This window comes from Streptomyces sp. NPDC051243 (genome assembly GCF_044455405.1).
Lineage (GTDB): Bacteria > Actinomycetota > Actinomycetes > Streptomycetales > Streptomycetaceae > Streptomyces.
On the sequence record NZ_JBITES010000022.1, the window covers coordinates 57,305 to 113,068 of the forward strand.

The window sequence follows — 55,764 nt, forward strand, 5'->3', positions numbered from 1 at the left end:
GGCCGAGGGCGTCGGCGAGGGCGAGCGCCTCGGCGCGGTCCGCCTCCGGTACCCCCATCGCGTCGGCGAAGACGACGTCCACCTCCTGCGGCGCGCAGCCGGCCTCGTCGAGCGCGCCCTTGATGGCCTGCGCGAGCCCCTCCCGGGACCGGTCCCAGCGCGAGGCCCCGGTGAAGGTGGCGGCGTGTCCCGCCACGGTGGCCCGGACTGCCGCGCCCCGGCGCTGCGCCCGGTCCAGGTCTTCGACGACGAGTACGGCACCGCCCTCCGCGGGCACGAAGCCGCAGGCCGCCGAGGTGAAGGGGCGGTAGGCGCGGGCCGGGTCCTCGACGGTGCTGAGTTCGCGGTACCCGAGCTGGCAGACCCCCGAGTAGGGGGCGAGCGGCGCCTCGGCCGCCCCGACCACGATCACGTCCGTTCCCCGCCGTACGGCCTGGGCGGCGAGCGCGACGGCGTCCAGGCCGCCGGCCTCGTCGCTGGCCACCACCCCGCAGGGGCCCTTGAAGCCCTTGCGGATGGATATCTGGCCGGTGCTGGCGGCGTAGAACCAGGCGATGGACTGATAGGGCCCGACGAACCGGGAACCCTGCCCCCACAGTTTCTGCAGTTCCCGCTGCCCGAACTCGCCCCCGCCGGAACCGGCCGCGGTGACCACGCCGACGGAGTACGGCGATTCGGCGGCGCTGCTGCTCAGCCCCGCGTCCTGCAGCGCGGCGTCGGCGGCGGCGAGGGCGTAGTGGGTGAAGCGGTCGGTCTGGACGAGGAAGGTCTCCTCGATGAGCGCCGACGGGTCGAACCCCCGGACCTCGCCGGCGACGCGGAGCGGGAGGTGCTCGCAGCCCTCCCTGGTTATTCGGTCGAGGACGCTCTCGCCTTCCTTGACGGCCTTCCAGTAGGTCTCCGTGTGCTGGCCGTTGGGCGCGACCACGCCGATACCCGTGACGGCGGTGTGCCGGGGACGTATGCCACTCTCACTCATCGGTTCCTCCCACTCGGCCCCGTCAGAAGCACCGCGGACTGGAACCCGCCGAAGCCGCTGCCCACGGAGAGCACGTTGTCGAGCCGGCGGGAGCGTGCGGTGCGCGGTACGTAGTCCAGGTCGCACTCGGGGTCCGGGGTCTCGTAGTTCGCCGTGGGCGGGACCACCTGCCGGGCCAGTGCGAGGACGCAGGCGACGACCTCGATCGCGCCGATCGCGCCGAGCGAGTGGCCCACCATGGACTTGATCGAGCTCATGGGCGTGTCGTAGGCGTGGGCGCCCAGGGACTTCTTGACCGCGGCGGTCTCGTGGCGGTCGTTCTGCCGGGTGCCCGAGCCGTGCGCGTTGACGTAGTCGATGTCGGTGGGGTTGACGCGCGCGTGGTCGAGGGCGACGTCGATGGCGCGGGCCATCTCCAGGCCCTCACCGGTCAGACCGGTCATGTGGTAGGCGTTGCCGAAGGTGGCGTAGCCGCCGATCTCGCAGTAGACGTGCGCGCCGCGCGCGCGGGCGTGCTCCAGTTCCTCCAGTACCAGGACGGCGGCGCCCTCGCCCATGACGAACCCGTCGCGATGGGCGTCGAAGGGCCGGGAGGCGTGCTCGGGGTCGTCGTTGTTGGGTGAGGTCGCCTTGATGGCGTCGAAACAGGCCATGGTGATCGGGGAGATCGGCGAGTCCGAGGCCCCGGCGATGCAGATGTCGGCGCGGCCCTCCTCGATGGTGTGGAAGGCGTAGCCCACGGCGTCGAGGCCGGAGGTGCAGCCGGTGGAGACGGTCTGCACCGGCCCCTGGGCGCCGAACCGTTCGGCGACGTCCGCCGCGAGGGTGCTCGGCGAGAACGCCCGGTGCAGTTCCGGTTCGGCGGCGCGGTGGTCGACGTCCCAGCGCTTGCCCCGTTCGCTGACCAGGACGTAGTCGTGCTCCAGCCGGGTCGTGCCGCCCACCGCGCTGCCCAGGGACACGGCCACCCGCCAGGGGTTCTCCTCGGCGAAGCAGACACCGCTGTCGGTGACGGCCTCGGTCGCGGCGACCAGGGCGAACTGTATGTAGCGGTCGGCTCGTTCGGCCTGCTCGGGGTCGAGGCCGTGGGCGAGCGGGTCGAAGTCGCACTCGGCGGCTATGCGGGAGCGCAGTCCCTCGGGGTCGAAGAGGGTGATGCCCCGTGTCGCGGTACGGCCGCTCGAGAGGAGGTCCCAGAACGCGGGCACCCCGATTCCTCCCGGAGCGACCACGCCTATGCCGGTGACCGCCACCCGCCGCCTCACGACAGGACCCCCGGTCGTTCGTGCTGCCCGCCCTCCTCCTGGACAAGCGGGTACGCCTTGAGGTCGTCACTGATCTCCGGGGCTTCGGTGTCGACGTGGCCGAGGCTGGGCTTCGGCGCGAGCGGGCTCAGATGGAAGACCATCCGGGCTTCCTCGTCACCGACGTTGCGGAAGCGGTGCCGCATGTCGATGGGGATCATCAGGCCCTGGTCGGAACGAAGCTGAAACGTTTCTCCGTCCAGGTCGACCTCCAGCCTGCCCTCGACGACGTACACGAACTCCTCGGAGTACGGGTGGTAGTGCTCGCTGATGCGTTCACCGGGCCGCATGATGGCCAGGCCCATGAACCCGCTGGTGGCGCCCACCGTGACGGGGGTGAGCAGCGTGCGCAGGTCGCCGCCGCGCTTGCGGTTGGGCTCGATCTCTCGGATGTCCACGACGCGCGGGCGCATCTTTTCCATGATCTGTCTCCAGGTCGGTCGATGGGGGTGTCGGTCCCCGCGCGGTCAGGACTGCGCGGCAGCCCTGCGGTCGGTGATCAGGCTCATGTCGGCGTGCGCCAGGAGGCGGGTCGCCTCCCGCTCGCCGGTGAACGGTCCCGCCACGCCGAGTGCGGCGCCGTCCAGCAGACGGGCCAGCACGGCGGGCTTCCTCGGGCCATGGATGCCGAGCGCCATGACCGGATCGGTCTCGGGATCACCCCGTACGTCGATGAGACGGACGACGATGTCCTCGCGCTGGAAGACGGTGCTGCGGTGCACGGGGCCGGCCGGGTCGGCCGCCGCTGTCTCGTCCTGCTTGGAGAGGAACCGGGCCAGCGCCATGCCGCAGCCCGGGCGGGCCGGGTAGTACAGGGCGTGCCGCGTGATGTCGTCCGGTTCCGGTCCGCCGCGGGCCACGTGGTGCACGGGCGGCATGGCGGCGCGGGCGAAGAAGGCCCGCGCGGACTCGGGGTCCGAGAGGTCCCGGCGCTGTTCCAGATGCGGGTTGAGGGCCTCCTCGACGGCCCGCACCTCGGGCTGGCGCGAGACGTGGCGCAGGGCCGCCATCAGGTCGCCCTCCACCTCGACGGTGCGCACGACCCGGTTGCCGTGCATGAACAGGGTGGTGCGGCGCAGGCTCGTGGAGTCGTCGACGCGGGCCTGGGGCGGGGCGTATCCGGCGAGGATCTCCGCGACCTTGGACTCGGAGCCGGGCTTGACGGTGAAGGTCAGGGCGTGGCGCGTGACCCCGTCGCCGACCCGCACGGACGTCTGGAGTCCGCCGATGCCCGGGCGGGCGCCGCCGGTCTCGCGGACGATGCCGTAGCGCATCGACCTCAGTTCACGGACGCAGTTCTGCAGGGGCTTGACCGTGTCGAGGTGCTCTTCACTGTTCACCCAGGCGAGGTACGGCGGGGCGGTCGCCCATTCGCTCGTGATGAGCCACTGGGACGGGTTCTCCAGGGACTGGCACAGCTGGTCACCGAGGTGACCGGGGACCGACGCGACTCGGTCACGCATCTGCTCGTAGGCGTCGAGGAACTCTTGCTGGGCGCCTTCGTGGAGATCGACGAGCAGGGTGACGCGCATCCTGGAGCCGTCGAACGCCGACTGGGATGTGTAGGGCGAAGTGGTCATCCGGCAGACCCTTCCTTCGCGGGAGCAAGCGGCGGCCGTCCCTGTCCACCAGCGCGAACGCGGGTTCGGCCCTGAGCCTTCATCGTGGGTCAGGGCCACGGGGTCCGCGAGCCGCAGCGGCCAATTGAGGGATCTGCCGGTCGGACGCGTCGGAAGGCGCGGGCGGCGACGGCGACTTGACTCACCCTCGCGAAAGGTCCTCGCTCCGGGCGGCGGCCGAGCGGCGCGCCGAAGTGCCCGTTCGGCGAACGGAGTTGGCAACGGAAAAGCGCCGGGGCGGACGTACGGCTTCCGTACGTCCGCCCCGGCGCGTGCGCTGCCTATTCGGCCAGATGCCGCTCCACGGTCTCCACCTTGGAGGTGAGTCCGTCGGTCACGCCGGGCCTGATGTCCGCCTTGAGCACCAGCGACACCCGAGGCGCCCGCTCCTCGACGACGGCGACGGCGCGCCTGACGACGTCCATGACCTCGTCCCAGTCGCCCTCGACGGAGGTGAACATCGCGTCGGTGCGGTTGGGCAGGCCCGACTCGCGGACCACCCGGACGGCGTCGGCGACGTACTCCCCCACGTCCTCGCCCACGCCGAGCGGCGTCACGGAAAACGCGACGATCATGCGTTGACCTTGCCTTCCCGGCGGGCGCGGGCGGCGATGACCGCGTCCTCGGCCTCGCGCCTGAGCTTGCGGTCGGCGAAGAAGCCGCCGGTCGGCAGGACGGAGAGGACGAAGTAGACCGCCGCCGTCTTCCTGGACCACTTGGTGCGGTTCCAGGCGTCCGCCCAGAAGATCACGTACAGGATGAAGAGGACGCCGTGGATCATGCCCATCGGGCGGACGGCGTCGAACTCGGTGGTCCGCTTCAGCACCGAGCAGACGAGCAGGATCAGGAACGACACCGCCTCGGGGGCCGAAACGAGGCGGAGGCGGCGGAGGGCGGTGGCGGTCTTGATGTCCACGGGTCACCTTCGGTGGGGTTCGGTGGGAGTGACGTCGGTCGACTCGGCTCAGCTTGTGAACGCAAGCACAAACGCCCGCCCATTGTGGCAAACGCCGGGAGGCGGGGATGGCTCGGGGTCCCGTCAGGGGTGAAGTCCGCCTACGGGATCTGTCGGCGGCAGCCACCTGCGGTTACCTTCGCTGCGTGGCGATGTTCCGACTTCAGGGCAGCAAGGTGCTCGCCGTCGACATGACCGGGGACGCCGTGAAGGCGAAGAACGGCTCGATGGTCGCGTACGACGGGCAGATGGCCTTCAAGAAGATGAGCGGCGGCGGTGAGGGACTGAGGGGCATGGTGACCCGGCGCCTCACCGGCGAGCAGATGACGATGATGGAGGTGAAGGGGCACGGGACGTGCTGGTTCGCGGACCGCGCCTCCGAGATCAACCTCGTGAACCTCCAGGGCGACAAGCTCTACGTCGAGTCGAGCAACCTGCTCGCGACCGACGCGGGCCTGCGCACCGGCACGTCCTTCACGGGCATGCGCGGCGCCTCCCAGGGCAACGGGCTGTTCACGACCACCGTCGAGGGGCACGGACAGGCGGCGATCATGTCGGACGGGCCGGCCGTGGTGCTGCGGGTCAGCTCCCAGTACCCGCTGACCGTCGACCCGGGGGCGTATGTGGCCCACCAGGGGAACCTGCGGCAGTCCTTCCAGTCCGGTGTGACGTTCCGCACACTCATGGGCGAGGGCGGCGGCGAGGCCTTCCAGATCCGCTTCGAGGGGGACGGGCTGGTGTACGTACAGCCGAGCGAGCGGAACACGATCGCGGGGGACGTGTGACATGGGCTTCCGCGAGATCAACTCCAAGATGGTCGAGGCGACGGTCATGCCCGGGCAACGGCTGTTCAGCCAGCGCGGCGCGATGCTCGCCTACAAGGGCGAGGTGTCCTTCACCCCGAACACGGCCGGCGGCCAGGGTGGGCTCATGTCGATGATCGGGCGCCGGGTGGCCAACGAGGACACCCCGCTGATGACGGTGGAGGGCAGCGGCACCGTGCTCTTCGGACACGGCGGCCACCACGTCCAGGTGATCAACCTCGCCGGCGACACCCTGTGCGTCGAGGCCGACCGCCTCCTCGCCTTCGAGGGCACCCTCCAGCAGGGCACGATGTTCCTCGGCTCGCAGGGCGGGGTGATGGGCATGGTCCGGGGACAGGTCAGCGGACAGGGCCTGTTCACGACCACCCTCAAAGGGCACGGGGCGGTAGCCGTGATGGCGCACGGCGGCGTCTTCGAGATCCCGATCACCCCGCAGCGCCCCGTCCATGTCGACCCCCAGGCCTATGTCGCCCACCACGGTGACGTGCGCAACAAGCTGTCCACCGCCCTCGGCTGGCGCGACATGGTGGGCCGCGGCTCCGGCGAGGCCTTCCAGTTGGAGCTCAGCGGCAGCGGTGCGGTGTACGTCCAGGCGTCGGAGGAGAAGCTGTGAGCCACTATCCGGGCGCGGGTCCCACCGTGTACGACGCCATGACGCTGCCCTCCGACGACAACGTCAACGCCTACACCTTCTGCGTGGAGCTCAAGGGGAGCCAGTGGTTCCTGCAGAAGGGGAAGATGATCGCCTACTACGGCCGGATGGAGTTCAACGGCGTCGGGCACGGGCGGCTGGACCGTCTTGTCCGTACGTCCTTTCATTCGCCACTGCACGCGAGCGACTGGGTCGTCGCCGAGGGCTCCGGCAAGATGCTGCTGGCCGACCGGGCCTTCGACGTGAACTCGTACGACCTCGAAGACGGCAACCTGACCATTCGCTCGGGCAACCTGCTCGCTTTTCAGCCAAGTCTCGCGCTCAAGCAATCGATTGTGCCGGGTTTTCTGACCCTCATCGGAACCGGGAAGTTCGTGGCCGCATCTAACGGTCCGGTGGTGTTCATGGAACCCCCGATCCGGGTGGATCCGCAGGCGCTCGTCGGCTGGGCCGACTGCCCGTCGCCGTGCCACCACTACGACCATGGCTACATGACCGGCGTAATGGGCGGTCTACGTGCACTGACGGGCCTCGGAGGGGCCTCCGGAGAGGAGCATCAGTTCGAGTTCGTCGGAGCCGGCACCGTGCTGCTCCAGTCGACCGAGACCCTCATGGCCGAGCAGGCCACGGGGGCGGTACCGCCGGGCGACGGAGTACCCGGGTCCGGCGGGACCCACACAGGCCCTTCACAAATGGCTGGAGCACCGCGCCTTCCCGGACAGCTGGGAGACCTCCAGCGTCGCTTCGGGCTGTGAGCGGTAGTCTGCGGAGTGTGACATCGAACGTGTGAGCACACAGGCTTCACGCGATCGGGTCATAGAAAACCCTCACTAGTTCGCCTTTCAACTTCTTAGGTAGACTTCATTCATGGAGACCGAGACGGCCACGCGCTGGCTGACCGATGCGGAGCAGTGCGCCTGGCGCACCCACCTGGAGGTCAACAGGCTGTTGACGTACCAGCTCGAAAAGGACCTGCAGCCGTTCGGCCTGACAATGAACGACTACGAGATCCTGGTGAATCTCTCCGAGTCGGAGGACGTACGGATGCGGATGAGCGACCTCGCGTCCGCCACCCTCCAGTCCAAGAGCCGCCTCTCCCACCAGATCACCCGGATGGAGAACGCGAACCTGGTCCGGCGTGAGAACTGCGAGTCCGACCGGCGCGGGCTCTACGCGGTCCTCACCGACCACGGCATGGAGACCATGAAGAAGGTCGCGCCGCATCACGTGGCGTCTGTGCGCAGACACTTCATCGACCTGCTGTCCCCCGAGGCCCTGGCCGAGCTCGACAAGGGCCTCAAGCCCATCGCGGAGCACCTGCGCGGCCAGCGCGGACGCCCGTGACCCTGCGGGTCACTTCACCTGGGGAGCCGACGGGAGGCGGAGTTCGAACAGGGCTCCGCCCGTCGGTGCCCGGCCCACGGTGAGCGTCCCGCCGTGCCGTACGGCGACGTCGCGGGCGATGGCCAGGCCCAGCCCGGCGCCGCCGTCGTCGCGGCTGCGGGCCTCGTCGAGCCGTACGAACCGCTCGAAGATCCGCTCCCGGTCGGCCTCGGCCACCCCGTCCCCGTCGTCGGCGACGGCCACGACGGCCCAGGCACCCTCCCCTGCCCCCCGGCCCTCGTCCCGCCGGACGGTCACCGTGACCGCCGAGCGGGCGTGCCGCTGGGCGTTGTCCAGCAGGTTGGTGAGCACCCGGCCCACCTGCCCCCGCGACCCGGCCACTGCCACGTCCTGCGCCTGAACGGTCACGTTCGCCCGCCCCTCGGCCTGCTCGCGGGCCAGCGCTCCGAGGTCGAACCGCGTCTCGCCGGGCCGCTCCCCCGCGTCCAGACGGGCGAGGAGCAGCAGGTCGGCGGCGAGGCCCTGGAGCCGTACGGTGTCCTCCACCGCTCCGTCGAGGTCGAGCAACTCGGGGTGCGCGGCGCCCACTTCCAGCTGGGTGCGCAGGGAGGCGATCGGGCTGCGCAGCTCGTGCGAGGCGTCGGCGACGAAGCGGCGCTGGCGTTCCACGGAGGTCTCCAGGGCGGCCAGCGTCTCGTTGGTGGTGCGGGCCAGCCTGGCCACCTCGTCGTGGGTGTCCGGCTCCGGCACGCGGCGCGCGAGGTCCTCGGACTGGGTGATCGCGGCCATCTCGGCGCGGATGCCCTCGACGGGGCGCAGGGCGCGCCGGGTGACCAGCCAGGTGACGCCGGCGACGACGGCGAGCAGCAGCGGGAAGCCGATCAGCATGACGGTGAGCGCGGTGTTCACGGCGCTCTGCTCGGCGTCCAGCGAACCTCCGGCGTACACGGTGAGTGTTCCCCTGTCGCCGGCCTTCACCGGGACGGCGGCGAAGCGGTAGTCGGCGGTGTCGCCGTCGATCGTCGCGGAGCCGCCGGAGAACCTGGTCCCCTCGCCGATCTCACCGGCTTCCCCGGTGGTGTCGTCGTCCGCGTCGTCGGCGTCGTCGTCGCCTCCGGTGGCGGGCGCACTGCCGGTGCCTGCGGCCTGCGGCTTCGGCTTCACGGCGTCGGTGGCCGTGCCGCTGATCCGCTCCAGGTCGTCGCTTGCCGCGACCAGCGTGCCCTGCGCGTCGACGACCTGGACCGGGCCGTCGTCGTCCATGTCCAGCCGGCCGTAGGCCTTTCCGGTGGCGAGCTGGGCGACGACGTTCTGGGCCGTGCGCTCCGCGTCGTTGCCCGCCTGGTCGATCAGGTTGGACCGCAGCGACAGCAGCACCGCCGCGCCCGCCGCGACGAGCGCGACGGCGACGACGAGGGTGGCGCCGAGTGTGGCCCGCGAGCGGACCGAGCCGAAGAGCCTGCTCATCGTTCCTTCTCCAGCCGGTACCCGGCGCCCCGCACCGTCCGGATGAGCCCGGCGCGCAGCTTGCGCCGCAGGGTGCTGACGTACACCTCGACGATGTTCGGATCGCCCTCGTAGGCGAAGTCCCAGACGTGCTCCAGGATCTCGGACTTGGACACCACCTCGCCGGCCCGCAGCACGAGCTGCTCCAGGACCGCGAACTCCTTGGCGGTGAGGGTCACTTCGTCGTCGCCGAGGAAGACCCGGCGGGCGGCGGTGTCGACCTTGAGATCGCCGTGGACGTGCACGGGAGAGGCACCGGCGCCCTGGCCTCCGCGCCGCAGCAGGGCCTTGACGCGGGCGACGAGGACGACGTACGAGAACGGCTTGGTGAGGTAGTCGTCGGCGCCGGTGTCCAGTCCCTCGGCCTCGTCGTACTCGCCGTCCTTGGCGGTGAGCATCAGGATCGGCACCTCGTGGCCGGCGGCGCGCAGGGCGGCGCAGACGCGGTAGCCGTTCATGCCGGGCAGCATGATGTCGAGGATCACGAGGTCGTACGACCCCTCGCTCGCCCGGTACAGCCCCTCCCGCCCGTCATGGACGACGTCCACGGCGTATCCCTCGGCCGTCAGGCCCTTGGCGAGCGACAGGGCGAGCCGCTTTTCGTCCTCCACGATCAACAGGCGCATGCGTACAGCCTGGCAAAACGAAGCTGAAGATCTCTTCAGGGGGCTTCAGGTTCCTCTCAGCGTCGGTTCGGCAGATTGATCCGCGTCGCAACGAACCGATGCGAAACCGAACGACTCTGGAGGAACCGGGATGAAGCGCAACATCGTCATCGCCACCGTCGCCGCCGCGGCACTCATCGGAGGCGGCACCGTCGCGGCCTACGCCGTCGGTGACGACGACAGCGCGCCCACTCAGCGGCAGTCGAGCGTACGAGTGGCCGACGACCGGGACGACAGCGCGGAGGACGCCGCGGAGGAGAAGGCGGACGACACCGCCGACGACCGGGACGACGCCGCCGAGATCCGCACGGAGGCCCGCACCGCCAAGGTCGGCGCGGCGGACGCGATCGCCGCCGCGCTGAAGCACACGCCGGGCACGGCCGTCGCCGCCGACCTGGACGACGACGCCTCGAACGTCTGGGAGGTGAGCGTCGTGAAGAGCGACGGCACCGACCACGACGTCCGGGTGTCCGCGGCCGACGGCAAGGTCCTCGACGTCCAGCGCGACGACGACGATGACCACGACGGCCGCGACGACCTCGCCGCCCTGAAGGGCGCGAACGTGGACGCCCACGAGGCCGCACAGGCCGCCGCGGCGAAGGGCACCGTCACCGACGTCGACCTGGACGACGACGGCCCCGCCGCCTGGAGCGTGGAGACGACGAAGGGCGAGTGGAAGGTCGACCTCAAGACGGGCAAGGTCACCCAGGACCGTGACGACCGCAACGACCAGGACGGTCAGGACGACCGGGACGGGGAGGACGACTGACGTCGGACCGGCCGCAGGGCATCGACAACGGCTGACGTCAGACCGGCCGCACGGCATCCCCGTCCGGCACCGCCTCAGGGGCGCCCCCCGCACGGGTGGCGCCCCTCGCCACGGCTACCGCCGCGAGCAGCGTCACCGCACCGGTCACCGCGAAGCACCAGCCCGTCGACAGCCGCCCGACCAGCACACCGGCGGCCGCGGCTCCGGCCGTGCTCCCCGCGTTGATCGCCGTGTTGACCCACGCCCCGGCCTGCACCCGGGCCCCGGGCGCGGCGGCCTCGTCGGCGATGAGGTACGCCGTGGTGATGGCCGGCGCCACGAAGAGCCCGGCGATCGCCATGGCCGAGGCGAGTGTGCCGAGGCCCGGAGCCAGGCCGGCGCCGAGCAGCGCCAGCCCCAGACCGACCGCGAGCAGCGGCAGCCGTACCGCCGCCGAAGTGCGCCAGGCGACGGCCCCGTTGAGCAGGCCGCCGACGGCGCTCCCGGCCGACAGGGCGGCCAGCGTCCAGGCCACGCTGTCACCGCCGTACCCGCGCCCCTCGGCGAAAGCCACGACCAGCAGGTCGACGGCGCCCAGCGCGAGCCCGACGCCCGCGGCGGCGACCACGGGCCGCCCGATCCCGCGCAGCACCCGGCGCCGGCCCTTGCCACGCGCCCCCGCCTTCGCTTCGCCGGGCCGCACGTCCCGCACCATCGGCGACGACACGAACCCGGCGGTCCCCACCGCCATCAGCACCGCCCCGACGACGATCCCGAGCGCCGGCGGAGCGAACCCGACGAGCACGCCGACCAGCAACGGGCCCGAGACGAAGAGCAGTTCCTCGGCGACGGCGTCCAGGCTGTACGCGCGCTGCACCAGCGCCCGGTCCGGAGCGATCCGGCCCCACACGGCCCGCATGGTCGGTCCCAGCGGCGGGGTGCACGCCCCCGCGGCGGCGGTCACCGCGCCCAGCGCGAACGGCGCGACGGTGTGCGGACGCCACACCACCAGCGTCAACAGGCCGAGCAGGGCGGTGTAGGCCGCGACCATCGGCACGAGCGCCCTGCGCGGCCCGTGCCGGTCGATGAGGGCCGCCCTCGCGGGCGACAGGAAGACGCTGGTCCCGGAGAACAGCGCCATGACGAAGCCCGCCACCGCGTACGACCCGGAGGCCCGGGTCACGGCGAGCATCACGGACAGCGGGGCGATGCCGTACGACAGCCTGCCGAGCAGGGCGGCGGCGAAGGTGCGGCGGGCATGGGGAATCCGGAGAACGGCGGCATACGAAGGCCGCACGACAGACGTGGAAGACACGGGAGTTCCTCGACTCGAGGCGGAAAAGGGGACGCCTGATCGCCACGCCGGTCACGACCGAGGGGTCGTGCACGGTGCGCGGGCGAGGCGTGCCCTATGCCATGAGGAGGTACATGTGGATCAACGTAGCAATGGCGAGCGGGAGTTGACCAGGCCGCGGGTCAGCTCAGCTCTTCGTCAGCCCTGCCACCAACTCGTCCGCCGCCCGGTAGGGATCCAGCTCCCCGGCGACGATCCTCTCCGCCAGCGCCCCGAGCCTGCGGTCGCCGTGCAGGTCGGCGATCCGCTCGCGCAGGGCCGTGACGGCGATCGTCTCCACCTCGCGGGCCGCCCGCGCCCGGCGGCGTTCGGCCAGGACTCCGCGTTCCTCCATCCACGCGCGGTGCTTCTCCAGCGCTTCCAGCACCTCGTCGACGCCCTCCGCGCGCGCGGCGACCGTCTTGACGATCGGCGGGCGCCAGTCGCCCGGGCCCCGTGACTCGCCGAGCCCCAGCATGTGGTTCAGCTCGCGCGCGGTGGCGTCAGCGCCGTCGCGGTCGGCCTTGTTGACGACGTACACGTCGCCGATCTCCAGGATGCCGGCCTTCGCCGCCTGGATGCCGTCGCCCATCCCGGGGGCGAGGAGCACGACCGAGGTGTCGGCCTGGGAGGCGATCTCGACCTCCGACTGGCCGACGCCGACCGTCTCGACCAGGACCACGTCGCAGCCCGCCGCGTCCAGGACACGGATCGCCTGCGGGGCGGCCCAGGCGAGGCCGCCGAGGTGGCCGCGCGTGGCCATCGAGCGGATGTAGACGCCGGGGTCCGACGCGTGCTCGGACATCCTCACCCGGTCGCCGAGCAGGGCGCCGCCCGAGAACGGCGAGGACGGGTCGACGGCCAGGACGCCGACCCGCTTGCCCTGCTTGCGGTACGCGGTCACCAGGGCGGAGGTGGACGTCGACTTGCCGACGCCGGGCGAACCGGTGAGCCCCACGACGTACGCGTTGCCCGTCAGCGGGGCCAGCGCCGCCATCACCTCCCGCAACTGCGGGGACGCCCCCTCCACCAGCGAGATCAGCCGGGCCACCGCCCTCGGCCGGCCTTCCCTGGCCTGGGCCACCAGCGTGGAGACGTCCTGCATCACAGCTCCGTTCCGCAAATCACCTACAGCACGTACAGACGGTTCAGGCCTTGGGTACCCGCACGATCAGCGCGTCACCCTGCCCGCCGCCACCGCACAGCGCGGCCGCGCCCACCCCGCCGCCCCGGCGCTTCAGCTCCAGGGCCAGGTGCAGGACGAGGCGTGCGCCCGACATACCGATCGGGTGGCCCAGAGCGATGGCTCCGCCGTTGACGTTCACCTTTTCGGAGGACACCCCGAGGTCCTTCATTGACTGCACCGCGACGGCGGCGAAGGCCTCGTTGATCTCGATCAGGTCGAGGTCGGAGACCTCCAGGCCCTCCTTCTTCAGGGCGTGCAGGATGGCGTTGGAGGGCTGGGACTGCAGGCTGTTGTCCGGGCCCGCCACGTTGCCGTGGGCGCCGATCTCGGCGATCCAGTCCAGGCCGAGCTCCTGCGCCTTGGCCTTGCTCATGACGACGACCGCGGCCGCGCCGTCGGAGATCTGGGAGGACGAGCCCGCCGTGATCGTGCCGTCCTTGGAGAAGGCGGGGCGCAGCTTGCCCAGCGACTCCGCCGTGGTGTCGCCGCGGATGCCCTCGTCCTTGCTGAAGAGGATCGGGTCGCCCTTGCGCTGGGGGATCTCGACCGGGGTGATCTCGGCCTCGAAGATGGCGTTCTTCTGGGCGGCGGCGGCGCGCTGGTGGGACAGGGCGGCGATCTCGTCCTGCTCGGGGCGCAGGATGCCGAGGCGGGTGTTGTGCTTCTCCGTGGACTCGCCCATGGCGATGCCCTCGAAGGAGTCGGTCAGACCGTCGTGCGCCATGGCGTCGATCATCTGCACCGCGCCGTACTTGTAGCCCTCGCGGGACTTGGGCAGCAGGTGCGGTGCGTTCGTCATCGACTCCTGGCCGCCCGCCACGATCACGTCGAACTCGCCGGCCCGGATCAGCTGGTCCGCGAGCGCGATCGCGTCGAGGCCGGACAGGCACACCTTGTTGATGGTGAGCGCCGGCACGTTCATCGGGATGCCGGCCTTCACGGCCGCCTGGCGGGCGGGGATCTGGCCCGCGCCGGCCTGCAGCACCTGGCCCATGATCACGTACTGCACCTGGTCGCCGCCGATCCCCGCACGGTCGAGGGCGGCCTTGATCGCGAAGCCGCCGAGGTCGGCTCCGGAGAAGGACTTCAGCGAGCCCAGCAGCCGCCCCATCGGGGTGCGGGCACCCGCGACGATGACGGACGTCGTGCCGTTTCCAGAAGACATGAGGTGCGATCCCCTTCCAGCTTGGACAGCCGAGGAGTGAACGAGGGTTTACTTCGAATGTACTGAGTGGCACTCCGTGCCGTCACCGGCCCGTCAGTGTGATCGCGCGCACGTTGCGTAACCATCGCAGGAGCGCTCCACTGAATTCCATGCTGACGCGAATCGACCACATCGGGATCGCCTGTTTCGACCTCGACAAGACTGTCGAGTTCTACCGGGCCACATACGGCTTCGAGGTGTTCCACTCCGAGGTCAACGAGGAGCAGGGCGTCCGCGAGGCCATGCTCAAGATCAACGACACCTCCGACGGCGGTGCCTCCTACCTGCAGCTTCTCGAGCCGACGCGGCCGGACTCGACCGTCGCCAAGTGGCTCGACAAGAACGGCGAGGGCGTCCACCACATCGCTTTCGGTACGGCGGATGTGGACGGCGACGCCGCCGCCATCAAGGACAAGGGCGTACGCGTTCTGTACGAAGAGCCCCGGCGCGGCTCCATGGGGTCACGAATCACCTTCCTGCACCCGAAGGATTGCCATGGCGTACTGACAGAACTGGTCACATCGGCGCCTGTTGAGTCACCTGAGCACTGACCCTCGTACATATGGGCCGGTAGGGTTGGGGGCGGTCGCCGCTCACTCCAGGGTGACCCGGCCCCTCCGTCCTGACGGGGGGACCGTCCGGGGTCCGGGTTTCGGGGGACGAGGGTGGGGCAACAGCCCGTGCTCCGCCGTTGATCTGACACCATTCCCCGGGGGCCCCGTTCGGCGGATGGACGGTGCCCGTATGGAGAGACTTGCGACCAGGGGACGGATGGGACCGCGCAGTGCGGGGCTACGAACGCCAGGAGCGAGAGCCGGCGGCTGACGTCGACCACCTCTCTCGGTTCGAGGCCGAGATGGATCGGCTGAAGACCGAGCGGGAGAAGGCGATCCAGCACGCCGAGGACCTCGGCTACCAGGTCGAGGTGCTGCGCGCCAAGTTGCACGAGGCGCGGCGCACCATCATGTCCCGGCCCGACTTCGCCGGCGGCGACATCGGCTATCAGGCCGAGCAGTTGCTGCGCAACGCCCAGATCCAGGCGGACCAGCTGCGCCAGGACGCCGAGCGGGAGCTGAGCCAGGCCCGGGCGCAGACCCAGCGGATCCTCCAGGAGCACGCCGAGCAGGCGGCCCGGCTGCAGGCCGAGCTGCACCAGGAGGCGGTGACCCGCCGCCAGCAGCTCGACCAGGAGCTCGCCGAGCGCCGGCAGACCGTCGAGTCACACGTCAACGAGAACGTGGCCTGGGCGGAGCAGCTGCGTGCCCGCACCGAGCAGCAGGCCCGCCGTCTCCTGGACGAGTCGCGCACCGAGGCCGAGCAGGCCATGGCGGCCGCGCGGGCCGAGGCCGAGCGGCTCACCGGCGAGGCCCGCCAGCGTCTGACGAGCGCGGCCGAGGAGGCCCGCGCGGAGGCCGAGCAGATCCTGCGCCGCGCGCGCACCGACGCCGAGCGGCTGCTGAACGCCGCCTCCACGCAGGCCCAGGAGGCCACCGACCACGCCGAGCAGCTGCGCAGCTCCACCGCGACCGAGTCGGACGCCGCCCGCCGGCAGGCCACCGAGCTCAGCCGGGCCGCCGAGCAGCGCATGGCGGAGGCCGAGGAGGCGCTGCGCAAGGCGCAGTCCGAGGCGGAGAAGCTCGTCGCCGAGGCCAAGACGGCCGCCGAGAAGGCGCTCTCCAGCGCCGAGTCGGCCAACGAGCAGCGCATGCGTACGGCGAAGGAGCAGGTCGCCCGGCTGGTCAGCGAGGCCACCAAGGAGGCCGAGTCCACCAAGGCGGACGCCGAGCAGGTCGTCGCCGACGCGCGTGCCGAGGCCGAGAAGATCGTCGCCGAGGCCGCCGAGAAGGCCCGCACGATCACCGCCGAGGAGAGCGCTACCCAGCTGTCCAAGGCGGCCAAGACGGCCGAGGACGTCCTCAACAAGGCGCAGCAGGACGCCCAGAACACCACCAAGGCCGCGGCCGAGGAGGCCGAGCGGATCCGCCGGGAGGCCGAGGCCGAGGCGGACCGGCTGCGTGCCGAGGCGCACGACATCGCCGAGCAGCTCAAGGGCGCGGCGAAGGACGACACCAAGGAGTACCGCGCCAAGACGGTCGAGCTGCAGGAGGAGGCCCGCCGGCTGCGCGGCGAGGCCGAGCAGCTGCGCTCCGAGGCGGTCGCCGAGGGCGAGAAGATCCGCGCGGAGGCCCGCAAGGAGGCCGTCCAGCAGATCGAGGAGGCGGCCAAGACCGCCGAGGAACTGCTGGCGAAGGCCAAGCAGGACGCGGACGAGCTGCGCCAAAAGGCCACGACGGACAGCGAGAAGGTCCGCACCGAGGCCATCGAGCGGGCGACGACGCTGCGCCGCCAGGCCGAGGAGACCCTCCAGCGCACCCGCCAGGAGGCCGAGCGGCACCGCGACGAGGTCGTCGAGCAGGCCGAGGGCATCAAGGCCGACGCCGAGCGCGCCGCCCAGGAACTGCGCGAGGAGACCGAGCGCGCCGTCGAGGCCCGCCGCGCGGAGGCCGCCGAGGAGCTGACCCGGCTGCACACCGACGCGGAGCAGCGGCTCGCGGCGGCCGAGCAGGCGCTGACCGATGCCCGCGAGGAGGCCGCCCGCATCCGGCGCGAGGCCGCCGAGGAGACCGACCGGCTGCGCAGCGAGGCCGCCGAGCGGATCCGCACGCTGCAGCAGCAGGCCGAGGACGAGGCCGACCGGCTGCGCAACGAGGCCGCGTCGGACGCGTCCGCGTCCCGTGCCGAGGGCGAGGCCGTCGCCGTACGCCTCAGGTCGGAGGCCGCGGCCGAGGCCGAGCGGCTGAAGACGGAGGCGCAGGACACCGCCGACCGGGTACGGGCCGAGGCGCAGGCCGCCGCCGAGCGGCTGGCCACGGAGGCGTCCGAGACGCTGGCCGCCGCCCAGGAGGAGGCCGCCCGGCGCCGCCGCGAGGCCGAGGAGACCCTCGGCTCCGCCCGGCAGGAGGCCGACCAGGAGCGCGAGCGGGCCCGGGAGCAGAGCGAGGAGCTGCTGGCGGTCGCCCGGAGCCGGGTGGAGGAGGCGCAGGCCGAGGCCGTGCGCCTCGTCGAGGAGGCCGACCGGCGCGCCACCGAGATGGTGTCGGCGGCGGAGCAGCACGCCCAGCAGGTCCGCGACTCCGTGTCGGGGCTGCACGAGCAGGCCCAGGAGGAGATCGCCGGGCTGCGCAGTGCCGCCGAGCACGCGGCGGACCGTACCCGCCGCGAGGCCCAGGAGGAGGCGGACCGGGTCCGTTCCGATGCCTACGCCGAGCGGGAGCGGGCCAGCGAGGACGCGAGCCGTATCCGGCGCGAGGCGAACGAGGAGTCAGCGGCCGCGAAGGCCCTCGCAGAGCGCACGGTCGGGGAGGCCATCGCCGAGGCGGAGCGGCTGCGTTCGGACGCCGCCGAGCACGCCCAGCGGGTGCGTACGGAGGCGTCGAACGCCATCGCCGAGGCCGAGCAGGCCGCCTCGCGCACCCGGGCGGACGCCCGCGAGGACGCCAACCGGATCCGCTCGGACGCGGCGACGCAGGCCGACACCCTCATCACCGAGGCCCGTTCGGAGGCGGAGCGGCTGCAGTCGGAGACGGTCGCGGAGGCCGACCGGGTGCGCACCGACGCGCTCGCCAAGGCCGAGAAGCTGGTCGGGGACGCCACCTCGGACGCCGAGCGGCTGCGCGCCGAGGCCGCGGAGACGGTCGGGTCGGCGCAAGCGCACGCCGAGCGGATCCGCAGCGAGTCCGAGCGCGTCAAGGCCGAGGCTGCCGCGGAGGCCGAGCGGCTGGTCAACGCGGCCCGCGAGGAGGCCGAGCGCACCCTCGACGAGGCCCGCAAGGACGCCAACAAGCGGCGCCAGGACGTGGCCGAGCAGGTCGACAAGCTCATCACCGAGACCACGGCCGAGGCCGACAAGCTGCTCACCGAGGCGCAGGCGCAGGCGCTCAAGACGACCGCGGACGCCGAGGCCCAGGCCGACACCATGGTGGGCGCGGCCCGCAAGGAGGCCGACCGGCTGGTCTCCGAGGCGACAGTCGAGGGCAACTCGCTGGTGGAGAAGGCCCGTACGGACGCGGACGAGCTGCTCGTCGGTGCCCGCCGGGACGCCACCGCGATCCGGGAGCGCGCGGAGGAGCACCGCGACCGGGTCACGGGCGAGGTCGAGGAGCTGCACGAGCGGGCCCGCCGGGAGATCGCCGAGACGATGAAGTCGACCGGCGACCGCTGCGACGCGCTCATCAAGGCCGCCGAGGAGCAGATGGCCAAGGCGCAGGCCAAGGCCAAGGAGCTGGTGTCGGAGGCCAACTCCGAGGCCGGCAAGGTCCGTATCGCCGCCGTCAAGAAGGCCGAGGGTCTGCTGAAGGAGGCCGAGCAGAAGCGGTCCACGCTGATCAAGGAGGCCGAGGAGCTCAAGGCCGAGGCGATCCGCGAGGCCAAGCGCACGGTCGAGGAGGGCAAGCGCGAGCTGGAGGTCCTGGTCCGGCGCCGCGAGGACATCAACGCCGAGATCTCCCGGGTCCAGGACGTCCTGGAGGCGCTGGAGTCGTTCGAGGCGCCGTCCGCGGGCAAGGACGGCGGGGTCAAGGCCGGTGCGACGGTGGGCGCCCCCCGTTCGGGTGGCAAGTCGCCGGACAGCTAGCCAAGAGACCGGCCTCCGGTGTTTTCTGGGGCCTTTGACCAGATCTTTGGCAAGCAGTCCTGGGTTTAGCCACCCAAAAGGGGTGTCATTCTCCAGATCAAACACGCATCCGCTCGATGACACACCGCTTCGGCCCCTAGGATTCCACCTATCACCTCACCGGTCTCATTTGACAGGAACCCCATGAGCGACACTTCCCCCTACGGCTTCGAGCTTGTGCGGCGTGGGTACGACCGCGCTCAGGTGGACGAACGCATCTCCAAGCTCGTCTCCGACCGCGACAGCGCTCTGGCCCGTATCACCGCCCTGGAAAAGCGCATCGAGGAGCTCCACCTCGAGACGCAGAACGCCCAGGCCGCCGTCACCGACGCCGAGCCGTCGTACGCGGGTCTCGGCGCGCGCGTCGAGAAGATCCTCCGCCTCGCCGAGGAAGAGGCCAAGGATCTGCGCGAGGAGGCGCGTCGCGCCGCCGAGCAGCACCGCGAGCTCGCCGAGTCGGCGGCCCAGCAGGTCCGCAACGACGCAGAATCGTTCGCTGCGGAGCGCAAGGCCAAGGCCGAGGACGAGGGCGTCCGCATCGTCGAGAAGGCCAAGAGTGACGCCTCCCAGCTGCGCGCCGAGGCGCAGAAGGACGCGCAGTCCAAGCGCGAGGAGGCCGACGCCCTCTTCGAGGAGACCCGCGCCAAGGCCGCGCAGGCCGCCGCCGACTTCGAGACGAACCTCGCCAAGCGCCGCGAGCAGTCCGAGCGCGACCTGGCGTCCCGTCAGGCCAAGGCCGAGAAGCGCCTCGCCGAGATCGAGCACCGCGCGGAGCAGCTGCGCCTGGAGGCCGAGAAGCTGCGCACCGACGCCGAGCGCCGGGCCCGCCAGACGGTGGAGACGGCCCAGCGTCAGGCCGAGGACATCGTGGCCGACGCCAACGCCAAGGCCGACCGGATCCGTTCGGAATCCGAGCGTGAGCTCGCGGCTCTCACCAACCGCCGCGACAGCATCAACGCCCAGCTGACGAACGTCCGCGAGATGCTGGCGACCCTCACGGGCGCCGCGGTGGCCGCCGCCGGCACCCCGGCCGAGGACGAGCCGATCTCCCGTGGGGTTCCGGCCCAGCAGACCCGGTAACGATCCGGCGCACGTCTGCTGAATTTTGGCAAAGCCCTCTGCCACTGGGGTGGCAGAGGGCTTTGTCCCGTTTTAGCGTGGGCGGCATGATCGAGCTCGAGGGGCTGACCAAGCGGTACGGCGAGAAGGTGGCGGTCAACAACCTGTCCTTCACCGTCAGACCAGGCATGGTCACGGGCTTCCTCGGCCCCAACGGCGCCGGGAAGTCCACGACGATGCGGATGATCCTCGGCCTCGACCACCCCAGCGCCGGTGACGTCCGTATCGACGGCAAGCACTACGACCAGCTCAAGGACCCGCTGACGTACATCGGCGCCCTGCTGGAGGCCAAGGCCTGGCACGGCGGGCGCAGCGCCTACAACCATCTGCTGTGTCTCGCGCAGAGCAACGGCATTCCGAAGCGCCGGGTGCGCGAGGTGCTGGAGACGGTGGGGCTCACGGCGGTCGCGCGCAAGAAGACCAAGGGCTTCTCGATGGGCATGGGCCAGCGGCTCGGCATCGCGGGCGCCCTGCTCGGCGATCCGCGGATCCTGATGTTCGACGAGCCGGTCAACGGGCTCGACCCCGAGGGCATCCACTGGATCCGCAACCTGATGAAATCCCTTGCCGCCGAGGGCCGTACGGTCTTCGTCTCCTCGCACCTGATGAGCGAGATGGCGCTGACCGCCGACCACCTCGTCGTCATCGGACAGGGCCGGCTGCTCGCCGACACGACCATGGCCGACTTCATCGAGCGCAACTCCAAGTCGTACGTCCGGATCCGCACCCCGCAGCGGGAGCGGCTGCTCGATGTGCTGCACACGGCCGGGATCACGGCGGTGGAGACGGGCAACGGCTCGCTGGAGGTCGACGGCGGCAAGGCGGAGCAGATCGGGGAACTGGCGGCGCGGCATGGGGTGGTGCTGCACGAGCTGAGCCCGCAACAGGCCTCGCTGGAGGAAGCGTTCATGCAGCTGACCGCGGAGTCGGTGGAGTACCACGCGCACGCGCAGGGGGCGCCGCCCGGGCAGCAGGCGTGGGGCGCGGACTGGAGGAGGAGCTGAGCATGGCAGCCACCCAGGTCATCCGCTCCGAATGGACCAAGATCCGGTCCGTCGCCTCCACCGTGTGGACACTTTCGCTCGCCGTGGTGATCACCATCGCGCTCGGCATGCTGATCTCGGGCCTGTCGGCGAACGAGTTCGACACCATGAGCGAGCGGGACCGGCTCTCCTTCGACCCGACGTTCATCAGCTTCGCCGGAATGAGCCTCGGTCAGCTCGCGATGATCGTGTTCGGGGTGCTCGTCGTGTCGAACGAGTACAGCACCGGCATGATCCGCACCTCGCTGGCCGCCGTACCGCAGCGTGCCACGTTTCTCTTCAGCAAGATCGCGGTGGCGACCGTCCTCTCCCTCGCGGTCGGTCTGGCCACCAGCTTCGTCACCTTCTTCCTCGGGCAGGCGATGCTCGGCGAGCACCGGGCGGAGATCGGCGACCCGGGCGTGCTGCGCGCGGTGATCGGCGGCGGGCTCTACATGACCCTGATCGCGATGTTCTCGATGGGCGTCGCCGCGATGCTGCGCTCACCGATGCTGTCGCTGGGCATCCTGATGCCGTTCTTCTTCCTGGTCTCCAACATCCTCGGCAACGTCTCGGCCACCGAGAAGATCGGCCGGTATCTGCCGGACCAGGCCGGCAGCAGAATCATGCAGGTGGTCACGCCTGTCGACGACGCCAAGCCGTACGGCCCCTGGGGCGGGCTCGGGATCATGGCGCTGTGGGTGATCGCGGCGATCGCGGGCGGGTACGTGACGCTCAAGAAGCGGGACGCCTAGAGTCTCCGGCCACCAGTGGTGCAAGGTTTTACTCGCTCTTGAGTGGAACCGTCAGCGCCTCGGTATCCTCCTAACCCTTACGGGGGGCGTGTGCCCCGCTGTCCTGAACCTTTCGATGGGTGCGGAGCATGATCGAGGCAGTCGGCCTGACCAAGCGCTACGGCGACAAGACCGCTGTGTACAACCTGTCCTTCCAGGTGCGGCCCGGCGCCGTCACCGGCTTCCTGGGCCCCAACGGCTCGGGCAAGTCGACGACGATGCGGATGATCCTCGGCCTGGACAACCCGACCGCGGGGCGCGTGACGATCGGCGGCTACCCCTACCGCAAGCTGCCCAACGCCCCCCGCCAGGTCGGCGCCCTGCTGGACGCCAAGGCGGTGCACGGCGGCCGCGCGGCCCGCAACCATCTGCTGTGCCTCGCCCAGCTGTCCGGCATCCCGGCCCGCCGGGTGGACGAGGTGCTGGGTGTGGTCGGCCTGCAGGACGTGGCCAGGAAGCGCTCCAAGGGCTTCTCGCTCGGCATGGGCCAGCGCCTCGGCATCGCCGCCGCGCTGCTCGGCGACCCTCAGGTGCTGCTGTTCGACGAGCCGGTCAACGGCCTCGACCCCGAGGGCATCCTCTGGGTGCGCAACCTCATGAAGTCGTTGGCGGCCGAGGGCCGTACCGTCTTCGTCTCCTCGCACCTCATGAGCGAGATGGCGCTGACCGCCGACCATCTGATCGTCATCGGGCGCGGGCAGCTGCTCGCCGACATGAGCGTCAGGGACTTCATCGCGGCGAACTCCGCCGGCTTCGCCCGGGTCCGCACCCCCGACACCGAGCCGCAGCTGCGCGAGAAGCTGGCCGGCGCGCTCACCGAGGCGGGCGGCCATGTGCTGCCCGAGCAGGACGGCGCGCTGCGGGTGACCGGGCTGGCGCTCCCCCGCATCAGCGACATCGCGCACGACACCGACGTACGGCTGTGGGAGCTGTCGCCGCACCAGGCCTCGCTGGAGGAGGCGTACATGCGGATGACGCAGGGCGCGGTCGACTACCGCTCCACGGTCGACCAGAAGGAAGGGCTCCAGCAGCAGCTGCCGCCGGGCGCGCAGCCGCCGATGCCGATCCCGGGTCAGGGCCAGCCCGGCTGGTACCCCCCGCCGCCGCCCCAGCAGGGCGGGCAGCCGTTCGCCCCGCCGCAGGGCGCGCCGGGCCAGGCGCCCGCCGGTCCCTACGGCGCTCCCACGGCGCCCGGTTCGGCCCCCGAGGCGGGCACGGCCAACCCCTACGCCCAGCAGGCGGCCCAGACACCGCCCAGCCAGGCTCCGGGACAGCCCGCCGTGCCGCAGGCCGCCGCCGTGCCCCCGCCGCAGCAGGCGCCCGGCCAGCCGCCCACGCCGGCCACCGAGCCGGCCGCCGCTCCCTCCGCCCCTGTCGCCCCGACCAAGCCCGAGGACGCCCGATGAGCACGCCCCAGCCCCCGATGCCGCAGACCGCCGCACCGAACTGGCAGGCGGCGCCCGGCTCGTCGTACCCCACCTACACCTCGCCGATCCCCGTCGTGCGTACGCACCTCGGGCACGCGCTCGCCTCGGAGTGGACGAAGATCCGGTCGGTGCGCTCCACGATGTGGACGCTCGGCGTGTTCGTACTCCTCGTCGTCGGCATCGGCCTGGCGGCCGCCGCGCTGGTCGCCGGCAACGCGCCGGACGAGGGCGTGCGCGGGCAGAACCCGCTGTCGTTCGGCTTTTTCGGGCTGCTGCTCGGCAGCATGTGCATCATCACGCTCGGCGTGCTGACCACGGCCTCGGAGTACGGCACCGGCATGATCCGCACCACGATGACCGCGTGCCCGAGCCGGCCCCGGGTGCTGGCGGCGAAGGCGATCGTGTTCTTCGCGGTCGCCTTCGTGGTGACGCTGGCGTCGGCCGTCCTGGTCGCCCTCGCGGACGTGGGCATGCTGGACGCGCGGGAGCCCACCGGCCAGGAGTGGCTGAAGGGTACGGTCGGCGTCTCGTTCTACATCGCGCTGCTCGGCCTGCTCTCGCTCGTCGTCGGCTCGATCATCCGGCACTCGGCGGGCGCCATCACCATCATGATCGGCGTGCTGCTGGCCCCGCTGGTCATCGCGATGTTCATGTTCTCGGAGTCGCTGCGGGACCTGCAGCAGGCCCTGCTCGAGTACTCGATCCCGAACCAGCTCAGCGTCTTCTACGAGCAGTCCCTCTCCGACTCCGGCCCGTCCGGCTGGGATCCGCTGTGGATCATGCTCGGTGTGACGGCGGCCGCGTTCGCCGGCGCCTACGCGCTGCTGGAGAGGCGGGACGTGTAGTCCGCCTTCAGAACCTCGGCGCGTTCAGAACCTCGGCGCGTTACGGGACCGCTGCACCCGCGTGGTGCGGCGGTCCTTCGCGTTCCAGCACGCCTTGTGCCAGTGGCGGCGGTCGTCGACGCCCGAGTGGTCCGGCCAGGCGACGACGTGCGGGACGCCGTCCGGGATCAGCTGGTCGCAGCCCGGGCAGCGGTACGCCTTGCCCTGCGCGCTCGCCCCTGCCACATGCCGTACGTTCCAGTCCTCGCCGCCCCAGCTCTCCGTGGACTGCCAGCCGCCGTAACGGCCGGAACGGTCGTCCTCGGCGCTGCGCCCGGACGAGGCAGCGCCCTTGGGGCCATGCGGTCGGTTGCGACGCGGGGACACGGAACACCTCACGGGGCTATACAGGATGCACGTCATGTCCAGCCTACGCGGCCCGGACAGGGGTAGCCGTACGGGACCAACCCCCACAAGTCCCTCACTCCGGCGATCCATTCTGCAGACAATCCGCAAATCTCTTCGTCAAGCCGTGTCCTAGGCACGTGTCAGAGGGTTATGCCGGGTGGGGGAGCTCCGCGTCGGAGCCAAGGAAGCAGGAAAAAGCAATGCGCGTAGGAAGTTTCGTGTTGGCGGCCCGGTTCCCGGGACAGGGCGACGGGGAGGCGCTGCACCGCGCGGTCCGCTCCGCCGAGGTCGCCGAGGAAGCGGGGCTCGACACCGTCTGGCTCGCCGAGCACCACTTCGTGCCGTACGGCACTTGTCCGTCCGCGATCACCCTGGCCGCGTTACTGCTCGGCCGCACCAGGCGGCTGCGGGTCGGCACGGCGGTCAGTGTGCTGCCCACCGCCCACCCGGTGGCCGTCGGCGAACAGGCCGCGCTGCTGCACATCACCTCCGGCGGGCGGTTCACGCTGGGCGTGGGGCGCGGCGGGCCGTGGGTCGATCTGGAGGTGTTCGGCCAGGGACTCAAGGCGTACGAGGAGGGCTTCCCGGAATCACTCGATCTGCTGCTGCGCTGGCTGCGCGAACCCTCGGTCGCGGCCGCCGGCGAGCGGTTCGGCTTCCGTGAAGTCCCCGTCGTGCCAAGGCCGTCGGAGTGCCTCACGGAGGCGGAGGGGCCCGAGGTCGTCGTCGCGTGTACGTCACCGAGGAGCGTGCGTCTCGCCGCCGAGCGCGGGCTGCCGATGCTGCTCGGGATGCACGTCGGCGACGAGGAGAAGGCCGAGATGGTCGCCCTGTGGCGGGAGTACGCCCGCGCGGCCGGGCGGCCGGCGGACGAGATCCATGGCGCGGCCCATGTGTCGGCCGGCGTCTGCCAGATCGCGGACCGCCGCACGGACGCGGTCGAGGCCCTCACCAAGGCGATGCCCGGCTGGCTGCGGCAGGGCCTGGAGGCCCATGTGACGGTGGACGGCCGCCATCGCGCGATGCGCGACCCGCTCGCCTACACCGAACTGCTCTGCGGGCTGCACCCGGTGGGCACCCCGCGCCTGTGCGCCGACCGCCTGGCGGCGACCAGCGAACGGACCGGCATCTCCCGCTTCGCCCTGCTCGTCGAGGGCTCGGGCGACCTGGCGGCGACCGAGGAGAACGTACGGCGACTGGGTGCCGAAGTACTGCCGCACCTCGGCTGAACCGCCTCGCCGAGGACGCACGGCCGCGTCACACCTGAACGCCCGGGCCGCCAGGAGGGCTTGCCGCCCCACTACTGAATGCACCTCCCGCGTAAGGAGCGGCAAGCAATCGGCTCACTGCGTCAGCAGTCCCGGAATTCCGGGGACTGGTTCAGCACCTGACTGCGGACCGAGGTGAAGCGGGCGAGCGACTCGTCGACCGAGCCGTCAAGCGGGAACACCGCCACCCGGTGGCAGTTCTGGAAGGCCAGTCGCACCCCGAAGTGCCGCTGCAGCGCGCCGCGTATCGCGTCACTCGCAAGCGCACGCAGCAGCTGGCCACGTGCCTGCTCGTCCGGCGGGGGCGTCTGGTTGTCGGCGAACGCACCGCCGTCGACCTTCAGCTGGGCCACCAGGGAGCTGATCATCTCCCATGCATAGGGCAGGGAGGTCCGGACGCAGTCGACGAAGGCGGCTTCGTCGACCTCGCCTCGCTCGGCCTGTTCGAGTAGGGCCGGTGAGACGTCGAGCGACATGGGTTCTCCTCTCGCACCCCCGCAGCAGCAGGGGTTGCCGGACAGATAGGGAAGTTCGCGATATCGGACACGCTGTGTACACGCCTCGCGACCTCCCGTTTAATACGGTAGGCAACGGACGGTGACGGCACCAGGAGATTGCGTACATGGACGGTCCCCGTTAGGCACACAATCGGCCAGAAATGAACAGGGGCAGTCCGGGGTCATACGGACTCCCCCAGGGCGAATCGCGTCCACTGCGGCCCGTCGAGTAGCGTTGCCGACCATGCGTCTCGTCATTGCCCGATGCTCCGTCGACTACGCGGGCCGGCTCACCGCCCATCTGCCCTCGGCGCCCCGTCTGATCCTGGTCAAGGCGGACGGCAGCGTCTCGATCCACGCGGACGACCGGGCCTACAAGCCCCTCAACTGGATGTCGCCGCCCTGCACCCTGAAGGAGGGCGAGGGCGAGCAGCAGGACGTCTGGACGGTCACCAACAAAGCGGGCGAGAAGCTGATCATCACGATGGAGGAGATCCTCCATGACTCCTCGCACGAACTGGGCGTGGATCCCGGCCTGATCAAGGACGGCGTGGAAGCGCACCTCCAGGAACTCCTCGCCGACCGCATCGAGACGCTGGGCGAGGGCTACACGCTCATCCGCCGCGAGTACATGACGGCGATCGGCCCGGTCGACATCCTGTGCCGCGACGCCGAGGGCCAGACGGTCGCGGTCGAGATCAAGCGCCGGGGCGAGATCGACGGCGTGGAGCAGCTCACCCGCTACCTGGAGCTGTTGAACCGGGATCCCCATCTCGCGCCGGTCCGCGGCATCTTCGCGGCCCAGGAGATCAAGCCGCAGGCCCGGGTGCTGGCGACGGACCGGGGGATCGGGTGCCAGGTTCTGGACTATGACGCGATGCGGGGGATCGAGGACGACAAGTTGCGGTTGTTCTGACCGACGGTTCTTGTCAGATCCTGACCGTTCCCAGCAGTTCTTGACAGTTCTACGACGGTGAGGGCCGGGTCCGCGTGACGGACCCGGCCCTCTTGTCCTGATCAGGGCGTCAGATTACGGCGTCCGGGCTGCTGCTCGTGGTGGCCGCGTCACTGGATGCCGGCGCGCTCGCCGAGCTCGTGGTCGCCGCCGGGCTGGACGGGGCCGGGCCGCTGGCCGAATCCGAGGTGGATGGTGTGGGCGTCGGAGTCGGAGTCGGCGTCGGTGTCGGGGTCGGCGTGGGAGTTGGCGTAGGTGTCGGGGTCGGGGTCGGCGTGGGAGTCGGCTTCGGCGACGAGGACGACGGCTTCGATGTCGGCTTCGTCGGAGAACTCGTCGCACCGCCGCCGGAACTGTTCGTACCGCTCGGATCGTCCGACGGCTCCGTAGGTCCGTCCGTCGGCGTCGGGTCGTCCGACGTCCCGTACGTACCGTCGGGGCCCGGATCCGTGGGCCGGCTCGTGGCCGTGCCGGTGTCGCCGGTGCCCTTGGCGTCGTCGCCCTCGGCCTTGTCCGCGCCCAGGCTGTCGTCGCCGGTGCCCTGGCTGGCGGAGGGGTTGACGCCGACCCGGTCGGCCGGGGCGTTCGGGTCGTTGTCGGAGGTCGCGCCCAGCGTCACCACCGTGCCGAGCACGGCAACGAGCAGCGCGCCCGCGCCGGCCGCGACGAGGTTGCGCTTGGCGAAGTTCCGGACTCCGCCACGGCCCTTGTGCGAGCCCGCCGGAGACGACGGGGCGGACGCCTGGTGTGTGACCAGCGTCGTGGTGTCCCCGGCCGGCGGGAACGCGGTCGGCACCCCGCCGGGCGGCGACTGCGACTCCTCGTACCGCGCGTCCGGCACCTCCTCGCCCGCCGTGGCGGCGAACGCGGCCGCTCCCGGTGTCGTACCGGAGCGGTCCGAGACCAGGGCGAGGGCGCGGCGGCCCGCGACCGTGCCGCGCTTGTCGGCGAGGGCGCCGCGCAGCCCGATGGCCGTCTCCAGCTCGGTGCGGGCCCGGTCCAGCCGGCCGCCGCAGAGCGCGAGGATGCCCAACTCGTGGTGGAAGTACGCCTGCTCGGAGACGTCACCGGCCAGGCGGGCGGCCTCGGCGCCGGCCCGCAGCGCCCGCTCCCAGGCGCTCCAGTGCAGCCCCGCGGCGAACGCGGGCGCGGCCGTGCGGGCCAGCTGCACGGCCGGGCTCTCCTCGTCCTCGGCGGGCGGCGTGGTCACGGGCACCAGTACGCCCAGCGCGGCGAGCACGGCGTCGGCCTCGGCGCAGACTCGCTCCGGCGTGACCGAGGGGTGCCCTGCCCACCAGGTGTAGTGCCGGGCGGCGGTGAGGGCCTTGTCCTGGACGTCCTCGGCGTATCCGGCGGCCTCCAGCTGGGCCTGCACCCCGGCCGCGAGGCGGTAGCGGGAGCCGACCGGGGAGACCAGCCCGCAGTCGGCCAGCTCGCCCAGCGCGGCGTCCGCGTGGGTGTCACCGACCAGCGCGGGCAGATGCGCCTGGTGCGGCACCTCACCGCCGAGCGCGACGGCGAACTTCAGGGTGGCGCGGGCCGAGGCGCTGAGCCGTGAGGCGAGCAGCGGTGCCGGTCCCGCCGCCTCGCCGAGCGAGGGAAGCGGCACCTCCTCGGCGCCGGGCTCGCCGCCGAACGGCGCGTCGAAGGGCGCGTCGACCGGCGGGGCGTCCTCGAAGACGCCGTACTCGTCGACGGCGTCCGCGCCGGCCCGCAGCCGGTCCCGCTGCCGCAGCAGTGCCCCGGCCTGGACGAACCGCAGCGGCAGGCCCTCCGACTCGAACCACAGGTCGCCGGCCCAGTTCAGCTCGTCCTCGGTGAGGACCCGGCCGACGCCGCGCTCCAGGAGCTCCACGCTCTCGGCACGACCGAGACCGCCGAGGACGACGTCCTCGATGCCGGCGTCGGCGGACGGCGCGGGCACGTCGGGCGTGGCACCGATGACGAACGCGCACTCGGGGGTCGCGTCCAGCAGCTCGTCCAGCGCGGCGCCGCCGAACTCGATGTCGTCCAGGACGACGACGGCGCCGATCTCCCGGACGAGGGTGAGCAGTTCGTCCCGGTCCGGGCGGTGCAGGGGCGCGCTGTAGACGGCGTGGAAGAGGTCGTACAGCAGGTCGTCGGGTGTGCGGTGGAAGCCGGTGAGGCGGACCACGCCGTCGGGGGCGAGGTCGGCGCAGTCGTCGGCGACGAGGTCGAGGAGGCTGGTGCGGCCGGCGCCCGGGGAGCCGACGAGGCGTACGGAGCGGCCGCGGGCGAGCATCCGTACCAGTTGCTCGCGCTCGTCCTGGCGGGCCGGCAGCGGGTGTGCCGGACGGGCCGGGCCGGGCGGGACGGGCGGTCTGGCGGCGCGGTCGGCCTCGGCACGGTCGGCCGGGGTCAGCTTCTCGGGCCGCGCGGGGCGCTCCGCCGGCGGGCAGGCCTCGATCTCGCTGCCGTCGACGGGGTTGACCGTGAGCAGGAAGTCGCCCGTGACCAGTTGCACGGTGCGGGCGAGTGCGGGCGAGTGCTGTCCGAAGTCGGATGTGAGGGAATCCCGGGGCGGGCGCTGGCGCGACGACTGGCCGCCGGCCTCGTGGCCGTACTCCTCGGGTCCCCGGTTGTTCGGGTCCATAGGTTCAAGCCCCCCAAAAGCGTCGTGTGCTGTAGGCCCTGTCTCCGGTGACAGGCCCGGGCCCCTCCCGGCCTTTGCACACCGCGCTGTCGCTTCTGGTCCGGGCCCGCTCGAAGGGGTTTGTCTACTCGGCGGGCAGCCGAACCCTAAACCTTCGCACAGTATCTACGACAGATCGGGGTACCGCGCCGTCCGAGACGTCACAGTCTCATGAGGATTGTGCATGAGGTGCGCTTCGCAACCGGAACGCCCTACTGTCCCGTCCCACCCGTGCCGGGCGTCACACCCGGGGCAGTGACTCCACCCCGATGCCGCCCTCGATCGCCAGGATCCGGTGCAGCCGGGTGGCCACCAGCAGGCGCTGCATCTGCGGCGGCACGCCGCGCAGCACCAGGCGCCGGCCGCAGCGGCCGGCCCTCCGGTGGGCCCCCATGATCACCCCGAGTCCGGTGGCGTCCCAGAACTCCAGCTCGGACAGGTCGAGCACCAGGTCGCCGACTCCGTCGTCGACGGCCGAGTGCAGGACCGTACGGGCGTCCGCCGCGCTGCGGACGTCGAGGCGGCCCCCGACGACCAGCTCGGCGTGGTCGCCCCTGATGTGCATATGCGCTCCCCAAGCGTGCGTTCGTGCTCCGCGATGCGAGTCTGTGTCTGTGCCCGTGGTTGCCTGTGGCTGTGTTCGCTATGAGTCTTCGCTGTGGCCGGTGATGCAACCTCTGACTGCGTTGAGCGGCCTGAGGTTGCCGTCTGTAAGCGAACCGATACCGAATTCACCCCATCGCGTGATGCGCTCAGGGGATGTGCGGTGCTTTACGAATGCTCAGTAGCTGTAAAAGCCTTGCCCGCTCTTGCGACCGATGTCACCCGCGTCCACCATCCGGCGCATCAGCTCCGGCGGGGCGAACTTCTCGTCCTGGGACTCGGTGTAGATGTTGCTGGTGGCGTGCAGCAGGATGTCGACGCCGGTGAGGTCCGCCGTGGCCAGCGGGCCCATGGCGTGGCCGAAGCCCAGCTTGCAGGCGAGGTCGATGTCCTCGGCGGTCGCGACACCCGACTCGTAGAGCTTGGTGGCCTCGACGACGAGCGCCGAGATGAGCCGGGTGGTGACGAAGCCGGCGACGTCCCGGTTGACGACGATGCAGGTCTTGCCGACGGACTCGGCGAACTCCCGCGCGGTGGCGAGGGTTTCGTCGCTCGTCTTGTACCCGCGGACGAGTTCGACGAGCTGCATCATTGGCACCGGCGAGAAGAAGTGCACACCGACGACCCGCTCCGGGCGTTCGGTGGCCGCCGCGATCTTGGTGATCGGGATGGCGGAGGTGTTGGAGGCGAGCACGGTGTCCTCGCGCACGATCTTGTCGAGCGTGCGGAAGATCTCGTGCTTGACCTCGAGCTTCTCGAAGACGGCCTCGACGACGACGTCCGCGTCGGCGGCGGCGTCCAGGTCGGTGGTCGCGGTGATGCGGGCGAGCGCGGCATCGGCGTCGTGCGCCTCGAGCTTGCCCTTGCTGACGAACTTGTCGTACGAGGCCTTGATGCCGTCGGTGCCACGCTTGAGCGCCTCATCGGTGACGTCACGCAGGACCACGTCCCAGCCCGCCTGAGCGGAGACCTGGGCGATGCCGGAACCCATGAGTCCGGCCCCGATGACGGCGAGCTTCCGTGCCACTGACGACTCCCCTTTGAATCACGGCAGCATGACTGCGCGTGCGCTTACACGCTGTTTACGATTGCCTCTTCGGCGGACCTTAGCGTCCGTGAGGCACTGTGTGACCGGTTAGTAACGCGAGTCACGGTCTCACGGCGTGAGATGCCGGTCACGGCGCCCAGTCCCACGGCCAATGCCTTGCGCGTCCACGTGGATTGACGCCTCTTCCCACCAACGACACCCGCCCATCCGGGACACGGGTGCGGCACAAGAATGAACGTACGAAAGAAGGGGTGCCGGCGGTCCGGGAGGCAGCGTCTAGATTGGCCGTATGGTCAATCTGACGCGCATCTACACCAGGACCGGCGACCAGGGCACCACCGCCCTCGGCGACATGAGCCGGGTCGCCAAGACCGATCTGCGGATCTCCGCGTACGCGGACGCCAACGAGGCGAACGCGGTCCTCGGGACGGCGATCGCGCTGGGGAACCTGGACGCGGAGATCGTCAAGGTGCTCACCCGGGTGCAGAACGACCTGTTCGACGTGGGCGCGGACCTGTCGACGCCGGTGGTGGAGAACCCGGAGTTCCCGCCGCTGAGGGTGGAGCAGTTCTACATCGACAGGCTGGAGGCGGACTGCGACCGCTTCAACGAGCGGTTGGAGAAGCTGCGGTCCTTCATCCTGCCGGGCGGTACCCCGGGAGCGGCCCTGCTGCACCAGGCCTGCACGGTGGTACGCCGGGCCGAGCGCTCGACCTGGGCGGCACTGGAGGTCCACGGCGAGACGATGAACCCCCTGACGGCGACCTACCTCAACCGGCTATCGGACCTGCTGTTCATCCTTGCCCGGACGGCCAACGAGGGCGTCGGGGACGTGCTCTGGGTCCCGGGCGGGGAGCGCTGACACCGGGCTCCTTCTTCGGCCAGATCAGGTAGGCGAGGGCAACCAGGCCGTGGATGCCCGCTGCCCTGAGAGCCGCCCACTGGAAGGACCGCAGCGAGGAGACATCCCCGTCGTCGCCGATGTACCAGACCGCCCCCTGGAGCAGCGCGCACGCGACGGCCGCCGCCAGGACGGTACGGAGCCACAGCTGTCCCTCGTGCCGGGCACGCGGTATGCCGTAGCGGGGCGGCCCGACCGGCTTGGGCGCCCCGGCCAGGCGGTGGGCGGCGTGCCCGTCCAGCCAACGGATCGTGTAGTGGCCGTACGCCACGGTGTAGCCGATGTACAACGCCGCCAGCCCGTGCTCCCAGCCGGGCTCCGCGCCGTTCCTCAGGTCGATCGCCGTGGCGACGAACAGGACCAGTTCCAGCACCGGCTCGCACAGCAGCAGCACCACGCTCGTCCGGCGCCACTTCAGCAGGTAGCGGACGGCTAGGCCCAGTGCCAGCAGCACCCAGAAGCCGACCTCGCAGGCGATGATGAGGGCGACGATCACGACTTGCTCCCTTCGGTCACCTCTCCAGGCTCCCGTCGGGACCCGCCGCTCTCGTCGTCGGCGATGACGAACTCGCCGTACATCGAAAGATGCAGTACGGGACCCTTCCCCGGCATCAGGCGCCGGTCGCGCACACCGTGTTGGATGGAGTCATGCCCCTGCCCCGCCCCCACCGCTTCGACGTGTACGTCGCCCTCGGCGGGCTGCTCGGCGGCCTGCTGCTGGTGGGCATCGGCCTGGGCACGCGGCCCGCCAAGGACCCGATCACGCTCTTCGACGGCCCCTGGCCGATCCTGGTGCCGCTCACCGTGCTGGCCGGCTGCGAGCTGCTGCGCCGGACGGCCCCCCGCACGGCCCTGCTGATCGCCACGCCCGCGGTCTGTGCGGACGTCGTGACCCAGGGCAGCCTGGCCACCGTCCTGATGTTCACCGACATCGTCTATGCGGCCGTGCTGTACGGCCCGCTCGCCTCGGCCCGCCGTATCCAGTGGATCACCGGTCTGCTCACGGTGGCCGGGACGCTGGTGCCGTTCGCGGTGTGGCGCGTCTCGGAGGCGCTGCTGATCGGCGTGGTCGTCGGCATCGTGGCGTACGCCCCCGCCGCCACCGGCTGGATCGTGCGCAACCACCGTGACGCCGCCGAGGCCGCCCGCCTGCTCGCGGAACAGACCGCCCTGCTCGCCGAGAAGGGCCGGGCCCAGGCCGTCGCCGCCGAACGTTCCCGGATGGCCCGGGAGTTGCACGACATGGTCGCCAACCATCTCTCGGCGATCGCCATCCACTCCACGGCCGCGCTCTCGATCGACGAGCCGGCGACCTCCCGCGAGGCCCTCTCCGTCATCCGGCAGAACAGCGTCGAGGGGCTCGCCGAGATGCGCCGGCTGATCGGCATCCTGCGCGACGGCGGCGGTGACCACGAGCCCTCCGCCGTCCCCACCCTCGACGGCCTCACCGTCCTGGTCGAGGGTGCCCGCGCCAACGGACTCGACGTCAGCCTCGACACCGGGTACGACGGCGGCGCCCCCGCCCCGGTGGAGCTCGCCGCCTACCGGATCGTGCAGGAGTCGCTGACCAACGCCCTCAAGCACGCCTGCCCCGGCCGCGTCACGGTGCGGCTGGCCCGGCGGGACGGTTCGCTGACCGTGGCGGTGAGCAGTCCGTACGGCGACCGGGACGTGCCCCGTGCTCCCGGCTCGGGCTCCGGGCTGATCGGGATGCGGGAGCGGGCGGCGCTGCTGGGCGGCACGTTCGAGGCGGGGCCGGACGGGGATCACTGGACCGTACGCGCGTCCCTGCCCCTTGCCGAGACCCAGGAAGAAGGAGCGACCGCATGATCCGCGTCCTCGTCGCCGAGGACCAGTCCGCCGTTCGTGCCGGACTCGTCCTCATCCTGCGCAGCGCGCCCGACATCGAGGTGGTCGGCGAGGCCGCGGACGGCGAACAGGCGGTGGAACTGGCTCGGGAGCTCAGGCCGGACCTGGTCCTGATGGACGTTCAGATGCCACGCCTGGACGGTGTGTCCGCCACCCGGCGGGTCGTCGAGGAGCGGCTCGCGGATGTGCTCGTGCTGACCACGTTCGACCTCGACGAGTATGTGTTCGGGGCGCTGCGGGCCGGCGCGTCCGGGTTCCTGCTGAAGAACACCGAGGCCCGCGACCTGTTGGAGGCGGTCCGGACGGTGGCGCGCGGGGAGGGCCTGATCGCCCCGGCCGTCACCCGGCGCCTGATCGCCGAGTTCGCCGCGAAGCCCGTCCGGGAGTCGACGGCCGACCCGTCCGTCCTGGACTCCCTCACGCGCCGCGAGCGCGAGGTGCTGGCCTGCCTCGGACAGGGCCTGTCCAACGCCGACATCGCGACCCGGCTCGACATGGCCGAGGCGACGGTCAAGACGCACGTCAGCCGGCTGCTGGGGAAGCTGGAACTGCGCAGCCGGGTCCAAGCGGCCGTACTGGCGCAGGAGTTGGGGATCTAGCGGAGCCGGAAATCGGCCCCTCGCGGACCGAGAGGCTACTGGTCCAGACCTATTGACCTGTGGTCCAGACCTTTCTATCCTCACCGCACCATGAGTGGGCGTGAGGCTCAGTCATGCCCCACAACTCCCCAACAAGGAGGCGCGACATGCGCTTCAGACACAGAGCCGCGGCAGGGTTCGCGACACTGTTGCTCCCCCTGGCCGGTCTCGTCGGCCTCGCGAGCCCCGCCGAGGCCGCGACGTCCGCCACCGCCACCTACGCCAAGACCCAGGACTGGGGCTCCGGCTTCGAGGGCAAGTGGACCGTCAAGAACACCGGCGACACCACCATCAGCTCCTGGACCGTCGAGTGGGACTTCCCCTCCGGCACCTCCGTCACCTCCGCCTGGGACGCCGACGTCACCTCCTCCGGCACCCACTGGACCGCCAGGAACAAGTCCTGGAACGGCTCCCTCGCCCCCGGCGCCTCCGTCACCTTCGGCTTCAACGGCACCGGCTCCGGCGCCCCGGCCAACTGCAAGCTGAACGGCGGCAGCTGCGACGGCGGCAGCGTCCCGGGCGACACCCCACCGTCCGCCCCGGGCACCCCCACCGCCTCCGACATCACCAACACCTCGGTGAAGCTCAGCTGGTCCGCCGCCACCGACGACAAGGGCGTCAAGAACTACGACGTCCTGCGTGACGGCGCCAAGGTCGCGACCGTGACGACCACCTCGTACACGGACTCCGGCCTGACCGCCGGCACCGACTACTCCTACACCGTCCAGGCCCGCGACACCGCCGACCAGACCGGCCCGGTCAGCGGCGCCCGCGCGGTGCGCACCACCGGCGGCACCACCGAGCCGCCCCCCACCGGCAACAAGGTCAAGCTCGGCTACTTCACCGAGTGGGGCGTCTACGGCCGCAACTACCACGTCAAGAACCTGGTGACCTCCGGTTCCGCCTCGAAGATCACGCACATCAACTACGCGTTCGGCAACGTCAAGGACGGCAAGTGCGTCGTCGACGACACCTACGCCGCCTACGACAAGGCCTACACCGCCGACCAGTCCGTCAGCGGCACCGCCGACACCTGGGACCAGCCGCTGCGCGGCAACTTCAACCAGCTGCGCCAGCTGAAGGCGAAGTACCCGCACATCAAGGTGCTGTACTCCTTCGGCGGCTGGACCTACTCCGGCGGCTTCGGCCAGGCGGCGGCCAACGCGGCCGCGTTCGCCAAGTCCTGCAAGGCCGTGGTCGAGGACCCGCGCTGGGCCGACGTCTTCGACGGCATCGACATCGACTGGGAGTACCCGAACGCCTGCGGCCTGACCTGCGACACATCCGGTGCCGCGGCCTTCAAGAACCTCTCGCAGGCACTGCGTGCCGAGTTCGGCTCGAACTACCTGGTCACCGCGGCCATCACCGCCGACGCCTCGTCCGGCGGCAAGATCGACGCGGCCGACTACGGCGGCGCCGCCCAGTACCTCGACTGGTACAACGTGATGACGTACGACTACTTCGGCGCCTGGGACAAGACCGGCCCCACCGCCCCGCACTCGCCGCTCACGTCGTACACCGGCATCCCGAAGGAGGGCTTCAACTCCGCCGCCGCCATCGCCAAGCTCAAGGCCAAGGGCGTACCCGCGAGCAAGCTGCTGCTCGGTATCGGCTTCTACGGCCGCGGCTGGACCGGCGTCACCCAGTCCGCCCCCGGCGGCACCGCCACGGGTCCGGCGACCGGCACCTACGAGGCGGGCATCGAGGACTACAAGGTCCTCAAGAACTCCTGCCCGGCCACCGGCACCGTGGCCGGCACCGCGTACGCGCACTGCGGCAGCAACTGGTGGTCGTACGACACCCCGTCGACGATCGCCGGAAAGATGACCTGGGCCAAGAACCAGGGCCTGGGCGGCGCGTTCTTCTGGGAGTTCAGCGGCGACAGCAGCAACGGTGAACTGGTGACCGCCATCAACAACGGGCTCAACTGACCGGCGTACTAAGCCACATTGACGCGCTGACCGGGCGGGGCTGCCTCAAGCCACGCGAGGAAACCGGTCAGCGCGTCTTCGCTCATGGCGAGTTCCAGGCGCGTGCCCCGGTGCAGACAGACGAGGATCACGTGGTCGGACAGGAGCGCCAGCTCCTCCTCGCCCTCGGGGACGCGGCGGCCGGCCACCTCGATCGCGGAGCGCTCCAGGATGCGGCGCGGGCGGTAGGCGTAGGAGAAGACGCGGTACCACTCGATGCGGTCGCCGTTGTAGCGGGCGACGCCGTAGGACCAGCCTTTGCCGCTGGTGTCGGGTTTCTCGGGTACGTCCCAGCGCAGGGAACAGTCGAAGGTGCCGCCGGAGCGCTGGATGAGCCTGCGGCGCAGGCCGAAGACGAACAGCCCCAGCACCACCAGGGCGACAACGATTCCGCACACAGTCAGAGCGAGGACCATCGACACCGACCTCCTCGTCTCCTAGGTAACGGAACGGAAAAAACTTCCATATCTGCCTCAGCCGCGACCGGCACCGGATCACTCCGGTCCCAGCCGCGGCTGAGTGACGTCATCGCGTGCGCTCCCCCAGAGCCTAAAGGGCCCGAGAGGTGACCCCGTGGGTCAGCGCGCCGTCGCCGCCCGCAGGCGGACCTCCGCGCGGCGCTCGGCGGACGCGTCGTCGTCCGACTTCGCGCGCTCGAGTGCCCGCTCCGCGCGCTGGACATCGATCTCGTCCGACAGCTCGGCGATCTCGGCCAGCAGCGACAGCTTGTTGTCCGCGAACGAGATGAAACCGCCGTGCACCGCGGCGATCACGGTTCCACCTTCACTCGTACGGATGGTCACCGGGCCCGACTCCAGCACACCGAGCAGCGGCTGGTGACCGGGCATGACGCCGATGTCGCCGGACGTGGTGCGCGCGACGACCAGGGTGGCCTGGCCCGACCAGACCTCACGGTCGGCGGCGACCAGCGCGACGTGCAGCTCAGCAGCCAAGGTGGCTCCTCGGGTCACCACCCGGCACTCCTGCCGGGTGTTGCGTATAAGTCTAGTAGGGCGCCGAGCGCCAATGTGTCGGGCCCCGCCCCAGGGTCCTGCTGGGGGTCTGGGGGTTATCCCCCAGGCAAATGCAGCAGTAGGCGTGACAGAGGGGGCGGGACGTGCCCCGCCCCCTCTGTCCAGAGCTCAAGGCTCAAGAACACCGGTGCGTCAGGAGACGCCCAGTTCCTTCGCGTTCTTCTTGAGGTCCTCGAGACCACCGCACATGAAGAACGCCTGCTCCGGGAAGTGGTCGAACTCACCGTCGCAGATCGCGTTGAACGCGGCGATCGACTCGTCCAGCGGCACGTCCGAGCCGTCCACACCGGTGAACTGCTTGGCGACGTGCGTGTTCTGGGACAGGAAGCGCTCGACGCGGCGGGCACGCTGGACGACCAGCTTGTCCTCCTCGCTGAGCTCGTCGATACCGAGGATCGCGATGATGTCCTGGAGGTCCTTGTACTTCTGCAGGATCCCCTTGACGCGCATGGCGCAGTTGTAGTGGTCCTGCGCGATGTAGCGCGGGTCCAGGATCCGGGACGTGGAGTCCAGCGGGTCCACGGCCGGGTAGATGCCCTTCTCGGAGATCGGACGGGACAGAACCGTCGTCGCGTCGAGGTGGGCGAAGGTGGTGGCCGGGGCCGGGTCGGTCAGGTCGTCCGCGGGGACGTAGATCGCCTGCATCGAGGTGATCGAGTGACCACGGGTCGAGGTGATGCGCTCCTGGAGGAGACCCATCTCGTCGGCCAGGTTCGGCTGGTAACCCACCGCGGAGGGCATACGGCCGAGCAGGGTCGACACCTCGGAACCGGCCTGCGTGAAGCGGAAGATGTTGTCGATGAAGAACAGCACGTCCTGCTTCTGGACGTCACGGAAGTACTCGGCCATGGTCAGGCCGGCCAGCGCGACGCGCAGACGGGTGCCCGGGGGCTCGTCCATCTGACCGAAGACCAGCGCGGTCTTGTCGATGACGCCGGACTCGCTCATCTCGTCGATGAGGTCGTTGCCCTCACGGGTGCGCTCACCGACACCGGCGAACACGGACACACCGTCGTGGTTGTTGGCGACACGGTAGATCATCTCCTGGATGAGCACCGTCTTGCCGACGCCGGCGCCGCCGAACAGACCGATCTTGCCGCCCTTGACGTACGGGGTCAGCAGGTCGATGACCTTGACGCCGGTCTCGAACATCTCGGTCTTCGACTCGAGCTCGTCGAAGTTCGGGGCCTTGCGGTGGATGGACCAGCGCTCGCCGTCGTAGGTCTCGTCGACGTTCAGCACCTCACCGAGGGTGTTGAACACCTTGCCCTTGGTGAAGTCGCCGACCGGGACGGTGATGCCGTCGCCGGTGTCGGTGACCGGGGCCTGGCGGACCAGACCGTCGGTGGGCTGCATGGAGATGGTGCGGACCAGGCCGTCACCCAGGTGCTGGGCGACCTCCAGGGTCAGCGTCTTCTTCTCGCCGGCGTTGGCCGGGTCGGCCACCTCGACGTGAAGCGCGTTGTAGATGTCCGGCATCGCGTCGACGGGGAACTCCACGTCGACGACCGGGCCGATGACCCGGGCGACGCGGCCCGTAGCCGTCGCGGTCTCAACAGTGGTGGTCATTAGCGGTCACTCCCCGCGGTCGCGTCGGCCAGGGCGCTCGCGCCACCGACGATCTCGCTGATTTCCTGGGTGATTTCGGCCTGGCGGGCCGCGTTGGCAAGACGGGAGAGCGTGTTGATCAGCTCGCCCGCGTTGTCGGTGGCCGACTTCATCGCGCGCCGCGTGGCGGCGTGCTTGGAGGCGGCCGACTGGAGCAGCGCGTTGTAGATACGGCTTTCCACGTAGCGCGGCAGCAGGGCGTCGAGGACGTCCTCCGCCGAGGGCTCGAAGTCGTACAGCGGGAGAAGCTCGCCCTTGGACGTAGCCTCCTCCGCGACCTCTTCGAGGCTGAGCGGCAGCAGACGCGCATCCAGCGCCTGCTGGGTCATCATCGACACGAACTCGGTGTAGACGATGTGGAGCTCGTCCACGCCGCCCTCGGCCGTCGCCGTCTCGATCGCCTCGATCAGCGGAGCCGCGACCTTCTTGGCGTCCGCGTACGTGGGCTCGTCGGTGAAACCGCTCCACGACTCCGCGATCTTGCGCTCACGGAAGTTGTAGTGCGCCACACCACGGCGGCCGACGATGTAGACGTCGACCTCCTTGCCCTCGCGCTCCAGGCGCTCGGTGAGCTGCTCCGCCGCCTTGATGGCGTTGGAGTTGAACGCACCGGCGAGACCGCGGTCGCTGGTCAGGAGCAGCACCGCGGACCGCGTGACCGTCTCGGCCTGCGTGGTCAGCGGGTGCTTGGTGTTCGAGCCGGTGCCGACCGCCGTGACCGCGCGCGTGAGCTCGGTCGCGTAGGGCGTGGAGGCCGCCACCTTGCGCTGCGCCTTGACGACGCGCGAGGCGGCGATCATCTCCATCGCCTTCGTGATCTTCTTGGTCGCGGTGACGGATCGGATGCGACGCTTGTAGACCCGGAGCTGGGCTCCCATGAGTCAGGTCCCTTCCTTACGTCACTTGGAGGCGCTGGTCGCCTTCGGGGCGGCCGGAGCCTCTTCGCCGAGGAGCTTGCCGTCCGCGGTCTCGAACTGCTTCTTGAACTCCGCGATGGCGTCGGCGACGGCGCCGAGGGTGTCGTCCGACATCTTGCCGCCCTCCTTGATGGAGGTCATGAGGCCCTGCTCCTTGCGGTGCAGGTACTCAAGCAGCTCCTTCTCGAAGCGGCGGATGTCGGCGACCGGCACGTCGTCCATCTTGCCGGTGGTGCCGGCCCACACGGAGACGACCTGGTCCTCGGTGGACATCGGCTCGTACTGGGCCTGCTTCAGCAGCTCGACCATGCGCTGACCGCGCTCCAGCTGCGCCTTCGACGCGGCGTCCAGGTCGGAACCGAAGGCGGCGAACGCCTCCAGCTCACGGAACTGGGCGAGGTCGACGCGGAGACGGCCCGAAACCTGCTTCATCGCCTTGTGCTGCGCGGAACCACCGACTCGGGAGACGGAGATACCGACGTTCAGCGCGGGGCGCTGACCGGCGTTGAACAGGTCCGACTCCAGGAAGCACTGGCCGTCGGTGATGGAGATGACGTTGGTCGGGATGAACGCCGAGACGTCGTTGGCCTTGGTCTCGACGATCGGCAGACCGGTCATCGAGCCGGCGCCCATGTCGTCGGAGAGCTTGGCGCAGCGCTCCAGCAGACGGGAGTGCAGGTAGAAGACGTCACCCGGGTAGGCCTCACGGCCCGGCGGGCGGCGCAGCAGCAGGGACACGGCGCGGTAGGCGTCGGCCTGCTTCGACAGGTCGTCGAAGATGATGAGGACGTGCTTGCCCTCGTACATCCACTGCTGACCGATGGCCGAACCGGTGTACGGCGCCAGGTACTTGAAGCCGGCCGGGTCGGACGCCGGGGCGGCGACGATGGTCGTGTACTCCAGCGCGCCGTTCTCCTCCAGCGCGCGGCGGACCGACGCGATGGTGGAGCCCTTCTGGCCGATGGCGACGTAGATGCAGCGGACCTGCTTGTTCGGGTCGCCGGTGCGCCAGTTGTCGCGCTGGTTGATGATCGTGTCGACGGCCAGGGCGGTCTTGCCGGTCTGGCGGTCACCGATGATCAGCTGACGCTGGCCACGGCCGATCGGGGTCATCGCGTCGACGGCCTTGTAGCCGGTCTCCATCGGCTCGTGCACCGACTTGCGCTGCATGACCGTGGGGGCCTGCAGCTCGAGGGCGCGGCGGCCGGACGTCTCGATCTCGCCGAGGCCGTCGATCGGGTTGCCGAGCGGGTCGACGACGCGGCCGAGGTAGCCCTCGCCCACCGCGACGGAGAGAACCTCACCGGTGCGCTGCACCGGCTGCCCCTCCTCGATGCCGCTGAACTCACCGAGGACGATGGCACCGATCTCGCGCTCCTCGAGGTTGAGGGCGAGGCCGAGGGTGCCGTCCTCGAACTTCAGCAGTTCGTTGGCCATGGCCGAGGGCAGACCCTCGACCTTCGCGATGCCGTCGCCGGCAAGGGTGACCGTACCGACCTCCTCGCGCGAGGCCGCGTCCGGCTTGTACGACTGGACAAAGTTCTCCAGCGCGTCCCGGATCTCCTCCGGCCGGATCGTGAGCTCCGCCATCTGGGTTCCCTGCTCTCCTTGTTGGGCCCGAAGTTTCACTTGGGGGGGATGGGGACTCCCCCCTGAAAGAGGTGAATCCTCTGCACGGCCCAACATGGGCCGTCGTAAGTACGTACTGCGTATTGAGTTGCTGCTAGCTCGCCAGTCGGCGGCCGGCGTCCTCGATGCGGTCCGCGAGGGAGCCGTTGATCAGCTCGTCGCCGACCTGCACCCGGATTCCGCCGACGACCTCGGGGTCCACGTCGAGGTTCAGGTGCATCGTGCGGCCGTAGAGCTTCGCGAGGGCGGCGCCCAGGCGCTGCTTCTGCCGGTCGCTCAGCGGCACCGCGGAGGTGACCACGGCCACCATGCGGTCCCGGCGCTCGGCGGCGAGCTTGGACAGGGACTCCAGTCCCGACTCCAGGCTACGTCCACGCGGCGCGGTCACAAGACGCGTCACCAGACGCTCGGTGGTCGCCTTGGCCCGGCCGCCGAGCAGGCTGCGCAGCAGTTCGCTCTTGGCCGAGGTGGTGGCGGCGCGGTCGGTCAGCGCGGCGCGCAGCTCGGTGCTGGAGGAGACGATCCGGCCGAACCGGAACAGCTCGTCCTCGACATCGTCGAGCGTGCCCGCCTTCTGCGCGGCGGTGAGGTCGGCGGTGTCCGCCAGCTCCTCCAGCGCGTCCACCAGGTCGCGGGACTGCGACCAGCGGGAGCGCACCATGCCGGCCAGCAGGTCGGTGGCCTCGCCGCCGACCTGGCCACCGAGCAGGCGCTGGGCCAGCTCGGCCTTGGCCTCACCGGCCTGCGCCGGGTCGGTCAGGACCCGACGCAGCGACACCTCGCGGTCGAGCAGCGCGGTGACGGCGGCCAGCTCGTCGGCGAGCTTGGTCGCGTCGACGGACGTGTTGTCCGTCAGCGCGTCGAGTCGCTCGCGTGCGGCTGCCAGGGCCTCGCGGCTCGCTCCGTTCATCGTCCGGCCTCGGCCTTCTCCTCGAGCTCGTCGAGGAAGCGGTCGATCACGCGGCTCTGCCGGGCGTGGTCCTCGAGGGACTCACCGACGAGCTTGCCGGCCAGGTCGGTGGCGAGCTTGCCGACGTCCTGGCGCAGCGCGGAGGACGCGGCCTTGCGGTCGGCCTCGATCTGCGCGTGACCGGCGGCGACGATCTCCTCGCGCTGCCGCTGGCCTTCCGCACGCATCTCGGCGATGAGCGCGGCGCCCTGCTCCTGCGCCTCCTGGCGCAGACGCGCGGCCTCGTGCCGGGCCTCGGCGAGCTGGGCCTTGTACTGCTCGAGGACGCTCTGGGCCTCGACCTGGGCCGCCTCGGCCTTCTCGATACCACCTTCGATCGCCTCGCGGCGCTCTTCCAGAACCTTGTTGATGTTCGGAAGCAGCTTCTTCCAGAAGAAGAAGAACACGATGGCGAAGGCGATGGTGCCGACGAGCAGCTCGGGGCCCGGAGGAACGAGCGGGTTCTGCTCTTCCTCGGCCGCCAGCTGTACCAGGTTGGCGATCACATCAATGCCTTTCGTAGAAAGGGTGGCTCGTCAGGGTTCGATCATCCGTAGACGAACGGCATGACGATGCCGATGAGGGCGAGCGCCTCACAGAAGGCGAAGCCGAGGATCTGGTTGGCACGGATCAGGCCGGCGGCCTCGGGCTGGCGGGCCAGGGCCTGGGTGCCGTTACCGAAGATGATGCCGACGCCGACGCCGGGGCCGATGGCGGCCAGGCCGTAGCCGATGGAACCGATGTTGCCTTCGACGGCGGCGAGGGTCTCAAGGGCAGCCATGCTGATTCTTCCTTCTCTTTCATGGACCGGCGGGGGTTGGCCACCGGACGTTCTTGGGGGCTTGTGGTGCGGCGGGGCTCAGTGGTGCTCGGCCAGAGCGCCCTGGATGTACGAGCAGGCCAGCAGCACGAAGACGTACGCCTGGACGGCCTGCACGAAGAGCTCGAAGAGGATCATGACCATGGTCATGACGAAGGAGACACCGGCCGCCGGGATCATCCAGCTGTTCAGCAGGTACCAGGAGGCGACGGTGAACATGACCAGCATCAGGTGGCCGGCGAACATGTTGGCGAAGAGTCGCACCGCGTGCGTGAACGGGCGGACGAACAGGTTCGAGAAGAACTCGATGACCATGACGAGCGGCAGCACCGCGCCGAGCGACTTGTCGTAGCCGGTGACGTTCTTGAAGAAGCCGACGAAGCCGTGGCGCTTGAAGGTCAGCGAGACCCAGACGACCCAGACGATCGCGGCCAGCACCATCGGGAAGGCGATGATCGACGAGACCGGGAACTGGGCCAGCGGGATCACGGACCAGATGTTCATGATCCAGATGAAGAAGAAGAGCGAGACCATCAAGGGGACGAACTTCTCGCCCTCCTTCTTGCCGAGGGTCTCGTAGACGATGGTGCGGCGTACGAAGTCGTAGCCGGCCTCGCCGACCATCTGCAGCTTGCCCGGGACCACCTTGGCCTTGCCGAAGGCGGCCCAGAAGAAGGTGATGACCAGGAGTGTGGTGATGAGCGCGAGCAGCATCACCTTGTTGAACTCGAACCCGCCGACCGTGGCGATCGGCTTGAAGAGGAACGAGTGCAGGCCCGGAGCCGGAAAGCCACACCCGTTGTCGGACATGATCCGACAACTCCAGTCAAAGGCGAGCTGGGTCTGGTCAGCACTCACCGCGGGCTCCTTCGGCGTGACGCATGGGTACGGCAACCTCGTTGTGTCGGCGCGGCGCGCAGCCGCGGATCGGCACCGGACTGGTGTTACGAATGTGGGGGCGGCTGGGGGGCATCAAGCCTCGCGATTGAGCAGGCGTCAGCTCAGATGCCCGCGCCCGCGATGCCGCAGTTGGCACCGGACGATAGCAGGACTTCTTACACGCTCTTATCTCGGCCCTACCCCTCACGACGAGTGCCCCGATTTTTCGGGCTTGCCGCCCGAGGAGTCGGGTTCGACGTAGAGGATCTTGGCCTTCATGTGAGCACGCGTCTGAGCGGCGATCCACGCGAGCGTGGTGGCGATGAGCGTGATCGCGAAGGCCTTGGGGTGGAACAGCGTGGTGTCCCGGAACAAGCTCAGGAAGATGAACAGCAGCAGGATCTGCGCCGCGTAGAGCATCAGGCCCATCATCTGGAACAGATGCGGAAGCGATTTGGCAGTCCGCTGCAGAACGTAGAGCCCGATCCCCATGAAGAGGATCGTGAGCACCGCCGCGACAACCGCACCGATCGCGCCCTTCCCGCCCACGACCACACCACTGACGACGGCAGCGACCGCGCCGACGGCGGCCGTGGGTACGGCAGCCTGAAGCAGGATCCGGACGTCATTGGACGGCATGGCGGCAACTCCGCTTTCACGGTGGGGGCAGGGTGTCGTCATGGACGAGCGTAGTCCCGGGCTGAGAGAGAACCTCACACCAATGGACCGTCGCACTACGGTCCTTCGGCTCTATCCGGGGGGGTTCTCGTGAACCGTATCACAAACTATTTGATGAGGTCTTTACCTGGAGGGTGTGCGCACTGTCACACATGAGAGTGACAGTGCGCGTCTGTGCAGAATCCCGGTCGACTTGTCTGGTATTGGGGGCTTCGCACCCCCATCGCACTCCCACGGTTTGGCAATGCTCTAGTCAGATTCTTACCTTGCCCGTGTTCCCAGGCCCGCCGTCAGCGCGACGTTCCGGCCTTGCCCCGGTCCAGCAACCGCGAACGGGCGCCGATCGCGGTCGCACCGTTGACGCGCGAGACCCCGGCCGCGACCGGCGTACGGGGCTCCTCCTCGGACCGGGCTGCCCCGGCCGGGGCGCCCGTCGCTGTGTCGGCGGAGGCGGTCTGCGGTGTGGTGGCGGCCGGTTCCACGACGGCCCCGCGACGGCGGTAGCGCGGCGGCACGAAGGCCTCGGCCCAGCGCGGGGCCCGCGGTGTGAAGCGGGGCAGCAGGAGCAGGACGAGGCCGATGGCGCTGAGGAACACCACGCCCAGCACGATCCACATGGACGCCGAGTTCACGGAGTAGGCGAGCGTGCCGAAGGCGATCAGCGCCGACCAGAAGTACATGATCAGCACCGCGCGGCTGTGGGAGTGGCCGATCTCCAGCAGGCGGTGGTGCAGATGGCCGCGGTCGGCGGCGAACGGCGACTGGCCGCGCCAGGTGCGGCGGACGATCGCCAGCACCAGGTCGGCGGCGGGGATAGCGATGATCGTCAGCGGCAGCAGCAGCGGGATGTAGACCGGCACCGTCTGGTGCACGGCCTCCCTCTCGGACTGGGCGAACACCTTCAACGCGTCCGGGTCGACCTGGCCGGTGATGGAGATGGCACCCGCGGCAAGCACCAGGCCGATGAGCATCGAGCCCGAGTCGCCCATGAAGATCCGCGCCGGGTGCATGTTGTGCGGCAAAAAGCCCAGGCACATGCCCATCAGGATCGCCGCGAACAGGGTGGCCGGGGCGGCGGCCTCGATGCCGTACGACACCCAGACCCGGTAGGCGTAGAGGAAGAACGCGGCCGAGGCGATGCACACCATGCCGGCCGCGAGGCCGTCCAGGCCGTCGACGAAGTTGACCGCGTTGATGGTGATCACGACCAGGGCGACGGTGAGCAGGGTGCCCTGCCACTGGGTCAACGCGACCGAGCCGACGCCCGGGATGGGCAGCCACAGGATGGTCAGACCCTGCATGACCATGACGCCCGCGGCGATCATCTGGCCGCCCAGCTTGATCAGGGCGTCGATCTCGAACTTGTCGTCCAGTACGCCGATGAGCCAGATGAGCGCCGCTCCGGAGAGCAGCGCCCGAGGCTCGTTGGACTTCTCGAAGACCGCACTGAGGTTGGTCAGGTGGTCGGCGACCAGCAGGCCGGCGCACAGGCCGAAGAACATCGCGATCCCGCCGAGCCGCGGAGTGGGTTCCCGGTGCACGTCACGTGCCCGGATCTCCGGCATCGCTCCGGCCACGATCGCGAATTTCCGTACCGGCCCTGTCAGCAGATACGTCACCGCGGCCGTGATGCAGAGCGTCAGCAGGTATTCACGCACAGGCTTCCCCACAAGTCTCGCTGGCCATCTCAGCCCCACACACTAGCGATGGACTCGTACGCGACGCATATGTGTGGGGACTTCCGGGTAGCGACGATGGTTGCACGCGTGGCTGTGTATGCGGGTGCGTCTACCCCGCCTCAGCCGGGATACGGCGGAAATCTACCGGCCAGCTCCCGCACTTCTTCACGGGCCTTCTGGCTTTCGGCCTCTCCTCTGAGCACACTCGCCAGCAACGCGGCGAGCCACGTCATCTCCTCCTCCGCCATGCCCTGGGTGGTCACGGCCGCCGTGCCGAGACGCAGGCCACGGGCGTCGCCGTGCGGCAGCGCACAGCAGTCCAGCACCATCCCGGCCGCCGCGAGCCGCCCGCGCGCGGTGCGGCCGTCCACGCCGAGGGGGGCCGGGTCGGCGGTGATGAGGTGGGTGTCGGTGCCGCCCGTGGTGACGACCAGCCCCTCCGCGGCCAGCGCGGCCGCCAGCCGCCTCGCGTTGGCGACCACCTGATGGGCGTAGGCGGTGAACGCGGGGGTCGCCGCCTCGCCGAACGCGACGGCCTTGGCGGCGATGGTGTGCATCTGGGCACCGCCCTGGGTGAACGGGAAGACGGCGCGGTCGACGCGCTCGGCCAGCTCGCTCCCGCACAGGATCATGCCGCCGCGCGGGCCGCGGAGCACCTTGTGGGTGGTGGCGCAGACCACATCGGCGTACGGCACCGGATTCGGCGCCGCTCCCCCGGCGACGAGTCCGATCGGGTGGGCGGCGTCGGCGATGAGGTACGCCCCGATCTCGTCGGCGACCTCGCGGAAGAAGGCGTAGTCGAGGTGCCGGGGGTAGGCGATGGAGCCGCACACGATCGCCTTGGGCCGGTGGGCGAGGGCCAGGGTGCGCACCTGGTCGTGGTCGATGAGCCCGGTCTCCGCGTCGACGCCGTAGGGGACGAAGTCGAACCAGCGGCCGGAGAAGTTGGCGGGCGAGCCGTGTGTGAGGTGGCCGCCGTACGGCAGTCCGAGGGCGAGGACGGTGTCGCCGGGCCGCAGCAGGGCGGCGTACGCGGCGAGCACGGCCGAAGAGCCCGAGTGGGACTGGACGTTGGCGTGCTCGGCCCCGAACAGCGCCTTGGCCCGCTCGACGGCGAGCCGTTCGGCGACGTCGACCATCTCGCACCCGCCGTGGTACCGGGCGCCCGGATACCCCTCCGCGTACTTGTTGGCGAGCGGCGACCCGAGAGCCGCGAGGACGGCCGGCGACGTGAAGTTCTCGGCGGCGATGAGCTGGAGCGTCGTCGACTGCCGGTCGAGCTCCCCCAGCAGGATGTCGGCGAGCTGAGGGTCCTGGCGGCGCAGGACGTCGGCCTCGATGGCAGGGGTGACCGTCATGGTGGGCTCCGGGGCGTCGACGGTGACGTACGTCCAATGTAGGCCGGGGACCTCACGGACGCCCGGTGTTGTCACATCCTCGCGGCCACACCGGTGAGGGCCGTGACCACCGGGTCCAGCGCCTCGTGTATCTCGTCGCCCACCGACCGGAAGAACGTCAGCGGTGCGCCGTACGGGTCGTACACCTCGTCCGCCTCCGCGGTCGGCGCGAGGAGCCACCCGCGTAGAGCGGCGGCCGCCCGGACCAGGGCGCGTGCTCGGATGACCACGCCGTCCTCCAGGGGAGGCAGGGTCGCGGGGTCTATGGCCCGGACCAGACGGGTGAACTCCTTGAGGGTGAAGGTGCGCAGGCCTGCCGAGTGGCCCATGGAGATGACCTGGGCGCGATGGTCGCGGGTGGCCGTCAGGACCAGGTCGGCCCGGATCACGTGCTCGTCGAGGAGCTCGCGGCCGGTGAAGCCGGAGGCGTCCGCGCCGAAGTCGGCGAGGACCGTCTCCGCGTTCGATTCCATGGGCGCGCCCTCGTGGCCCCAGGTGCCCGCGCTCTCCACGATCAGCCCGCCGCCCAGCACACCGAGCCGCTGCTTCACGAAATGCCGGGTCAGCCGCTCGGTGATCGGCGAGCGGCACACGTTGCCGGTGCTGACGTGGAGGATGCGGAAGCTGTCGCGCGGGAGTCCCACGAAGGTCGTCGTGATCTCCGCCGCGCGTTCCCCGTTGCCTATGCCACGCCCCGCTTCAGGGGCTGTCAATTGGCCACCTCGAGGTCGGGTACGACCTTTCGCAGTTCGTCCGCCGAGATGGCGCCCGCGCGCAGCAGGAGGGGCACCTCGCGGGTGACGTCGACGATCGACGACGGGACGTTGCCGGGGGTCGGGCCGCCGTCCAGGTAGACGGAGACCGAGTCGCCGAGCATCTCCTGCGCGGCGTCGCAGTCCTCGGGGGCGGGGTGGCCGGTCAGGTTCGCCGACGACACCGCCATCGGGCCGACCTCGGTGAGCAGCTCGATCGCGATCGGGTGCAGTGGCATGCGCACGGCAACCGTGCCCCGGGTGTCGCCCAGGTCCCACTGCAGGGACGGCTGGTGCTTGGCGACCAGCGTGAGCGCGCCCGGCCAGAACGCGTCGACCAGCTCCCAGGCCAGCTCGGAGAAGTCGGTGACGAGACCGTGGAGCGTGTTCGGGGACCCGATCAGCACAGGGGTGGGCATGTTCCGGCCCCGCCCCTTGGCCTCCAGCAGGTCGCCGACGGCCTCCTTGGAGAACGCGTCGGCGCCGATGCCGTACACCGTGTCGGTCGGGAGGACCACGAGCTCGCCCCGGCGGACGGCGGACGCGGCCTCGCGCAGACCCGTCGTGCGGTCGGTCGCGTCGTTGGTGTCGTATCGCCGTGCCATGTCTAGCGGGCCTCCTCGTACACGAAGTACACGTACTGCGGGACTGAAGTGCGGGCGGTGGTCACGGCAGCGCCTTGCGGGCGGTCGCGAACCTCGGGCGGTTGTTGAGGTCGGGGTGGTCGGCCGCGTCGGCCCAGCCCCGCTCCTCGGTGAAGATCCACGGCACCTGGCCGCCCTGGGTGTCGGCGTGTTCGATGACGACGACACCGCCCGGGCGCAGGAGCCGGTGTGCGGTCCGTTCCAGACCGCGGATGAGGTCGAGGCCGTCCTCCCCCGAGAACAGGGCGAGTTCGGGATCGTAGTCCCGGGCCTCGGGAGCGACGTACTCCCATTCGGTCAGCGGGATGTAGGGCGGGTTGGAGATGACCAGGTCGACCTGGCCGTCGAGGTCGGGGAAGGCGTCCAGGGCGTTGCCCTGCCGCAGGTCGACGCGCGAGCCCTCGACGTTCTTGCGGGTCCACACCAGGGCGTCCTCGGACAGCTCCACGGCGTGCACCCGCGAACGCGGGACCTCCTGCGCGAGGGCCAGCGCGATGGCGCCGGAGCCGGTGCACAGGTCGACGATGCAGGGCTCGACGACGTCCATCGCGCGCACCGCGTCTATGGCCCAGCCGACGACCGACTCGGTCTCGGGGCGGGGCACGAACACGCCCGGCCCGACTTGGAGTTCGAGATAGCGGAAGTACGCCCGCCCGGTGATGTGCTGGAGCGGCTCACGCTGCTCGCGCCGGGCGATGACCTCCCAGTACCGGGCGTCGAACTCCGAGTCCTTCACGGTGTGCAGCTCGCCCCGCTTCACGCCGTGCACGAACGCGGCGAGCTCCTCCGCGTCGGTGCGCGGCGAGGGCACGCCGGCGTCGGCCAGCCGCTGGGTGGCCTGTGCCACCTCGGCGAGCAGCACGCTGCGGGGGCTTTGGGGTCGCCCCCCAAGAGATTGCTGCACGCAAGTCCTCCGTGTCGTACTCGTACGTGCGTACGCCCTTTACGTCTTCGACGTCCTTACGCGGCCGCCAGCTTCGCCGCCGAGTCCGCGTCGACGCAGGCCTGGATCACCGCGTCGAGGTCTCCGTCCAGGACCTGGTCCAGGTTGTAGGCCTTGAAGCCGACGCGGTGGTCCGAGATGCGATTCTCCGGGAAGTTGTAGGTGCGGATCTTCTCGGAGCGGTCGACCGTGCGGACCTGGCTGCGGCGGGCGTCGGCGGCTTCCTTCTCCGCCTCCTCCTGCGCCGCGGCGAGCAGCCTGGAGCGCAGGATACGCATCGCCTGCTCCTTGTTCTGCAGCTGGCTCTTCTCGTTCTGGCAGGAGGCGACGACTCCGGTCGGAATGTGCGTGATGCGCACCGCGGAGTCGGTGGTGTTGACGGACTGACCACCCGGGCCGGACGACCGGTACACGTCGATGCGAAGGTCGTTCGGGTTGATCTCGACGTCGATCTCCTCGGCCTCCGGCGTGACCAGCACACCGGCCGCGGAGGTGTGGATACGGCCCTGGGACTCGGTCGCCGGCACACGCTGCACGCGGTGCACGCCACCCTCGTACTTCAGCCGCGCCCACACGCCCTGGCCGGGCTCGGTCGCACCCTGGCCGCCCTTGGTCTTCACCGCGACCTGGACGTCCTTGTAGCCGCCGAGCTCGGACTCGGTGGAGTCGATGATCTCGGTCTTCCAGCCGACGCGCTCGGCGTAGCGCAGGTACATGCGCAGCAGGTCGCCGGCGAAGAGCGCGGACTCGTCGCCGCCGGCGCCGGCCTTGATCTCGAGGATGACGTCCTTGTCGTCGCTGGGGTCACGCGGGACGAGCAGGAAGCGCAGCTTCTCGGTCAGCTCCTCGCGCTGCTTCTCCAGCTCCTTGACCTCGGCGGCGAACTCCGGGTCGTCGGCGCCGAGTTCACGCGCGGTCTCGATGTCGTCGCCGGTCTGCTTCCAGGAGCGGTACGTGGCGACGATCGGGGTGAGCTCGGCGTAGCGCTTGTTCAGCTTGCGCGCGTTGGCCTGGTCGGCGTGGACCGACGGGTCGGCGAGCTTCGTCTCCAGGTCGGCGTGCTCAGCGACCAGGTCCTCGACGGCCTCGAACATCTTGGGGCTCCTGTGTGCGTACGGGGGTGAAGTGGGCGGCGACCAAAAACGCCGGTCCCGGCGCGCCTGGGTAGGGCGCGGCCGTGGACCGGCGAAATGGGGCTCGCTACTTCTTGGAGCCGGCGGCAGCCTTGCCGAAGCGGGCCTCGAAGCGGGCCACACGGCCACCGGTGTCGAGGATCTTCTGCTTGCCCGTGTAGAACGGGTGGCACTCGGAGCAGACCTCGGCGCGGATGGTGCCGCTCTCGATCGTGCTACGGGTGGTGAACGACGCGCCGCAGGTGCAGCTGACCTGCGTCTCGACGTACGCGGGGTGGATGTCGCGCTTCAAGGTGTCTCCTAGTTTCGGGAGGGCACCGGGTCGCCACCGCGGGATGCGGGAGCGTGAACCGGGGCCGACGTACCAGTCTGCCAGGACTGACCGCATCCCCCAAAACCGGGGGGCGGTGTGATCTATTCCCGGGGGCGGGAGCAGGGAGTGCGGGGATGGGTTACGAGCTGCGCGCGGTGATCGCCGGCGAGGAGTCGCTGGGTGCGATCGCAGGGGACTTGTCCGCCGCGCGGGCACCCCTTGGCCAGGGCCTGTCGCTGATGCCGATGACGGAGGACCTGTTCGACTCCGTCACGAACGGCGGCGGCGCCCGCGCCCTGGGGTTCTGGTGGCTGCCCGAAGGGTTCGACCGCCGCCTCGCCGAGTGGTCGGCCGCCGGGCCGGTCGCCTTCGTGGAGGCGGACTACTTCGGTGGGGTCGGTGAGCAGCGGGCGGCGGTGTGGGACGGCGGTGCGCTCGTGCTGGGGCCGCTGGGCGTCGCGGAAGGACAGGGCTTCCCGCCCGGTGGCAGCCCGATCTCACAGGCACTTCGCCGGCTGGGTGCGGTGGCGCGGGCCGGTGCGGACGAATTCGACGCCGTGGGGCTCGGCCGCCATCGCCACAACGAGGGCTGGGTCGGCTGATCCCCCGTCCGCCCCCGAACCCGCGTCGCTCATGACGATGTCACCACGCCGTTGGCGTCGCCCGTCGCCGTGCCCTTCGTGGCCGACTTCGGGATCGCCTTGTCGTTCTTCAGGGCCTCCCAGACCAGCTTCGCCTTCGCCTCCGCCACGATCACCCGGTTCGGGTCCGCCGGGTCGTACTGGACCGGCATGGTGACCATGTTCATGTTCTTGGAGCTGATGCCCTTGAGGCCGTTGGCGAAGGACATGAGGGAGTTGACGGTGCCGAGGTCGGAGTCGGTCGTGACCGTCTTGGTGGCGGTGTTGGCCAGGTCGTAGAGCCTCTTGGGATTGCCGAAGAGGTTGATGTCCTTGATCTGGTTGATCAGCGCCTTGATGAAGGCCTGCTGGAGCTGGATGCGGCCGAGATCGGAGCCGTCGCCGACGCCGTGCCGGGTGCGGACCAGGCCGAGGGCCTGCTTGCCGGTGAGCTCGTGGGGGCCGGCCTTGAGGTTGAGGTGGCTGTCGGGGTCGTTGATGTCCTTGGTCGTGGTGACCTTGACGCCGCCCAGTTCGTCGATCAGCTTCTGGAAGCCGGAGAAGTCGACTTCCAGGTAGTGGTCCATCCGGATGCCGGTCAGGGACTCGACGGTCTTCACCGCGCAGGCCGCGCCGCCCGTGCCGTACGCCTCGTTGAACATCACGCCGGACGCGGCGTCGTGCGTGGTGCCGTTGGTGTCGGTGCACTCGGGGCGGTCGACCAGGGTGTCGCGCGGGATGGAGACCACGCTGGCCTTCTTGTGGCCCTCGTAGACGTGCACGATCATCGCCGTGTCGGAGCGGGCGCTGCCGTCGTCGGTACCGCCGCCGACCTTCTTGTTGCTGCCGGAGCGGGTGTCCGAGCCGAGGACGAGGATGTTCTCCGAGCCGTTGTCGACCTTCTCGGGTCGGTCGGTGCCGAGGGCCTGGTCGATGTCGACGCTCTTGATGTTGCCGTTGAGCTTGAAGTACAGGTACCCGGCGCCGGTACCGCCCAGGATCACGATCCCGGCGGCCGTCCAGGCCGTGATCAGCAGGCCCTTGCGCTTGTCGCGCGGCTTGCGACGGCGGCCCTTGGCGCGGTGGCGCGGACCGGTGGTGCCGGTACCACCCGGTATGCCGGGCTCCGGCGTGCTCTCGGCGGACACTGTGCTCCTCGGTTCTCGTCCGGTCGGTTACCCCCTGCTTTCAGGGTCAGGCCTGGCCATTTGGCCCGTACCGCACCATCGTCACCCCGTCCGGTCAGACGGGGAAACTCGGAGAAGGGTTGCACAACGGACCGTGCCCACCGCTGGGAGCGGTGGGCACGGTGGGTGCTCGGTGATCCAGGTCGTACCCGTCTCACCTGCGGTTTCAGCCGAAGATGTCGTACTGCTTGAAATCGGTACCGACGGACTTCGGTGTGGCAAAGATCTCGCTCGTGGCCTTTCCGGTGCCCGGGTACAGGTAGAGCGTGCCGGAGGAGTTACGGGCCAGGAAGTCGGCCTTGCCGTCGCCGGTGACGTCACCGACGGCGTCGAAGCCGGTGTAGGTCGCCCAGGTGCGCACCTTGATCCGGGTGGAGAAGGCGCCCGTGCCGGCCTTGCCGGTGCCCTTGAACAGGTAGATGTAGCCGCCGGACGAGCTGCGCGCGATCAGGTCGGTCTTGCCGTCACCGGTGAAGTCGCCGTGGCCGCGCAGGGAGTTGTACTGGTTCCAGCCGGAGCCGACCTTCACCCTGGTCCCGAACGTGCCGTTGCCGTTGCCCGGGTAGATCCACAGGTAACCGCCGGAGTCGACCGAGAGCAGGTCGGGCTTGTAGTCGCCGGTGACGTCACCGGGGACGACGATGCGGGTGCGGGTCTTCCAGTTGTCGGCGATCTGCTTGGTGGCCCAGGTTTCGCTGGACGGCACGTAGTGCGCCCAGAACAGGTCGCCGTCGGAGCTGCGCCGGAACACCAGGTCCTCGTAGCCGTCCCGGTCGAGGTCGGTCTGCAGGACGAGGTTGACGCCGTCCCAGTTGCCCCAGGACTCGCGCGCGGCGAACGACGTGCCGTTGGAGTTCTTGGAGTAGCCGGTCTTCGTGGAGGCGTTGCGCAGCCACATGTCGGCCCGGTGGTCACCGTTGATGTTGGTGTCGTCGATGCGCGGGTAGGCGGCACCGACGTAGGAGCTGACCTTGGCGAAGACGCTGTACGCGCCCTCGGCCACGCAGTCCTGCACACCCCAGGAGACGACACCGACGATGCGGCCGTTCACGACGAGCGGCCCACCGGAGTCGCCGTTGCAGGCGGACGTCGTGCCGCTGTCGCTGCCGGTGGCGGGGTTGCCCGCGCAGACCATGTGGCCCTTGATGAACTCGCTGCCGTAGTAGCCGGCACACGTGGTGTCGGACTGGATGGGCAGCGTGGCCGTCTTCAGCGTCTCGGAGATGTCCTGGCTGGTGGAGCTGGTCCGGCCCCAGCCGTAGACCTTGGCGCTCGTCCCGGCGGCGTACGAGGCGGTGTCGCCGGACGTCGTCATGCGGATCGGCGTCGCCTTGACCGGGTTGGCCAGCGTGACGACGGCGATGTCGTTGTCGATCGTCGTCGAGCTGTACGACGGGTGGTTCCACTGCCGGTGCGGCAGCGTGACCGTGCCGCCGTGCAGGTCGGTGTTGCCGGCGTCGTCGGTGGTCGGCAGCTGGGCGGTGCCGGTGACGACGGCGCCGTAGTTGTACCAGTCGTAGCCCTTGACGCAGTGCGCGGCGGTGAGGATCTTCGTCGGCGCGACGACGGCGCCGCCGCAGAAGAACCCGAGGTCG

55 protein-coding genes (2 of these 55 only partly in view) are annotated in these 55,764 nt (G+C 70.2%); 19 read left to right on the forward strand and 36 right to left on the reverse strand.

From position 1 onward, the window contains the following. From ACIBAG_RS40875 to ACIBAG_RS40900, 6 genes are all read right to left on the reverse strand, one after another. Positions 1-979 carry the 5' portion of a ketosynthase chain-length factor gene (locus ACIBAG_RS40875; protein WP_399112587.1) on the reverse strand. It extends 275 nt beyond the left edge of the window, so 979 of the gene's 1,254 nt are visible here — the first part of the coding sequence; the start codon lies at positions 977-979; the stop codon falls past the left edge of the window. Further along, positions 976-2,244, reverse strand: a complete 1,269-nt coding sequence (locus ACIBAG_RS40880; protein WP_399112588.1) for a beta-ketoacyl-[acyl-carrier-protein] synthase family protein — start codon at positions 2,242-2,244, stop codon at positions 976-978. Before ACIBAG_RS40880 ends, ACIBAG_RS40875 begins: the two co-directional genes overlap by 4 nt. Continuing rightward, a complete protein-coding gene (locus ACIBAG_RS40885; RefSeq protein ID WP_399112589.1) occupies positions 2,241-2,705 on the reverse strand; it encodes a cupin domain-containing protein in 465 nt (154 codons plus the stop codon). The genes ACIBAG_RS40880 and ACIBAG_RS40885 overlap by 4 nt, the downstream gene beginning before the upstream one ends. Before the next feature lie 45 nt (positions 2,706-2,750). Further along, a complete protein-coding gene (locus ACIBAG_RS40890) occupies positions 2,751-3,863 on the reverse strand; it encodes a SchA/CurD-like domain-containing protein (RefSeq protein WP_399112590.1) in 1,113 nt (370 codons plus the stop codon). Between the two features lie 320 nt (positions 3,864-4,183). Further along, a complete protein-coding gene (locus ACIBAG_RS40895; protein ID WP_399112592.1) occupies positions 4,184-4,477 on the reverse strand; it encodes an MTH1187 family thiamine-binding protein in 294 nt (97 codons plus the stop codon). After that, complete coding sequence (locus tag ACIBAG_RS40900) at positions 4,474-4,818, reverse strand: DUF3817 domain-containing protein (protein WP_399112594.1); 345 nt, start codon at positions 4,816-4,818, stop codon at positions 4,474-4,476. Before ACIBAG_RS40900 ends, ACIBAG_RS40895 begins: the two co-directional genes overlap by 4 nt. 191 nt (positions 4,819-5,009) lie before the next feature. Here ACIBAG_RS40900 and ACIBAG_RS40905 point away from each other — a divergent pair, with 191 nt between their 5' ends. From ACIBAG_RS40905 to ACIBAG_RS40920, 4 genes are all read left to right on the forward strand, one after another. Beyond that, a complete protein-coding gene (locus ACIBAG_RS40905; RefSeq protein ID WP_399112719.1) occupies positions 5,010-5,642 on the forward strand; it encodes an AIM24 family protein in 633 nt (210 codons plus the stop codon). Position 5,643: 1 nt separating this feature from the next. Beyond that, entirely contained in the window at positions 5,644-6,294 is a 651-nt protein-coding gene (locus ACIBAG_RS40910; protein WP_399112596.1) for an AIM24 family protein, read from the forward strand. Further along, positions 6,291-7,088, forward strand: coding sequence for an AIM24 family protein (locus ACIBAG_RS40915; RefSeq protein ID WP_399112598.1), 798 nt, complete (start codon positions 6,291-6,293; stop codon positions 7,086-7,088). The genes ACIBAG_RS40910 and ACIBAG_RS40915 overlap by 4 nt, the downstream gene beginning before the upstream one ends. 112 nt (positions 7,089-7,200) lie before the next feature. Further along, positions 7,201-7,677 carry a MarR family winged helix-turn-helix transcriptional regulator gene (locus ACIBAG_RS40920; protein WP_399112599.1) on the forward strand — a complete coding sequence of 159 codons (477 nt, stop codon included), beginning with the start codon at positions 7,201-7,203 and terminating at the stop codon, positions 7,675-7,677. A 9-nt stretch (positions 7,678-7,686) separates the two neighbouring features. Here the strand turns inward: ACIBAG_RS40920 and ACIBAG_RS40925 are convergent, their stop codons facing one another. Next, positions 7,687-9,144, reverse strand: coding sequence for an ATP-binding protein (locus tag ACIBAG_RS40925; RefSeq protein ID WP_399112601.1), 1,458 nt, complete (start codon positions 9,142-9,144; stop codon positions 7,687-7,689). Further along, positions 9,141-9,809: a response regulator transcription factor gene (locus ACIBAG_RS40930; protein WP_399112603.1), complete on the reverse strand. Its 669-nt coding sequence runs from the start codon at positions 9,807-9,809 to the stop codon at positions 9,141-9,143. Before ACIBAG_RS40930 ends, ACIBAG_RS40925 begins: the two co-directional genes overlap by 4 nt. 130 nt (positions 9,810-9,939) lie before the next feature. Between ACIBAG_RS40930 and ACIBAG_RS40935 the strand changes: the two genes are divergently transcribed. Beyond that, positions 9,940-10,617 (forward strand): PepSY domain-containing protein, encoded by a 678-nt coding sequence (locus ACIBAG_RS40935; RefSeq protein ID WP_399112604.1) that lies wholly within the window; start codon positions 9,940-9,942, stop codon positions 10,615-10,617. Between the two features lie 37 nt (positions 10,618-10,654). On the opposite strand, the gene ACIBAG_RS40940 is transcribed toward ACIBAG_RS40935, so the two are convergent. The 3 genes from ACIBAG_RS40940 to ACIBAG_RS40950 form a co-directional block, all read right to left on the reverse strand. Beyond that, complete coding sequence (locus ACIBAG_RS40940) at positions 10,655-11,911, reverse strand: MFS transporter (protein ID WP_399112605.1); 1,257 nt, start codon at positions 11,909-11,911, stop codon at positions 10,655-10,657. Positions 11,912-12,077: 166 nt separating this feature from the next. Continuing rightward, the gene (meaB, locus tag ACIBAG_RS40945) at positions 12,078-13,034 is read right to left on the reverse strand and encodes a methylmalonyl Co-A mutase-associated GTPase MeaB (protein WP_399112606.1); all 957 of its coding nucleotides are present in this window, start codon (positions 13,032-13,034) and stop codon (positions 12,078-12,080) included. A 43-nt stretch (positions 13,035-13,077) separates the two neighbouring features. After that, a complete protein-coding gene (locus ACIBAG_RS40950; RefSeq protein WP_399112608.1) occupies positions 13,078-14,280 on the reverse strand; it encodes an acetyl-CoA C-acetyltransferase in 1,203 nt (400 codons plus the stop codon). A 149-nt stretch (positions 14,281-14,429) separates the two neighbouring features. Here ACIBAG_RS40950 and mce point away from each other — a divergent pair, with 149 nt between their 5' ends. From mce to ACIBAG_RS40985, 7 genes are all read left to right on the forward strand, one after another. After that, on the forward strand, positions 14,430-14,870 hold the full coding sequence (gene mce / locus ACIBAG_RS40955) for a methylmalonyl-CoA epimerase (protein WP_003997837.1): 441 nt from the start codon (positions 14,430-14,432) through the stop codon (positions 14,868-14,870). 233 nt (positions 14,871-15,103) lie between these two features. Continuing rightward, the gene (scy, locus tag ACIBAG_RS40960) at positions 15,104-18,952 is read left to right on the forward strand and encodes a polarized growth protein Scy (RefSeq protein ID WP_399112609.1); all 3,849 of its coding nucleotides are present in this window, start codon (positions 15,104-15,106) and stop codon (positions 18,950-18,952) included. 183 nt (positions 18,953-19,135) lie between these two features. Beyond that, positions 19,136-20,071, forward strand: a complete 936-nt coding sequence (locus ACIBAG_RS40965) for a hypothetical protein (RefSeq protein ID WP_003997840.1) — start codon at positions 19,136-19,138, stop codon at positions 20,069-20,071. An 86-nt stretch (positions 20,072-20,157) separates the two neighbouring features. Continuing rightward, a complete protein-coding gene (locus ACIBAG_RS40970) occupies positions 20,158-21,114 on the forward strand; it encodes an ABC transporter ATP-binding protein (protein WP_399112610.1) in 957 nt (318 codons plus the stop codon). A gap of 2 nt (positions 21,115-21,116) precedes the next feature. Continuing rightward, positions 21,117-21,887, forward strand: coding sequence for an ABC transporter permease (locus tag ACIBAG_RS40975; protein ID WP_399112611.1), 771 nt, complete (start codon positions 21,117-21,119; stop codon positions 21,885-21,887). Between the two features lie 128 nt (positions 21,888-22,015). Then, on the forward strand, positions 22,016-23,332 hold the full coding sequence (locus ACIBAG_RS40980) for an ATP-binding cassette domain-containing protein (protein WP_399112613.1): 1,317 nt from the start codon (positions 22,016-22,018) through the stop codon (positions 23,330-23,332). Further along, complete coding sequence (locus ACIBAG_RS40985; protein ID WP_399112615.1) at positions 23,329-24,198, forward strand: ABC transporter permease subunit; 870 nt, start codon at positions 23,329-23,331, stop codon at positions 24,196-24,198. Before ACIBAG_RS40980 ends, ACIBAG_RS40985 begins: the two co-directional genes overlap by 4 nt. A 24-nt stretch (positions 24,199-24,222) precedes the next feature. Here the strand turns inward: ACIBAG_RS40985 and ACIBAG_RS40990 are convergent, their stop codons facing one another. Beyond that, positions 24,223-24,564, reverse strand: coding sequence for an ATP/GTP-binding protein (locus ACIBAG_RS40990; protein WP_399112617.1), 342 nt, complete (start codon positions 24,562-24,564; stop codon positions 24,223-24,225). A gap of 221 nt (positions 24,565-24,785) precedes the next feature. On the opposite strand from ACIBAG_RS40990, the gene ACIBAG_RS40995 reads away from it, so the two are divergent. After that, positions 24,786-25,814 carry an LLM class flavin-dependent oxidoreductase gene (locus ACIBAG_RS40995; protein ID WP_399112618.1) on the forward strand — a complete coding sequence of 343 codons (1,029 nt, stop codon included), beginning with the start codon at positions 24,786-24,788 and terminating at the stop codon, positions 25,812-25,814. 122 nt (positions 25,815-25,936) lie between these two features. Here the strand turns inward: ACIBAG_RS40995 and ACIBAG_RS41000 are convergent, their stop codons facing one another. Then, complete coding sequence (locus ACIBAG_RS41000; protein WP_399112619.1) at positions 25,937-26,329, reverse strand: SCO5389 family protein; 393 nt, start codon at positions 26,327-26,329, stop codon at positions 25,937-25,939. Between the two features lie 265 nt (positions 26,330-26,594). Between ACIBAG_RS41000 and nucS the strand changes: the two genes are divergently transcribed. Beyond that, on the forward strand, positions 26,595-27,266 hold the full coding sequence (gene nucS / locus ACIBAG_RS41005) for an endonuclease NucS (protein ID WP_399112620.1): 672 nt from the start codon (positions 26,595-26,597) through the stop codon (positions 27,264-27,266). Between the two features lie 109 nt (positions 27,267-27,375). Here nucS and ACIBAG_RS41010 read toward each other — a convergent pair whose 3' ends face one another. The 3 genes from ACIBAG_RS41010 to ACIBAG_RS41020 form a co-directional block, all read right to left on the reverse strand. Further along, a complete protein-coding gene (locus tag ACIBAG_RS41010; RefSeq protein ID WP_399112621.1) occupies positions 27,376-29,919 on the reverse strand; it encodes an ATP-binding protein in 2,544 nt (847 codons plus the stop codon). A 280-nt stretch (positions 29,920-30,199) separates the two neighbouring features. Next, positions 30,200-30,523 (reverse strand): STAS domain-containing protein, encoded by a 324-nt coding sequence (locus ACIBAG_RS41015; RefSeq protein WP_019760944.1) that lies wholly within the window; start codon positions 30,521-30,523, stop codon positions 30,200-30,202. A gap of 216 nt (positions 30,524-30,739) precedes the next feature. Next, positions 30,740-31,588, reverse strand: a complete 849-nt coding sequence (locus ACIBAG_RS41020) for a 3-hydroxyacyl-CoA dehydrogenase family protein (protein ID WP_399112622.1) — start codon at positions 31,586-31,588, stop codon at positions 30,740-30,742. Between the two features lie 310 nt (positions 31,589-31,898). Here ACIBAG_RS41020 and ACIBAG_RS41025 point away from each other — a divergent pair, with 310 nt between their 5' ends. After that, the gene (locus ACIBAG_RS41025) at positions 31,899-32,471 is read left to right on the forward strand and encodes a cob(I)yrinic acid a,c-diamide adenosyltransferase (RefSeq protein WP_399112624.1); all 573 of its coding nucleotides are present in this window, start codon (positions 31,899-31,901) and stop codon (positions 32,469-32,471) included. Here ACIBAG_RS41025 and ACIBAG_RS41030 read toward each other — a convergent pair. Continuing rightward, the gene (locus tag ACIBAG_RS41030) at positions 32,404-33,006 is read right to left on the reverse strand and encodes a hypothetical protein (RefSeq protein ID WP_399112626.1); all 603 of its coding nucleotides are present in this window, start codon (positions 33,004-33,006) and stop codon (positions 32,404-32,406) included. The two genes, ACIBAG_RS41025 and ACIBAG_RS41030, sit on opposite strands and share 68 nt — an antisense overlap. Positions 33,007-33,158: 152 nt before the next feature. Here ACIBAG_RS41030 and ACIBAG_RS41035 point away from each other — a divergent pair, with 152 nt between their 5' ends. From ACIBAG_RS41035 to ACIBAG_RS41045, 3 genes are all read left to right on the forward strand, one after another. Beyond that, on the forward strand, positions 33,159-34,340 hold the full coding sequence (locus ACIBAG_RS41035; RefSeq protein WP_399112628.1) for a sensor histidine kinase: 1,182 nt from the start codon (positions 33,159-33,161) through the stop codon (positions 34,338-34,340). Continuing rightward, complete coding sequence (locus tag ACIBAG_RS41040) at positions 34,337-34,978, forward strand: response regulator (protein ID WP_399112630.1); 642 nt, start codon at positions 34,337-34,339, stop codon at positions 34,976-34,978. The genes ACIBAG_RS41035 and ACIBAG_RS41040 overlap by 4 nt, the downstream gene beginning before the upstream one ends. 146 nt (positions 34,979-35,124) lie before the next feature. Then, a complete protein-coding gene (locus ACIBAG_RS41045) occupies positions 35,125-36,948 on the forward strand; it encodes a glycosyl hydrolase family 18 protein (RefSeq protein WP_399112632.1) in 1,824 nt (607 codons plus the stop codon). A gap of 8 nt (positions 36,949-36,956) precedes the next feature. On the opposite strand, the gene ACIBAG_RS41050 is transcribed toward ACIBAG_RS41045, so the two are convergent. From ACIBAG_RS41050 to rpmE, 17 genes are all read right to left on the reverse strand, one after another. Continuing rightward, entirely contained in the window at positions 36,957-37,403 is a 447-nt protein-coding gene (locus ACIBAG_RS41050) for a DUF2550 domain-containing protein (RefSeq protein ID WP_031485809.1), read from the reverse strand. 162 nt (positions 37,404-37,565) lie between these two features. Beyond that, positions 37,566-37,940 carry a F0F1 ATP synthase subunit epsilon gene (locus ACIBAG_RS41055; RefSeq protein WP_399112634.1) on the reverse strand — a complete coding sequence of 125 codons (375 nt, stop codon included), beginning with the start codon at positions 37,938-37,940 and terminating at the stop codon, positions 37,566-37,568. A gap of 213 nt (positions 37,941-38,153) precedes the next feature. Then, positions 38,154-39,590, reverse strand: coding sequence for a F0F1 ATP synthase subunit beta (atpD, locus tag ACIBAG_RS41060; protein WP_399112635.1), 1,437 nt, complete (start codon positions 39,588-39,590; stop codon positions 38,154-38,156). After that, positions 39,590-40,507: a F0F1 ATP synthase subunit gamma gene (locus ACIBAG_RS41065; RefSeq protein ID WP_399112636.1), complete on the reverse strand. Its 918-nt coding sequence runs from the start codon at positions 40,505-40,507 to the stop codon at positions 39,590-39,592. Before ACIBAG_RS41065 ends, atpD begins: the two co-directional genes overlap by 1 nt. Before the next feature lie 21 nt (positions 40,508-40,528). Further along, on the reverse strand, positions 40,529-42,136 hold the full coding sequence (gene atpA, locus ACIBAG_RS41070; protein WP_399112638.1) for a F0F1 ATP synthase subunit alpha: 1,608 nt from the start codon (positions 42,134-42,136) through the stop codon (positions 40,529-40,531). Positions 42,137-42,269: 133 nt separating this feature from the next. Further along, on the reverse strand, positions 42,270-43,085 hold the full coding sequence (locus tag ACIBAG_RS41075) for a F0F1 ATP synthase subunit delta (protein ID WP_399112640.1): 816 nt from the start codon (positions 43,083-43,085) through the stop codon (positions 42,270-42,272). Continuing rightward, a complete protein-coding gene (locus ACIBAG_RS41080; protein WP_031485820.1) occupies positions 43,082-43,630 on the reverse strand; it encodes a F0F1 ATP synthase subunit B in 549 nt (182 codons plus the stop codon). Before ACIBAG_RS41080 ends, ACIBAG_RS41075 begins: the two co-directional genes overlap by 4 nt. A gap of 41 nt (positions 43,631-43,671) precedes the next feature. After that, positions 43,672-43,905: an ATP synthase F0 subunit C gene (gene atpE / locus ACIBAG_RS41085; protein ID WP_031485821.1), complete on the reverse strand. Its 234-nt coding sequence runs from the start codon at positions 43,903-43,905 to the stop codon at positions 43,672-43,674. 78 nt (positions 43,906-43,983) lie between these two features. Then, complete coding sequence (gene atpB / locus ACIBAG_RS41090) at positions 43,984-44,754, reverse strand: F0F1 ATP synthase subunit A (protein WP_399112720.1); 771 nt, start codon at positions 44,752-44,754, stop codon at positions 43,984-43,986. 273 nt (positions 44,755-45,027) lie between these two features. After that, positions 45,028-45,462, reverse strand: a complete 435-nt coding sequence (locus tag ACIBAG_RS41095; protein WP_399112641.1) for a hypothetical protein — start codon at positions 45,460-45,462, stop codon at positions 45,028-45,030. 329 nt (positions 45,463-45,791) lie between these two features. After that, positions 45,792-47,159, reverse strand: coding sequence for an MraY family glycosyltransferase (locus ACIBAG_RS41100; protein WP_399112643.1), 1,368 nt, complete (start codon positions 47,157-47,159; stop codon positions 45,792-45,794). 140 nt (positions 47,160-47,299) lie between these two features. Further along, the gene (gene glyA, locus ACIBAG_RS41105) at positions 47,300-48,538 is read right to left on the reverse strand and encodes a serine hydroxymethyltransferase (protein ID WP_399112645.1); all 1,239 of its coding nucleotides are present in this window, start codon (positions 48,536-48,538) and stop codon (positions 47,300-47,302) included. 71 nt (positions 48,539-48,609) lie between these two features. Then, on the reverse strand, positions 48,610-49,290 hold the full coding sequence (locus tag ACIBAG_RS41110; RefSeq protein WP_399112646.1) for a protein-tyrosine-phosphatase: 681 nt from the start codon (positions 49,288-49,290) through the stop codon (positions 48,610-48,612). Continuing rightward, complete coding sequence (locus ACIBAG_RS41115) at positions 49,287-49,934, reverse strand: L-threonylcarbamoyladenylate synthase (protein WP_399112647.1); 648 nt, start codon at positions 49,932-49,934, stop codon at positions 49,287-49,289. Before ACIBAG_RS41115 ends, ACIBAG_RS41110 begins: the two co-directional genes overlap by 4 nt. A 61-nt stretch (positions 49,935-49,995) precedes the next feature. Beyond that, complete coding sequence (gene prmC / locus ACIBAG_RS41120) at positions 49,996-50,835, reverse strand: peptide chain release factor N(5)-glutamine methyltransferase (protein ID WP_399112649.1); 840 nt, start codon at positions 50,833-50,835, stop codon at positions 49,996-49,998. Positions 50,836-50,933: 98 nt separating this feature from the next. Next, positions 50,934-52,010: a peptide chain release factor 1 gene (gene prfA / locus ACIBAG_RS41125; RefSeq protein ID WP_399112651.1), complete on the reverse strand. Its 1,077-nt coding sequence runs from the start codon at positions 52,008-52,010 to the stop codon at positions 50,934-50,936. Positions 52,011-52,116: 106 nt separating this feature from the next. Beyond that, the gene (gene rpmE, locus ACIBAG_RS41130) at positions 52,117-52,341 is read right to left on the reverse strand and encodes a 50S ribosomal protein L31 (RefSeq protein ID WP_014675000.1); all 225 of its coding nucleotides are present in this window, start codon (positions 52,339-52,341) and stop codon (positions 52,117-52,119) included. Between the two features lie 155 nt (positions 52,342-52,496). On the opposite strand from rpmE, the gene ACIBAG_RS41135 reads away from it, so the two are divergent. Then, positions 52,497-52,964 (forward strand): hypothetical protein, encoded by a 468-nt coding sequence (locus tag ACIBAG_RS41135; protein WP_399112653.1) that lies wholly within the window; start codon positions 52,497-52,499, stop codon positions 52,962-52,964. Positions 52,965-52,993: 29 nt separating this feature from the next. Here the strand turns inward: ACIBAG_RS41135 and ACIBAG_RS41140 are convergent, their stop codons facing one another. Both ACIBAG_RS41140 and ACIBAG_RS41145 read right to left on the reverse strand, forming a co-directional pair. Beyond that, positions 52,994-54,130 carry an LCP family protein gene (locus tag ACIBAG_RS41140; protein WP_399112655.1) on the reverse strand — a complete coding sequence of 379 codons (1,137 nt, stop codon included), beginning with the start codon at positions 54,128-54,130 and terminating at the stop codon, positions 52,994-52,996. A 205-nt stretch (positions 54,131-54,335) separates the two neighbouring features. Next, positions 54,336-55,764: the 3' portion of a trypsin-like serine protease gene (locus tag ACIBAG_RS41145; RefSeq protein ID WP_399112722.1), read on the reverse strand. The gene runs 383 nt beyond the window's last position; only the last 1,429 of its 1,812 coding nucleotides appear in the window; its start codon lies off the right edge, out of view — the gene reads right to left on this strand; its stop codon occupies positions 54,336-54,338.

Bases quoted from the DNA above. Each gene is read 5' to 3' on its own strand.
- ACIBAG_RS40885 (WP_399112589.1), bottom strand. From the start codon at position 2,705: ATGGAAAAGATGCGCCCGCGCGTCGTGGACATCCGAGAGATCGAGCCC.
- ACIBAG_RS40890 (WP_399112590.1), bottom strand. From the start codon at position 3,863: ATGACCACTTCGCCCTACACATCCCAGTCGGCGTTCGACGGCTCCAGG.
- ACIBAG_RS40895 (WP_399112592.1), bottom strand. From the start codon at position 4,477: ATGATCGTCGCGTTTTCCGTGACGCCGCTCGGCGTGGGCGAGGACGTG.
- ACIBAG_RS40905 (WP_399112719.1), top strand. From the start codon at position 5,010: ATGTTCCGACTTCAGGGCAGCAAGGTGCTCGCCGTCGACATGACCGGG.
- ACIBAG_RS40910 (WP_399112596.1), top strand. From the start codon at position 5,644: ATGGGCTTCCGCGAGATCAACTCCAAGATGGTCGAGGCGACGGTCATG.
- ACIBAG_RS40920 (WP_399112599.1), top strand. From the start codon at position 7,201: ATGGAGACCGAGACGGCCACGCGCTGGCTGACCGATGCGGAGCAGTGC.
- ACIBAG_RS40925 (WP_399112601.1), bottom strand. From the start codon at position 9,144: ATGAGCAGGCTCTTCGGCTCGGTCCGCTCGCGGGCCACACTCGGCGCC.
- ACIBAG_RS40930 (WP_399112603.1), bottom strand. From the start codon at position 9,809: ATGCGCCTGTTGATCGTGGAGGACGAAAAGCGGCTCGCCCTGTCGCTC.
- ACIBAG_RS40935 (WP_399112604.1), top strand. From the start codon at position 9,940: ATGAAGCGCAACATCGTCATCGCCACCGTCGCCGCCGCGGCACTCATC.
- meaB (WP_399112606.1), bottom strand. From the start codon at position 13,034: ATGCAGGACGTCTCCACGCTGGTGGCCCAGGCCAGGGAAGGCCGGCCG.
- ACIBAG_RS40950 (WP_399112608.1), bottom strand. From the start codon at position 14,280: ATGTCTTCTGGAAACGGCACGACGTCCGTCATCGTCGCGGGTGCCCGC.
- mce (WP_003997837.1), top strand. From the start codon at position 14,430: ATGCTGACGCGAATCGACCACATCGGGATCGCCTGTTTCGACCTCGAC.
- ACIBAG_RS40965 (WP_003997840.1), top strand. From the start codon at position 19,136: ATGAGCGACACTTCCCCCTACGGCTTCGAGCTTGTGCGGCGTGGGTAC.
- ACIBAG_RS40970 (WP_399112610.1), top strand. From the start codon at position 20,158: ATGATCGAGCTCGAGGGGCTGACCAAGCGGTACGGCGAGAAGGTGGCG.
- ACIBAG_RS40975 (WP_399112611.1), top strand. From the start codon at position 21,117: ATGGCAGCCACCCAGGTCATCCGCTCCGAATGGACCAAGATCCGGTCC.
- ACIBAG_RS40980 (WP_399112613.1), top strand. From the start codon at position 22,016: ATGATCGAGGCAGTCGGCCTGACCAAGCGCTACGGCGACAAGACCGCT.
- ACIBAG_RS40985 (WP_399112615.1), top strand. From the start codon at position 23,329: ATGAGCACGCCCCAGCCCCCGATGCCGCAGACCGCCGCACCGAACTGG.
- ACIBAG_RS40995 (WP_399112618.1), top strand. From the start codon at position 24,786: ATGCGCGTAGGAAGTTTCGTGTTGGCGGCCCGGTTCCCGGGACAGGGC.
- ACIBAG_RS41000 (WP_399112619.1), bottom strand. From the start codon at position 26,329: ATGTCGCTCGACGTCTCACCGGCCCTACTCGAACAGGCCGAGCGAGGC.
- nucS (WP_399112620.1), top strand. From the start codon at position 26,595: ATGCGTCTCGTCATTGCCCGATGCTCCGTCGACTACGCGGGCCGGCTC.
- ACIBAG_RS41010 (WP_399112621.1), bottom strand. From the start codon at position 29,919: ATGGACCCGAACAACCGGGGACCCGAGGAGTACGGCCACGAGGCCGGC.
- ACIBAG_RS41015 (WP_019760944.1), bottom strand. From the start codon at position 30,523: ATGCACATCAGGGGCGACCACGCCGAGCTGGTCGTCGGGGGCCGCCTC.
- ACIBAG_RS41025 (WP_399112624.1), top strand. From the start codon at position 31,899: ATGGTCAATCTGACGCGCATCTACACCAGGACCGGCGACCAGGGCACC.
- ACIBAG_RS41035 (WP_399112628.1), top strand. From the start codon at position 33,159: ATGCCCCTGCCCCGCCCCCACCGCTTCGACGTGTACGTCGCCCTCGGC.
- ACIBAG_RS41040 (WP_399112630.1), top strand. From the start codon at position 34,337: ATGATCCGCGTCCTCGTCGCCGAGGACCAGTCCGCCGTTCGTGCCGGA.
- ACIBAG_RS41045 (WP_399112632.1), top strand. From the start codon at position 35,125: ATGCGCTTCAGACACAGAGCCGCGGCAGGGTTCGCGACACTGTTGCTC.
- ACIBAG_RS41050 (WP_031485809.1), bottom strand. From the start codon at position 37,403: ATGGTCCTCGCTCTGACTGTGTGCGGAATCGTTGTCGCCCTGGTGGTG.
- atpD (WP_399112635.1), bottom strand. From the start codon at position 39,590: ATGACCACCACTGTTGAGACCGCGACGGCTACGGGCCGCGTCGCCCGG.
- ACIBAG_RS41065 (WP_399112636.1), bottom strand. From the start codon at position 40,507: ATGGGAGCCCAGCTCCGGGTCTACAAGCGTCGCATCCGATCCGTCACC.
- atpA (WP_399112638.1), bottom strand. From the start codon at position 42,136: ATGGCGGAGCTCACGATCCGGCCGGAGGAGATCCGGGACGCGCTGGAG.
- ACIBAG_RS41075 (WP_399112640.1), bottom strand. From the start codon at position 43,085: ATGAACGGAGCGAGCCGCGAGGCCCTGGCAGCCGCACGCGAGCGACTC.
- atpE (WP_031485821.1), bottom strand. From the start codon at position 43,905: ATGGCTGCCCTTGAGACCCTCGCCGCCGTCGAAGGCAACATCGGTTCC.
- atpB (WP_399112720.1), bottom strand. From the start codon at position 44,754: ATGTCCGACAACGGGTGTGGCTTTCCGGCTCCGGGCCTGCACTCGTTC.
- ACIBAG_RS41095 (WP_399112641.1), bottom strand. From the start codon at position 45,462: ATGCCGTCCAATGACGTCCGGATCCTGCTTCAGGCTGCCGTACCCACG.
- glyA (WP_399112645.1), bottom strand. From the start codon at position 48,538: ATGACGGTCACCCCTGCCATCGAGGCCGACGTCCTGCGCCGCCAGGAC.
- ACIBAG_RS41115 (WP_399112647.1), bottom strand. From the start codon at position 49,934: ATGGCACGGCGATACGACACCAACGACGCGACCGACCGCACGACGGGT.
- prfA (WP_399112651.1), bottom strand. From the start codon at position 52,010: ATGTTCGAGGCCGTCGAGGACCTGGTCGCTGAGCACGCCGACCTGGAG.
- ACIBAG_RS41135 (WP_399112653.1), top strand. From the start codon at position 52,497: ATGGGTTACGAGCTGCGCGCGGTGATCGCCGGCGAGGAGTCGCTGGGT.